Origin of the sequence: Kurthia sibirica, assembly GCF_003143975.1 — a bacterium.
Classification (GTDB): domain Bacteria; phylum Bacillota; class Bacilli; order Bacillales_A; family Planococcaceae; genus Kurthia; species Kurthia sibirica.
In genome coordinates this window covers 57,672-115,342 of record NZ_QFVR01000005.1, presented here as the reverse complement: position 1 = coordinate 115,342, position 57,671 = coordinate 57,672, and the positions used below count along the sequence as shown (strand labels likewise).

General features: G+C 35.4%; 59 protein-coding genes, 1 pseudogene, 2 riboswitches and 1 other annotated feature (2 of these 63 cut by a window edge). Of the genes and pseudogenes, 35 read left to right on the top strand and 25 right to left on the bottom strand.

All coding sequences use genetic code 11. The features are described 5' to 3' along the window. The 6 genes and pseudogenes from DEX24_RS05555 to DEX24_RS05530 all read left to right on the top strand — a co-directional run. Nucleotides 1–980, top strand: partial view of an MBL fold metallo-hydrolase gene (locus DEX24_RS05555; protein ID WP_109305418.1) — the 3' portion only. The gene continues 145 nt to the left of window position 1, outside the view; 980 of the gene's 1,125 nt are visible here — the last part of the coding sequence; the start codon falls outside the window, past its left edge; it ends in the stop codon at nucleotides 978–980. 17 nt (nucleotides 981–997) lie between these two features. Continuing rightward, the gene (locus DEX24_RS05550) at nucleotides 998–1,225 is read left to right on the top strand and encodes a sulfurtransferase TusA family protein (protein ID WP_109305417.1); all 228 of its coding nucleotides are present in this window, start codon (nucleotides 998–1,000) and stop codon (nucleotides 1,223–1,225) included. 41 nt (nucleotides 1,226–1,266) lie between these two features. Beyond that, nucleotides 1,267–2,040: a sulfite exporter TauE/SafE family protein gene (locus DEX24_RS05545; protein WP_109305416.1), complete on the top strand. Its 774-nt coding sequence runs from the start codon at nucleotides 1,267–1,269 to the stop codon at nucleotides 2,038–2,040. A gap of 11 nt (nucleotides 2,041–2,051) precedes the next feature. Further along, a pseudogene (locus DEX24_RS05540) lies at nucleotides 2,052–2,394 on the top strand (rhodanese-like domain-containing protein). Between the two features lie 177 nt (nucleotides 2,395–2,571). Further along, the gene (locus DEX24_RS05535) at nucleotides 2,572–2,997 is read left to right on the top strand and encodes a DsbA family oxidoreductase (RefSeq protein WP_170112857.1); all 426 of its coding nucleotides are present in this window, start codon (nucleotides 2,572–2,574) and stop codon (nucleotides 2,995–2,997) included. 259 nt (nucleotides 2,998–3,256) lie between these two features. Continuing rightward, a complete protein-coding gene (locus DEX24_RS05530) occupies nucleotides 3,257–3,532 on the top strand; it encodes a hypothetical protein (RefSeq protein WP_109305414.1) in 276 nt (91 codons plus the stop codon). A gap of 57 nt (nucleotides 3,533–3,589) precedes the next feature. Here the strand turns inward: DEX24_RS05530 and DEX24_RS05525 are convergent, their stop codons facing one another. The 4 genes from DEX24_RS05525 to DEX24_RS05510 all read right to left on the bottom strand — a co-directional run bounded on the left by DEX24_RS05525 (nucleotide 3,590) and on the right by DEX24_RS05510 (nucleotide 6,747). Then, nucleotides 3,590–3,787 (bottom strand): hypothetical protein, encoded by a 198-nt coding sequence (locus DEX24_RS05525; protein WP_109305413.1) that lies wholly within the window; start codon nucleotides 3,785–3,787, stop codon nucleotides 3,590–3,592. A gap of 402 nt (nucleotides 3,788–4,189) precedes the next feature. Further along, entirely contained in the window at nucleotides 4,190–4,495 is a 306-nt protein-coding gene (locus DEX24_RS17470) for a transposase family protein (protein WP_282956612.1), read from the bottom strand. 330 nt (nucleotides 4,496–4,825) lie between these two features. Then, nucleotides 4,826–5,392 carry an undecaprenyl-diphosphatase gene (locus DEX24_RS05515; RefSeq protein ID WP_109305411.1) on the bottom strand — a complete coding sequence of 189 codons (567 nt, stop codon included), beginning with the start codon at nucleotides 5,390–5,392 and terminating at the stop codon, nucleotides 4,826–4,828. 92 nt (nucleotides 5,393–5,484) lie between these two features. Next, nucleotides 5,485–6,747 (bottom strand): MFS transporter, encoded by a 1,263-nt coding sequence (locus DEX24_RS05510; protein ID WP_109305410.1) that lies wholly within the window; start codon nucleotides 6,745–6,747, stop codon nucleotides 5,485–5,487. Nucleotides 6,748–6,907: 160 nt separating this feature from the next. Between DEX24_RS05510 and DEX24_RS05505 the strand changes: the two genes are divergently transcribed. Both DEX24_RS05505 and DEX24_RS05500 read left to right on the top strand, forming a co-directional pair. Further along, nucleotides 6,908–8,053 carry a LysM peptidoglycan-binding domain-containing protein gene (locus DEX24_RS05505; protein ID WP_170112856.1) on the top strand — a complete coding sequence of 382 codons (1,146 nt, stop codon included), beginning with the start codon at nucleotides 6,908–6,910 and terminating at the stop codon, nucleotides 8,051–8,053. 186 nt (nucleotides 8,054–8,239) lie between these two features. After that, nucleotides 8,240–9,649, top strand: coding sequence for a YfcC family protein (locus DEX24_RS05500; protein WP_246131513.1), 1,410 nt, complete (start codon nucleotides 8,240–8,242; stop codon nucleotides 9,647–9,649). A 242-nt stretch (nucleotides 9,650–9,891) separates the two neighbouring features. Here the strand turns inward: DEX24_RS05500 and DEX24_RS05495 are convergent, their stop codons facing one another. Further along, nucleotides 9,892–10,653, bottom strand: a complete 762-nt coding sequence (locus tag DEX24_RS05495; RefSeq protein ID WP_109305407.1) for an alpha/beta hydrolase — start codon at nucleotides 10,651–10,653, stop codon at nucleotides 9,892–9,894. Between the two features lie 129 nt (nucleotides 10,654–10,782). Between DEX24_RS05495 and rbsK the strand changes: the two genes are divergently transcribed. Both rbsK and DEX24_RS05485 read left to right on the top strand, forming a co-directional pair. Continuing rightward, nucleotides 10,783–11,664, top strand: a complete 882-nt coding sequence (rbsK, locus tag DEX24_RS05490) for a ribokinase (protein WP_109305406.1) — start codon at nucleotides 10,783–10,785, stop codon at nucleotides 11,662–11,664. Between the two features lie 188 nt (nucleotides 11,665–11,852). Beyond that, nucleotides 11,853–12,266, top strand: a complete 414-nt coding sequence (locus DEX24_RS05485; protein WP_109305405.1) for a response regulator — start codon at nucleotides 11,853–11,855, stop codon at nucleotides 12,264–12,266. A gap of 47 nt (nucleotides 12,267–12,313) precedes the next feature. Here the strand turns inward: DEX24_RS05485 and DEX24_RS05480 are convergent, their stop codons facing one another. After that, nucleotides 12,314–12,709, bottom strand: coding sequence for a hypothetical protein (locus DEX24_RS05480; protein WP_109305404.1), 396 nt, complete (start codon nucleotides 12,707–12,709; stop codon nucleotides 12,314–12,316). A 654-nt stretch (nucleotides 12,710–13,363) separates the two neighbouring features. On the opposite strand from DEX24_RS05480, the gene DEX24_RS05475 reads away from it, so the two are divergent. Continuing rightward, nucleotides 13,364–15,328 (top strand): hypothetical protein, encoded by a 1,965-nt coding sequence (locus DEX24_RS05475; RefSeq protein ID WP_109305403.1) that lies wholly within the window; start codon nucleotides 13,364–13,366, stop codon nucleotides 15,326–15,328. A gap of 54 nt (nucleotides 15,329–15,382) precedes the next feature. Further along, entirely contained in the window at nucleotides 15,383–15,682 is a 300-nt protein-coding gene (locus DEX24_RS05470) for a hypothetical protein (RefSeq protein WP_109305402.1), read from the top strand. 88 nt (nucleotides 15,683–15,770) lie between these two features. On the opposite strand, the gene DEX24_RS05465 is transcribed toward DEX24_RS05470, so the two are convergent. The 6 genes from DEX24_RS05465 to thiM form a co-directional block, all read right to left on the bottom strand. Continuing rightward, a complete protein-coding gene (locus tag DEX24_RS05465) occupies nucleotides 15,771–16,457 on the bottom strand; it encodes an LrgB family protein (RefSeq protein ID WP_109305401.1) in 687 nt (228 codons plus the stop codon). Beyond that, the gene (locus DEX24_RS05460; RefSeq protein WP_109305400.1) at nucleotides 16,438–16,821 is read right to left on the bottom strand and encodes a CidA/LrgA family protein; all 384 of its coding nucleotides are present in this window, start codon (nucleotides 16,819–16,821) and stop codon (nucleotides 16,438–16,440) included. The genes DEX24_RS05465 and DEX24_RS05460 overlap by 20 nt, the downstream gene beginning before the upstream one ends. 76 nt (nucleotides 16,822–16,897) lie before the next feature. Next, the gene (locus DEX24_RS05455; RefSeq protein ID WP_109305399.1) at nucleotides 16,898–17,794 is read right to left on the bottom strand and encodes a LysR family transcriptional regulator; all 897 of its coding nucleotides are present in this window, start codon (nucleotides 17,792–17,794) and stop codon (nucleotides 16,898–16,900) included. Nucleotides 17,795–18,119: 325 nt separating this feature from the next. Further along, nucleotides 18,120–18,752, bottom strand: coding sequence for a thiamine phosphate synthase (gene thiE / locus DEX24_RS05450; protein WP_109305398.1), 633 nt, complete (start codon nucleotides 18,750–18,752; stop codon nucleotides 18,120–18,122). After that, the gene (thiD, locus tag DEX24_RS05445; protein WP_211310118.1) at nucleotides 18,742–19,563 is read right to left on the bottom strand and encodes a bifunctional hydroxymethylpyrimidine kinase/phosphomethylpyrimidine kinase; all 822 of its coding nucleotides are present in this window, start codon (nucleotides 19,561–19,563) and stop codon (nucleotides 18,742–18,744) included. The genes thiE and thiD overlap by 11 nt, the downstream gene beginning before the upstream one ends. A 3-nt stretch (nucleotides 19,564–19,566) precedes the next feature. Continuing rightward, nucleotides 19,567–20,313, bottom strand: a complete 747-nt coding sequence (gene thiM, locus DEX24_RS05440) for a hydroxyethylthiazole kinase (protein WP_109305396.1) — start codon at nucleotides 20,311–20,313, stop codon at nucleotides 19,567–19,569. Between the two features lie 52 nt (nucleotides 20,314–20,365). Next, nucleotides 20,366–20,463: riboswitch (TPP riboswitch) on the bottom strand. A gap of 106 nt (nucleotides 20,464–20,569) precedes the next feature. Between thiM and DEX24_RS05435 the strand changes: the two genes are divergently transcribed. Continuing rightward, nucleotides 20,570–21,040 carry a hypothetical protein gene (locus DEX24_RS05435; protein ID WP_109305395.1) on the top strand — a complete coding sequence of 157 codons (471 nt, stop codon included), beginning with the start codon at nucleotides 20,570–20,572 and terminating at the stop codon, nucleotides 21,038–21,040. Between the two features lie 203 nt (nucleotides 21,041–21,243). Here DEX24_RS05435 and DEX24_RS05430 read toward each other — a convergent pair whose 3' ends face one another. Then, nucleotides 21,244–21,825: a PadR family transcriptional regulator gene (locus DEX24_RS05430; protein ID WP_109305394.1), complete on the bottom strand. Its 582-nt coding sequence runs from the start codon at nucleotides 21,823–21,825 to the stop codon at nucleotides 21,244–21,246. Between the two features lie 277 nt (nucleotides 21,826–22,102). On the opposite strand from DEX24_RS05430, the gene DEX24_RS05425 reads away from it, so the two are divergent. The 6 genes from DEX24_RS05425 to DEX24_RS05395 all read left to right on the top strand — a co-directional run bounded on the left by DEX24_RS05425 (nucleotide 22,103) and on the right by DEX24_RS05395 (nucleotide 28,224). After that, nucleotides 22,103–23,242 (top strand): sensor histidine kinase, encoded by a 1,140-nt coding sequence (locus tag DEX24_RS05425; RefSeq protein WP_109305393.1) that lies wholly within the window; start codon nucleotides 22,103–22,105, stop codon nucleotides 23,240–23,242. Between the two features lie 23 nt (nucleotides 23,243–23,265). Further along, the gene (locus DEX24_RS05420; protein WP_109305392.1) at nucleotides 23,266–23,919 is read left to right on the top strand and encodes a peptidylprolyl isomerase; all 654 of its coding nucleotides are present in this window, start codon (nucleotides 23,266–23,268) and stop codon (nucleotides 23,917–23,919) included. A gap of 233 nt (nucleotides 23,920–24,152) precedes the next feature. Further along, nucleotides 24,153–24,998 (top strand): RsiV family protein, encoded by an 846-nt coding sequence (locus DEX24_RS05415; protein ID WP_109305391.1) that lies wholly within the window; start codon nucleotides 24,153–24,155, stop codon nucleotides 24,996–24,998. A 577-nt stretch (nucleotides 24,999–25,575) separates the two neighbouring features. Beyond that, nucleotides 25,576–26,157, top strand: coding sequence for a TetR/AcrR family transcriptional regulator (locus tag DEX24_RS05405; protein ID WP_109305389.1), 582 nt, complete (start codon nucleotides 25,576–25,578; stop codon nucleotides 26,155–26,157). Between the two features lie 109 nt (nucleotides 26,158–26,266). Continuing rightward, nucleotides 26,267–27,634: a DHA2 family efflux MFS transporter permease subunit gene (locus tag DEX24_RS05400; RefSeq protein ID WP_109305505.1), complete on the top strand. Its 1,368-nt coding sequence runs from the start codon at nucleotides 26,267–26,269 to the stop codon at nucleotides 27,632–27,634. Nucleotides 27,635–27,750: 116 nt separating this feature from the next. Then, nucleotides 27,751–28,224 (top strand): hypothetical protein, encoded by a 474-nt coding sequence (locus tag DEX24_RS05395; protein ID WP_109305388.1) that lies wholly within the window; start codon nucleotides 27,751–27,753, stop codon nucleotides 28,222–28,224. Between the two features lie 130 nt (nucleotides 28,225–28,354). Here DEX24_RS05395 and DEX24_RS05390 read toward each other — a convergent pair whose 3' ends face one another. Further along, nucleotides 28,355–28,885, bottom strand: coding sequence for a hypothetical protein (locus DEX24_RS05390; protein WP_109305387.1), 531 nt, complete (start codon nucleotides 28,883–28,885; stop codon nucleotides 28,355–28,357). Nucleotides 28,886–29,069: 184 nt separating this feature from the next. Between DEX24_RS05390 and DEX24_RS05385 the strand changes: the two genes are divergently transcribed. The 9 genes from DEX24_RS05385 (at nucleotide 29,070) to DEX24_RS05345 (ending at nucleotide 38,062) form a co-directional block, all read left to right on the top strand. Beyond that, complete coding sequence (locus DEX24_RS05385) at nucleotides 29,070–29,723, top strand: alpha/beta hydrolase (protein WP_109305386.1); 654 nt, start codon at nucleotides 29,070–29,072, stop codon at nucleotides 29,721–29,723. 514 nt (nucleotides 29,724–30,237) lie between these two features. Beyond that, nucleotides 30,238–30,558 (top strand): hypothetical protein, encoded by a 321-nt coding sequence (locus DEX24_RS05380; RefSeq protein ID WP_109305385.1) that lies wholly within the window; start codon nucleotides 30,238–30,240, stop codon nucleotides 30,556–30,558. A gap of 99 nt (nucleotides 30,559–30,657) precedes the next feature. After that, nucleotides 30,658–30,874 (top strand) — a binding site (T-box leader). 70 nt (nucleotides 30,875–30,944) lie between these two features. Continuing rightward, nucleotides 30,945–31,964 carry an anthranilate phosphoribosyltransferase gene (gene trpD, locus DEX24_RS05375; protein ID WP_109305384.1) on the top strand — a complete coding sequence of 340 codons (1,020 nt, stop codon included), beginning with the start codon at nucleotides 30,945–30,947 and terminating at the stop codon, nucleotides 31,962–31,964. A gap of 1 nt (nucleotide 31,965) precedes the next feature. Continuing rightward, nucleotides 31,966–32,751 (top strand): indole-3-glycerol phosphate synthase TrpC, encoded by a 786-nt coding sequence (gene trpC, locus DEX24_RS05370; RefSeq protein ID WP_109305383.1) that lies wholly within the window; start codon nucleotides 31,966–31,968, stop codon nucleotides 32,749–32,751. Continuing rightward, complete coding sequence (locus DEX24_RS05365) at nucleotides 32,748–33,368, top strand: phosphoribosylanthranilate isomerase (protein ID WP_109305382.1); 621 nt, start codon at nucleotides 32,748–32,750, stop codon at nucleotides 33,366–33,368. The genes trpC and DEX24_RS05365 overlap by 4 nt, the downstream gene beginning before the upstream one ends. After that, complete coding sequence (gene trpB / locus DEX24_RS05360) at nucleotides 33,365–34,555, top strand: tryptophan synthase subunit beta (RefSeq protein WP_109305381.1); 1,191 nt, start codon at nucleotides 33,365–33,367, stop codon at nucleotides 34,553–34,555. The genes DEX24_RS05365 and trpB overlap by 4 nt, the downstream gene beginning before the upstream one ends. Further along, entirely contained in the window at nucleotides 34,548–35,327 is a 780-nt protein-coding gene (gene trpA / locus DEX24_RS05355) for a tryptophan synthase subunit alpha (RefSeq protein WP_109305380.1), read from the top strand. The genes trpB and trpA overlap by 8 nt, the downstream gene beginning before the upstream one ends. A 200-nt stretch (nucleotides 35,328–35,527) precedes the next feature. Then, on the top strand, nucleotides 35,528–36,862 hold the full coding sequence (locus DEX24_RS05350) for a DUF1254 domain-containing protein (protein WP_109305379.1): 1,335 nt from the start codon (nucleotides 35,528–35,530) through the stop codon (nucleotides 36,860–36,862). 303 nt (nucleotides 36,863–37,165) lie between these two features. Further along, complete coding sequence (locus DEX24_RS05345; protein ID WP_170112855.1) at nucleotides 37,166–38,062, top strand: DUF4003 family protein; 897 nt, start codon at nucleotides 37,166–37,168, stop codon at nucleotides 38,060–38,062. Between the two features lie 196 nt (nucleotides 38,063–38,258). Here DEX24_RS05345 and DEX24_RS05340 read toward each other — a convergent pair whose 3' ends face one another. Together DEX24_RS05340 and DEX24_RS05335 are read right to left on the bottom strand one after the other, a co-directional pair. Next, the gene (locus DEX24_RS05340; RefSeq protein WP_109305377.1) at nucleotides 38,259–38,981 is read right to left on the bottom strand and encodes a Fic/DOC family protein; all 723 of its coding nucleotides are present in this window, start codon (nucleotides 38,979–38,981) and stop codon (nucleotides 38,259–38,261) included. Then, a complete protein-coding gene (locus tag DEX24_RS05335) occupies nucleotides 38,981–39,166 on the bottom strand; it encodes an antitoxin VbhA family protein (RefSeq protein ID WP_109305376.1) in 186 nt (61 codons plus the stop codon). Before DEX24_RS05335 ends, DEX24_RS05340 begins: the two co-directional genes overlap by 1 nt. A gap of 251 nt (nucleotides 39,167–39,417) precedes the next feature. On the opposite strand from DEX24_RS05335, the gene DEX24_RS05330 reads away from it, so the two are divergent. Then, nucleotides 39,418–40,035 (top strand): carboxymuconolactone decarboxylase family protein, encoded by a 618-nt coding sequence (locus DEX24_RS05330; RefSeq protein ID WP_109305375.1) that lies wholly within the window; start codon nucleotides 39,418–39,420, stop codon nucleotides 40,033–40,035. A 39-nt stretch (nucleotides 40,036–40,074) separates the two neighbouring features. On the opposite strand, the gene DEX24_RS05325 is transcribed toward DEX24_RS05330, so the two are convergent. The 7 genes from DEX24_RS05325 to DEX24_RS05295 all read right to left on the bottom strand — a co-directional run bounded on the left by DEX24_RS05325 (nucleotide 40,075) and on the right by DEX24_RS05295 (nucleotide 47,444). Beyond that, nucleotides 40,075–41,628, bottom strand: coding sequence for a solute symporter family protein (locus DEX24_RS05325; RefSeq protein WP_170112854.1), 1,554 nt, complete (start codon nucleotides 41,626–41,628; stop codon nucleotides 40,075–40,077). Then, nucleotides 41,625–42,008: a DUF485 domain-containing protein gene (locus DEX24_RS05320; RefSeq protein WP_109305374.1), complete on the bottom strand. Its 384-nt coding sequence runs from the start codon at nucleotides 42,006–42,008 to the stop codon at nucleotides 41,625–41,627. Before DEX24_RS05320 ends, DEX24_RS05325 begins: the two co-directional genes overlap by 4 nt. A 542-nt stretch (nucleotides 42,009–42,550) precedes the next feature. Beyond that, on the bottom strand, nucleotides 42,551–43,297 hold the full coding sequence (locus tag DEX24_RS05315; RefSeq protein ID WP_109305373.1) for an SDR family NAD(P)-dependent oxidoreductase: 747 nt from the start codon (nucleotides 43,295–43,297) through the stop codon (nucleotides 42,551–42,553). An 11-nt stretch (nucleotides 43,298–43,308) separates the two neighbouring features. Further along, nucleotides 43,309–44,052, bottom strand: coding sequence for an SDR family NAD(P)-dependent oxidoreductase (locus DEX24_RS05310; protein ID WP_109305372.1), 744 nt, complete (start codon nucleotides 44,050–44,052; stop codon nucleotides 43,309–43,311). Further along, nucleotides 44,049–45,701 (bottom strand): AMP-binding protein, encoded by a 1,653-nt coding sequence (locus DEX24_RS05305; protein ID WP_109305503.1) that lies wholly within the window; start codon nucleotides 45,699–45,701, stop codon nucleotides 44,049–44,051. The genes DEX24_RS05310 and DEX24_RS05305 overlap by 4 nt, the downstream gene beginning before the upstream one ends. 13 nt (nucleotides 45,702–45,714) lie before the next feature. Beyond that, complete coding sequence (gene menB / locus DEX24_RS05300; RefSeq protein WP_109305371.1) at nucleotides 45,715–46,515, bottom strand: 1,4-dihydroxy-2-naphthoyl-CoA synthase; 801 nt, start codon at nucleotides 46,513–46,515, stop codon at nucleotides 45,715–45,717. Nucleotides 46,516–46,667: 152 nt separating this feature from the next. After that, on the bottom strand, nucleotides 46,668–47,444 hold the full coding sequence (locus tag DEX24_RS05295; RefSeq protein WP_109305370.1) for an enoyl-CoA hydratase/isomerase family protein: 777 nt from the start codon (nucleotides 47,442–47,444) through the stop codon (nucleotides 46,668–46,670). A 642-nt stretch (nucleotides 47,445–48,086) separates the two neighbouring features. On the opposite strand from DEX24_RS05295, the gene DEX24_RS05290 reads away from it, so the two are divergent. After that, on the top strand, nucleotides 48,087–49,052 hold the full coding sequence (locus DEX24_RS05290) for a tyrosine recombinase XerC (protein WP_109305369.1): 966 nt from the start codon (nucleotides 48,087–48,089) through the stop codon (nucleotides 49,050–49,052). A 380-nt stretch (nucleotides 49,053–49,432) separates the two neighbouring features. Further along, the gene (locus DEX24_RS05285; RefSeq protein ID WP_109305368.1) at nucleotides 49,433–51,154 is read left to right on the top strand and encodes a putative bifunctional diguanylate cyclase/phosphodiesterase; all 1,722 of its coding nucleotides are present in this window, start codon (nucleotides 49,433–49,435) and stop codon (nucleotides 51,152–51,154) included. 380 nt (nucleotides 51,155–51,534) lie between these two features. Here the strand turns inward: DEX24_RS05285 and DEX24_RS05280 are convergent, their stop codons facing one another. Continuing rightward, nucleotides 51,535–52,560 carry a PTS sugar transporter subunit IIC gene (locus tag DEX24_RS05280; protein WP_109305367.1) on the bottom strand — a complete coding sequence of 342 codons (1,026 nt, stop codon included), beginning with the start codon at nucleotides 52,558–52,560 and terminating at the stop codon, nucleotides 51,535–51,537. A 255-nt stretch (nucleotides 52,561–52,815) separates the two neighbouring features. Here DEX24_RS05280 and DEX24_RS05275 point away from each other — a divergent pair, with 255 nt between their 5' ends. The 4 genes from DEX24_RS05275 to DEX24_RS05260 all read left to right on the top strand — a co-directional run bounded on the left by DEX24_RS05275 (nucleotide 52,816) and on the right by DEX24_RS05260 (nucleotide 56,711). Further along, on the top strand, nucleotides 52,816–53,637 hold the full coding sequence (locus tag DEX24_RS05275; protein WP_109305366.1) for an MBL fold metallo-hydrolase: 822 nt from the start codon (nucleotides 52,816–52,818) through the stop codon (nucleotides 53,635–53,637). A gap of 323 nt (nucleotides 53,638–53,960) precedes the next feature. Next, on the top strand, nucleotides 53,961–54,716 hold the full coding sequence (locus tag DEX24_RS05270) for a tyrosine-protein phosphatase (RefSeq protein WP_109305365.1): 756 nt from the start codon (nucleotides 53,961–53,963) through the stop codon (nucleotides 54,714–54,716). 34 nt (nucleotides 54,717–54,750) lie between these two features. Then, nucleotides 54,751–55,710, top strand: a complete 960-nt coding sequence (locus tag DEX24_RS05265) for an NAD(P)H-dependent flavin oxidoreductase (protein WP_109305364.1) — start codon at nucleotides 54,751–54,753, stop codon at nucleotides 55,708–55,710. A gap of 61 nt (nucleotides 55,711–55,771) precedes the next feature. Continuing rightward, nucleotides 55,772–55,874, top strand: a riboswitch (SAM riboswitch). Nucleotides 55,875–55,949: 75 nt separating this feature from the next. Beyond that, on the top strand, nucleotides 55,950–56,711 hold the full coding sequence (locus DEX24_RS05260; protein WP_109305363.1) for a cyclase family protein: 762 nt from the start codon (nucleotides 55,950–55,952) through the stop codon (nucleotides 56,709–56,711). A 786-nt stretch (nucleotides 56,712–57,497) separates the two neighbouring features. Here DEX24_RS05260 and dctA read toward each other — a convergent pair. Further along, nucleotides 57,498–57,671: the final stretch of a C4-dicarboxylate transporter DctA gene (gene dctA / locus DEX24_RS05250; protein ID WP_109305361.1), read on the bottom strand. The gene runs 1,098 nt beyond the window's last position; 174 of the gene's 1,272 nt are visible here — the last part of the coding sequence; the start codon falls outside the window, past its right edge; it ends in the stop codon at nucleotides 57,498–57,500.

Here is a 57,671-nt window from a genome sequence, read left to right as displayed (position 1 = left end):
TTGAATTATTAGATGGTGTAGAACAATTGTTACCACAGCTAAAACAAGCACAAGAAGTATTAGTTGTGTGCGCCAAGGAAGGTTCTTCGATCATGATTGCTGAAATGATTGCTGAAGAAGGATTAGAAGTAGGTTATTTAGTAGGAGGGATGCAAGCATGGAGCAATTATATTTCACCGAAAAAAATTGGTGATTTACAAGGCGGCGGAGAATTATATCAATTTATCCGATTTGGTAAAGGATGTCTTTCTTATATGGCGCTGTCAGAAGGGCAAGCGATTGTCATTGATGCTGCCCGTTTTACAGATGTCTATAAAACCTTTGCTCAAGAAAAAAATGTTGCGATTACAGCTGTGATTGATTCGCATTTACATGCAGATCATATTTCTGGTGGTCGTCAATTAGCGCAAGAAGTTAAGGCAACCTACTACTTATCGAGCAAAGATGCTACTGAAGTTATTTTTGAATATTGTAATTTGGATACGCAAACAGCCATTTCTTTTGGGCAGTCTTCCGTACATCTACAGGCCTTATACTCACCGGGGCATACAATTGGTTCGACATCCTTTATAATCGATGACCGTTACTTATTGACCGGTGATATTTTATTCGTCGATTCTATTGGTAGACCGGATTTAGCAGGCTTAGCAGAAGATTGGGTAAGTGATTTACGTGAAACATTATATGATCGTTATCGTAAATTAGATGAAGCATTAATCGTTTTACCAGCACATTATATGACGATGGCTGAACTGAATGCTGATGGCAGCGTGTCAAAATCATTAGGACAATTAGTAGCTGATAATCATGGTTTGAATATTAAAGATACCGAAGAATTCAGACATTTGGTGACAGATCATTTACCACCACAACCAAATGCCTACGAAGAAATAAGAAAAGTGAATATGGGGATAGTAACACCCCAAGAAGAAGAACAAGCGACGATGGAAATTGGTCCAAATCGTTGCGCTGTTCGTTAAAGAAAAGAGGGTATTATATGCGTGTAGATAAAAAATTAGATGCCACAGGATTAGCGTGCGCAATGCCAATCGTCCGCACAAAAAAAATGATGGATACATTGCAAGAGGGGCAAATTTTAGAAGTTGTTTTAACAGATAAAGGTGCATTGCTTGATATACCTGCATGGGCATCGGCAAGTGGTAATACGGTTTTAGAGCAACAAGATGATGGTCAACTAATTACGTTTAAAATTAGAAAAGGATAATTGAAAATGATATAAGACGTTTTTAGAGAGAAGGGTCTAATATGACATTATCTTGGATACTAATGATTTTTTTACTCGGCATTATTGGTAGCATGATATCAGGGATGCTAGGGATTGGTGGCGCAATTATTAAATTCCCAATGTTGCTCTTTATACCGCCACTCTTCGGTTTTACTGCCTTTACTGCCCATGAAGTTTCCGGTATCAGTGCAGTGGAAGTGATGTTTGCATCATTAGCTGGTGTATTAGCCTATCGTAAGAGTAACTTGTTGTATAAACCACTTATTGTGACAATGGGGTCCGGTGTGGTGCTTGGTAGTTTAGTAGGTAGTTTTGCCTCAAGTTTATTTGATGAAAGTGCTGTTAATATCGTTTACGGTATATTAGCAATGATTGCAGCGGTTATGATGTTCATTAAAAGAGAGGAAATTGCCCAAAGCACGACCATTCACTTTAATAAGATTTTGGCTTTTAGTTTAGCAGTTATTGTTGGATTGGCCTCAGGTATTGTGGGTGCTGGTGGTGGTTTTATCCTTGTTCCAATTATGCTTGTTGTTTTACGCATTCCAACGCGTGTGACAATTGCATCGAGTTTAGCTATTACATTTTTCGCGTCAATTGGCGGTTCTATCGGCAAAATCTCTACAGGGCAAGTTCCTTGGCTGCCGACAATCATAATGATAATCGCAAGTTTAATAGCAGCGCCAATCGGTGCAAAATTAAGCAAAAAAATGAATAGTAAAATATTGCGTATTTTATTAGCTGTTTTAATTATTTTTACAGCTATAAAAATTTGGTATGATTTATTGTTTTAGGAGGTGGGAAAATGGTACCAGCTATCATAATTATAGTGATTGTTATTTTGTTGTTTTTGAAATTTAAACCAGCAAAAGGAATCACACAAATATCAACGAATGATTTGAAAAATACAATTGCTCAAAATGGTTCGAATAAACAATATATTGATGTTCGAACACCACGCGAATATAAGGCGCGTAATATTAAGCAATTTAAAAATATCCCTCTCGGTTCAGGTTTCGCTTCTTTACAAAAAGATAAAGAAGTGATTGTCATTTGTCAAAGTGGCATGCGTAGCATGCAAGCAACTAAAAAAACAAGGTTTTGAAAAAGTAGTGAATGTCCGTGGCGGCATGAATGCTTGGCGATAGGAGGAACGTATGACAATTGAAGTATTCACAGATTGCACATGTCCTTTTTGTTATATAGCGACAAAAAAATTACTATTATGCTAAAAGCCTATGAGGTGAATGCATCTTTGGCAGTTTCTCCTGATAAAAAAACTATGAACAGTATATGTTGAAAAAATGGGTGGCCATGACAAAAAATTGAGAGAATTTGAAGGTGAATTGCAGCGACATGCAAACGAAGTGGGGTTGCACTTTGATTTTACTAAAATGATTCCTGCAAATACACAACATGCACATCGCTTGGCTAAACTGATGGCACACTATAATTTGGAGTATCAATTTACGGAAGCGCTAATGGCAGGTCATTTTATAGAAGGACAAGATCTTGCGGATGACCACTATTTATATGATGTTGTGGAATCGCTAGGTGTAGCGCGTCATGAAGCGATGAGTGTACGTGAAAAATCAGTGTATTCTGAGCAATTAGAGCAAGATTGCTATGATGCACAACAAATCGGTGTTGAAAGTGCCCCTTTCTTTGTTTTTGATAACCGTTTTGGCATTATTGGAGCAGAGTCAATCGCTGTATTTGAACGCACGATTCAACAAGTTCTACAAACGTAATATCAAGTGAGTCTGGCTCTAGCTATATGTGTGACTATGAAGTATTTACTTGATAGTCTATACGTATGGTTAGAGTTTTTTAGATGTAAAAATAGTGACAGTAGCTTAGTAGCGAGTGTTCATTTGTTTTATTGGGTAATAATACCAATAAATGGACGATTTAATGTCAATAGGCTTGAAAACTGTCGCAAGGGTTCTATTATATGGTATTCTTCTTAGTGATATAGTATTTAAGTTATACTGATGAAGGAGTGTTTTTATGTCACGCGTATTTTCGCGCACGGCTTTTTTCTTTGTATTCATTGGACTAGGATTACTAGTACCACCGTTTGCTACGACAACATTAGCCTTTTTTAGTTCATGGCCTGTTATATTTATCGGTTTCTTTTTATATATGATTGGCGCTTGCTTATCAGCAGTCAGCATTATAAAAAAAGAAAGAGGTACATTAACGGTTGTCAATTTATTAGGTGTATTAATGGGTGTTATATTTATCGGTATGTTAATGATGTCAAATGATTCTGTATTAAAATGACGAAAAAATAGGCTAACCTAATTGTTTTTAAAACAACTAGGTTAGCCTATTATTTTATTAATTTTTCATATTGTAAACGATGATGATTGTCGGTACAAATGATAAAACGAAAATACCAGCATACCAACCGGCCGTACGTAACATGGAAAAGTTTACATTTCTTCTAGCACTGTAGAAAGCATCGATAATTGCTGCACACACCAAGGGAATAGAAATTAAACTAACAGCAATTAAAATAACGTCATATAAGTTCATGAAAATTCCTCCTTGTAAATACAGTTTTGAAATACTTTGTTACAACTTTGTGAACCAATCATAATACATTAATGATATATTGTCAAATATAATGATGATAGCGCTTCCAAAGACAATATATCAGCTAATATCCATATTATATACTTTATTCATAAATTTGACAATTGTGTGAATGGGAATAGAGATGCGGGCTTTTACTATCGGTTTTTTAAAGGATGATTATTTTTTTGTTAGGGTTGCTGTTTTCCACAGGCGCAACTTTATCTAAATTTGACACAGATGTAAACCCACTTCTTTATACTTTAATGTTAGTAAGATCTTCGCTCTCAATCGATCAAATCGTTTATAACCATATGCATTTCGTTTCATTGATTCCTATCTATTACAACGATTTCTACTTAATCACCGAACCTTTGTAAGTACTGTTTTATCGTATCTTTTCGATGATTTGGCAAGATAGCAATCGGTTGGTTCATGTATTTCTGCATTTGTATCTCCTTTATATGCATCAATTGCGATTGCTTTTGGTAGCATGACAGCTGACACTAATTGTTGTTCTACGACTTGATCAAAACGACGAATAACAGTTGAACTAGCTGTCCCCATTTTCTCAGCAACTGATTGGAATGTAGGTGATTTAACGCATAGCATTTGAATTGCTTGATGCCATTCTTTTGAAAAGCGTTGATCACGTTCAATAAAAGAAATTTTTTCTGAAAAACGTTTTCCACAAGAACAGACATAGCGTCGACACTTATAATATAAAACCGTAAGTCGTTCAAACCGTTTTATGTGCTTTTTTCTGTCTATTTTTAGGTATGTTCATCATGATTAAAAGAAATGGCGAGGACTCCTGCGTTACTTGTCGGCGGAAAGCTCTCGCTATTTCTAATTGTCTAAAACATGAATTGTTTTAATACCTCAACATATATAATAGAACCAAATATTATGCTTACTATTCAAAAAAATAAAAAGGGAAACTGCTCAGGCAGTTTCCCTTTTGTATGAACTGAGCCTACTATATATCTCAGCCTCTTGTTATATTTTTTTTGGTAATACGGGTATTTTATTATAGATGGCTAGGATGAAATTACTAAGTGGTTCCATTAGTAATTTGAATGAGTTTAGGAGTAGGGCAACGATTGTTGCAATGATAATTCCTGCAATGACATCCAATGGGTAATGATTCCCGACATAGATACGTGAAAAGCCAGTCAATAGTGCAAATAAAATAGCGAAACTGCCTATTTTTTTATGGCGAAGAAAAATAGCGACTGCTAAGGCCATGGCACCTGTTGTATGATCACTTGGAAATGAAGCGTCGGCTGCATGGTCCACTAAAACGTGAATGTCGTCATAAGTAACGAATGGACGTGCTTCAAAATAAAACTTACTAATAATAACATTAATGGCTAATGCAAAGACACCTGTTACAGCAGCATATACCACCGTTTTCTTCATATATGTAGCACCGAAAAACCACATAGCGAGTAGAATAATAGCAAAAACATATAAGGCATAATTTGTTGAGAATTTCATTATTGCATCAAGTGCTGCATTCTCACCAGCAAGACCGTTGATGGCTTTTAATAAATCTGTATTCAATCTAAACACTCATTTCTTTCTAGTATACGGTTTTCTACTATAATAACCGATCTAGTATATAAACTCCATTATACAATGAAAGGTTGCCGATTTTAGAAAACTTCTTCACGTGGATTATGTTTTTTCAGTAAAATTACAAAAAGACTACCGATTAAGCAAAAAAGTCCCGCTAATAAGAAAGCCCATTTATACGAACCAAATGCGTTAAAAATAAAACCGCCACCATATGCTGCTAAACCAGCACCTAACTGATGAAATGCGAAAATCCAACCATACATCATGGCACTTTTTTGTAAGCCAAATTCTCTTCTCGTTAAACCGATTGTTGGAGGTACCGTTGCAATCCAATCCAAACCATAAAAAATAGAGAAAATGATTAACCAACTATAAGAGCCACTATCAAGAGCAAAAGGTAGGGCAAGTAATGACAGCCCACGTAATAAGTAATACCAAAATAATAACCACCGATTATCAATTTTATCAGATAAAAGTCCAGATACAGTCGTGCCGATTAAATCAAAAATACCCATAAAAGATAGCATAGAAGCTGCGACAATTAATGGAAAGCCATAACTCATACAGTAGCTAATGAAATGTGTACCAATCAAGCCACTTGTCGAGAATCCACAGATAAAAAAACTACCTGCCAACAACCAAAATGTCCGATTGCGTAAACCTTCTAGTAATGAGTGGTAAACGATTAAAAAAGGGTTTTGTGTTTGAAATATTACCTGTACTTGTGGTGTGTTGCTATGTAATTCACCAAATGGTTGTAATTTTTTGTCACTAGGCCAATTTTTCATAAACAATAGAATGATGAGGAGCATGATCACACTTAGTAGGAAGATGAAAGCAATTGCGTGGCGCCAACTATAACTTTCCACTAATGCTGCTAAGACAGGTAATAATACGAGTTGCCCAGTAGCAGTGGCTGCTGTCAAAATACCGACTGCCAAGCCACGATGTTTGGTAAACCAGCGATTGGCGACCTGTGTACTTAGTACGGATAAAAATAAACCAGTACCGATACCTATTATAAAGCCCCAAATGATGATTAATTGCCATGGTTGCGACATGACCAATGTCAATAATAAACCAATGGCTAATAAAGCCATGGAGTAGCTCATCATGCGTTTTAAACCAAAAACTTCAACGAATGCTGCCATGAAAGGACCAGACAAACCATAAACAAATAAGCCAATTGCAAAAGCAAAAGAGATTTGCGAACGACTCCAACCGAATTCTTCTTCAAATGGAATAATGAAGACACCGGAAGATGAACGGATAATACCAGCAACAATAATCGCTGCAAAAGTGACGATTAGTATATACCAACTATAATGTATTTTTTTCATATTATTCCACCTTTTCACACTATTAAGATAATTAGTGTTTTTAGTATAACATTTCTAAAAAAGAATGTAATTTATAAAAAGAGATTTAATACATAAAAATAGGGGTAACTGTATTGTATGTAAAAAAGAAACAAATAAGGTAATGAAGGGGTGGGTATACGTGAAATATGGCAAATATATATCATTAGCTACTGCAACTTTGATTGGTCTATCATCAATATCTACGATTGCTCAAGCACAAAATAGCATTGTTCAAACGAATACCAATCAAAATCAATTAGCATTTATAGAGACAATCGGTCAGTCGGCTATGGTGATATCCGCTCATGAAGGAATCTATGCATCTATTATGATTGCACAGGCAATTTTAGAAAGTAATTATGGTAATAGTTCCCTTAGTCAAAATCCAAATTATAATTTATTTGGAATGAAAGGAAGCTACGAGGGAAATAGTGCTCGTTTTACGACGAAAGAAGATGATGGTAAGGGGAAGATATCGACTAGTAAAGCGAATTTTCGTCAATATGCGAATTATGAACAATCTTTGTATGATTATGCAAAATTAGTGACAAAGGGTACGACGTATAATTCAATGATTTATGCAGGAATTTGGAAATCTAATGCCGCTACATATGTCGAAGCTAGCGAGTTTTTGCAAGGAAGGTATGCCACAGATTCCACTTATGCTAAGAAACTACAGCGTTTAATTCAACGCTATGATTTGACGCGTTTTGATAAGGAATCTACTGAAATACTGCCAGTTAAAAATAATCAAATTATTAGGATTCAAAAAGAAGATACAGTAGAAGGAATTGCACTAGCTTATGACCTTACAGTCGAACAGCTTTTAGCTTTAAATAATAGACAGGATCCGCATCTAAAAGTCGGAGAAAAATTTGTTGTTCCTAACAATAAAAAACGTCAGCCGATTGTTCAAAAAAAAGTGAAACGTCCAGCACCAAAACCCATCGTTTATCGAGCTACAAAATACTATCGTGTCAAAGCAGGTGATTCGTTAACCTCCATTGCGAAAAAATATCGTATAACGACTACACAACTGAAAAAATGGAATGATCTAACAACAGCAACCCTTACTAAAAACAAACGCTTAATTGTTGATGTAGAACGCAATAATAAAAAAATGACAACGGTTAATAAACAACAAAAATTATATAGAATTCAGGAGGAAGATACATTAGCCTCCATTGCGTCTTTATCGAATACTACAGAGCAAGCGCTAATGGAATTAAATCATCTTCTGACAGAATTTGTCTACGTTGGTCAAGTAATAAAATTGAGTAAATAATGGAGAGAAGCATAGTAACGCGAAAGCGTATAACTATGCTTTTTTATTGAGTTTTCAGACTAATGGAACTTTGTGAAAATGGTTGTATAAAAATCGTGTTCTGTGTATAATTATGACTGCATTAAAATTCAATTTAAGTCATTATATATTTATGTATACAAGCTTATGATTAAGGAGTTCTTCACATTGTTTAATAAAAAAGGTTCCAATAAATTAAAAAAAGAAGGTCAAGGTGTAAATGCTTATGTCCTGATTTTTGCACTGATTATTATTTCGACTATTCTTACATATATAGTACCTGCTGGTCATTTTGATAAGACAACCGTAGATGGCCGTGATGTACTCGTTGCAGATTCATTCAAATTTGTCGACAATACGCCAGTTGGTTTCCTCGATATCTTCTCATATATTCATACGGGTATGGTGAATGGAGCCGGTACTATCTTTTTTGTACTTATTATCGGTGGTGTTTTCGGAATTATTAATGCGACGGGTGCACTTGATACATTTGTTGTAACTTTTGCACGTAAGATGAAAAACAAAGATGGACTAATAATCCCGGCGCTTATGTTATTCTTTGGGATTTGTGGCGGTACGATGGGGATGTCTGATGAAGTTGCCGTATATGTTGCATTGCTCGTACCTTTAACGATAGCGTTAGGTTTTGATGCGGTGACTGGTTTTGCCATTGTTGTTGTTGGGGCGTCAATGGGTTTTACAGCAGGTTTCTTAAATCCATTTTCAACAGGTGTAGCCCAGCAAATTGCACAACTTAAAACCTTTTCAGGCATTGGTTATCGTTTAATTATTTTTGTCGTTTTTTATGGGGCAGCCGTATTATATGTCTACCGCCATGCGATGAAAGTAAAACGCAACCCTGAACTAGGTATTTACGGTAAATTTGATCGTTTTAGTGCGACGACAAAAGAAGATCAAGATGTCAAAATGACAACGCGTCACAAACTTGTATTGCTAGCGTTTATGTTGAATTTTGTCTTTCTTATCATCGGTGTTATGAGATATGATTGGTATATTACGGAAATTGCTGGTCTGTTTCTAATGTTCGGTATTATTATGGGGATCATTGGTAAACTATCGGCAAATAATATTGCAGATAGCTTCGTAAAAGGTGCTGGTGAATTAATTGGTGGTGCATTAATAATTGGTATGGCACAAACTGTTCTCGTCGTCTTCAATGAAGGTGGTTTGATGGACACGATTTTACACTATGCTTCTATTTTACTAAATGATATTCCAGGAACATTTACCGCTGTTGGCATGATGATTCTACAAATGGGTATTAACTTCCTTGTACCATCTCAAAGTGGCCAAGCTGCATTGACGATGCCAATTATGGCGCCTCTTGCTGACCTCGTGGGCATTACACGTCAAACCGCTGTATTGGCATTCCAATTAGGTGATGGTATCGCAGCAAGTCTATTCCCAACAAATGGCGCGCTAATTGCAGCGCTAGCGGTTGCGGGAATTCCTTGGAACAAGTGGGTACGTTGGTATCTACCTTTCTTCTTCCTCTTATTTGGATTGAGTATCGTCTTTTTGGTCATTGCTCAACTAATGAAATACGGACCTTTTTAAATAGAATAAATAAACGAAACAGCCTGTCAAAATCATTGCGATTTTGACAGGCTGTTTTTTGATTTATATTCTAGTGGACTCCTTAGAGATACAGGTAGAATATGCAAGCAATCTGCAATAAACTTCAAGCAATTACCAATGCTGAATACGGAGAAGCGATGCGTATTACAGAACAAGATTTGACCTGTTTAAAAACAAAGATTATTTGTTACCAGAGGAAAAATCGTCTATGATTCGGGTTATTAATCTTCACGGCGAGGGTCCAACCCTTTAATAAAGAAAATACATTGCTTAGCTATACGTTCCTGATCATAATCGACTGTTGCAAAATGAAAGCTATCTTGTAACATAATTAAATGTTTTTCACGTGAACTAAATTTATGGACGATGTAGTCGGCATTTTTTGGAGAATAAACATGATCATCAATAGATTGTAGGACAAGTAAAGGACAAAAAACATCCGCAGCATGCTCTTGTAAATGTTCACTGAATTCTGGAAGCTCCAAAATAATGGGAACAGGAATTTCAGTATAAATATCAGGTTTTACACGATCATTTTTAATATCCAATGTTCCAGCAGGAACGAAACGATGCTCCAATTCAACTTCTTCCAAAGCATCAACGATTAATTTTTCAGGTGCTTCGAAAATAGAATTAACGAGTATGAGACCATCCACTTCAAATTCAAATGCCAATTGTTGTGCAAGGCCACCACCAAAAGCGAAACCAAATAAAATAACGTAGTCCATTTCTGCTTTGTATTCTTTAAAATCTGTGCGAAGTGCATGCAATATATCATCGATTGTGACATCATGTAAATCAATAGGTGAAGTACCATGTCCTGCAAGTCTAGGTATCCGTACAGAATAGCCAGCTTCAACAAAAGTTACGCCAATATCATAAATATTATGGGGCGAGCCTGCTAAATCATGCAACATATAAATGCCTACATTTTTACCGCGATGATCATATGTTTCTGAGCCTTGTTTAATTGGTAAGTCCATATCAAACGCCTCCTCATTCTTATCGTATAAATACCCTTTTTACATGGAAATCTAACTTCAGTGTTAATGCGCTTATTTCTATTGAAATATAGTATAATGACTAACGACTATAAAAGTAGGGGTGTTAATATGATCACAATAATCGGTAGCATTAATATGGATATTGTAACAGAAACAACAATATTTCCAAAGCAGGGAGAGACTATATTAGGAAATAAATTTACAACAGTACCTGGCGGCAAGGGGGCAAACCAAGCAGTTGCAGCAGCGAGATTACACCACCCGGTGCAAATGATCGGTCGTGTAGGTGCAGATGAGTTTGGCAGTAGTTTATACAATAATTTAAACAACGAAAAAATAAATACAAAATTTGTCAAAGAAACAACATGTAAAGCGACAGGAATTGCTAATATTCTGTTGTATGAAGGAGACAATCGCATTATCGTAGTAGCGGGTGCCAATGATGAGGTAACGATTGAAGCAGTAGATGAAGCAATGGATGCCATCAAAAATTCCGCAATCGTTGTTTTACAATTGGAAATTCCACAACAAACTGTGACATATATAATTAATATTTGTCATGAATTAAATATCCCAGTACTGCTAAATCCAGCACCCTCAGAACGATTTGAGCATCAATGGATGGATAAATTAACTTATTTTACGCCAAATGAATCGGAATGTCATGATCTTTTTGGTGATGATCTTGAAGGCGCATTAATGCAATACCCAAATAAACTAATCGTTACTTTAGGTGACAAAGGCGCCCGTTTTTATGATGGCAAACAACATCAGTTTATCGCAGGTTGCCCAAGCACAGTAGTTGATACTACTGGGGCGGGTGATACGTTTAATGGTGCATTTGCATTTTGTATTGCAGAAGGTTATAAAATTGGCGCAGCTTTGCAGTTCGCAAATGCAGCAGCATCCTTATCTGTAGAAAAATTTGGGGCACAGGGCGGTATGCCAACATTGGCAGATGTGCAATTTAGACTAAATAATATGAAGTAGATTTCCAATTACGCAATTCTTCATCATCATAATATGTCAGAAACATAATCTTATAGTTCTAACTTTACAATTGTATTGCAGAATGAAGTCGAAAATTGTTGAAAGTAATGATAATGTAATGATAAAATTGGTAATATTATGATAAGGTATGTGTATAACAGTAAACCACTGCTTTTGGAGGAATTTATATGAAAATAGTTATTTGCGAAGAGGATTATACTTTAATAGAGGCAATTCACAGCACTCTTTCTAAATACGCTAAGCAAAAGGGCATTAATGCCGAATTTAATTTAACAACGAGAAAAGCCACAAGCATCGAACGTTTTCTACAAAAAGATAAAGCTGAATGCTACTATATTAGCTTAAACATTAATTCGGAAATGTCAGGAATTGAACTAATTGATCTGATTAGCCAAAATAACCCACATGCAAAAATTAATATTTTAGCCGAAAATGAAAGTGACTTTGCAAATGTAGAGCTAGAAAAATACAATATTTTCAAAAAAATTATTAAAGATGAACATGGTAATATGAAAGATCATCTAAAGCAATCTTTAGATGAAGTATATGCCAATTTTAAAGCATCTGATTTTACCTATTAAATGAATTCAAACAAAAAACTCGGAATCTGCTATTGATTCCGAGTTTTTTATGTGCATTTTATTGCCCGCAGCAGTAACCCTATCACGTCCAAGAGCGCAATCAGCTTTGTGTGGGCACCAAGCGGCAAGTAAAGCGGCTCAAGCGGTAAGTAAAGCGGCTCAAGCGGTAAGTAAAGCGGCTCAAGCGGTAAGTAAAGCGGCTCAAGCGGCAAGTAAAGCGGCTCAAGCGGCAAGTAAAGCGGCTCAAGCGGTAAGTAAATCGTTCCAACCGGCAAGTAAATCGTTCCAAGCGGTAAGTAAAGCGCCTCAAGCGGTAAGTAAATCGTTCCAAGCGGTAAGTAAATCGCCTCAAGCGGTAAGTAAAGCGGCTCAAGCGGTAAGTAAATCGTTCCAAGCGGTAAGTAAATCGCCTCAAGCGGTAAGTAAAGCGCCTCAACCGGCAAGTAACACCTGTGTACGGTAAATTTTTAACTTTAAAATAATATTTATGCCATCGCCCTCGGCAAGAATCCATATGAAGTTGAAGAATTGATCGCGCAAAAGATAATAGTCTGTAGCTGTCGTCGCTATCATTAGTTGGATTGTCGGTATGGATGAAGTAGTTAGAAGATTTGGTAGTGTTAGAAACTGAATAGAGCAATAGTATATAACGATTCAGTAAATTAAAGGGAATCCGAAATATAAAACTGATATTAGTTATTTATCACAACAAAAGTTCGAAAAAACGAACAATTTTCTATTCTAAAAAGAATTTAATAAGAATTTAATGGAAATAGCAAAATATTGTAAATAATAATTGATAATTAGTAAATTATGTGAAAATTGAAATTAGCAAAAAAATAGCAATTATAACCTATTTACATGCTGAAATAGCAGAAATAGGTTATATCTTTTTTTCTTTACAATGTGGATAATAAGTATTGAATAGTCGCTACAGTAGTAGAATAGTTAATGAGATTTGGTCTTGTTGAATACAAGAAATCCACTTCAACCTGATTATGCCATAATGAACAAAATACCTAAGAATCGAGTAGGGTGGATACAAAAGACAAATAATTATTTTTTAATATAAGTTTAAAAGAAATGGAGACATGTAAATGAAGCGTACACATACTGAGCCAGTAAAAACAGAAGTAATTGTTAAGCAACTTGGTGCGGAAATACCTCCGCCCTATTTATTATGTGATGAATTGAAAAATTTACATAGATTTGTTGGTGTAGGGGAAATATATTCACTACCACAAAAGAGTGAGAAATCAACATGTAAACTGGAGTGGTATACAAAAGAAAAAGCATCTGATGTTACAATTCAAGGTGATTTAATTAAAATTACAAATCCAGGAAATTATACGATTAGTGGCCATAATAAAATAAGCGATGAAAAGATTGATATGGAAGTAGTTGTTTTATCTAGAGCTAAAAGATTAAATATGTATAATTATTACTATAGAAATTTAGTGCTGTTCCCTCAATTATTGGATAATATTAATCAATCGAAAAAAACGACAATACCATCACCAAGTTTTACACAGTATATAAAAAATGATTTATACATGGAAAAAGATCATTTGAAATATATAGAAATGGTTCATGCTACTATAGCGGAAATGAATAGCAATATGAATCGATTAGCGATTGACTTAGCGAATGAAATCATTTTAAAAATTGAAGAACATGAAGATACTGATCTACAAAATGATTTTGATGCGTTGATTGATGCAACAGAAAAATTAGGTAATACAGCCACAATAGAATTAGTTGAAAAACAAAATAAAATTTATAATAAATTGAATATTGCTAAAATAATTGATGCGAAGCTTTCGTATAATCATGAACGTAAACTAGAATTAACGTTCGCGCTTACAAAGAAGTTAGATTTAAGCGATTATGATACGGATATTAAATTTGAATTTTTCGTTCGAAAAGGGGTAGGTACTTTCGAGCTAACGCTCCCGTCAAGTGAACAGGTAAACTTGATTAATAAAGAACATGGTGGCTATATTACAAGTGGTGATGCCAGTTATTCATTATTTGAACATACTATTTTATTGCCGAATAGGCCCTATAAAATGACGGAAGGTGCTTTAAAATTCACGAATACAATCACACAAGAAACGATATCTTTAATGGAATTTATGGATGAACATGCAACTTTTTATGTACGTATGACTGTAGCAGAGCAAAATCATTTATCGACTGCAAAAACGGTTAGTACATCTATTGGAAAACCAGATATGGATGTAGCATATGTTCAATCCATGTTACAATTTATATTTACCGAAAAAACGCATAGTAGTGAGCGTATTGATCAATTGCGCATTGCTTATAGTAGCTTACCAGCAGATGCAAAATTATTAGTTGCTAAAGATTATAAAGAATTCGCACAAATTGAACAGCAACGTGACCGAGCAATGTTATTAATGGATACAATCAATAAACTAAATGCTTTTTCAACCGATGAAGATATTTTAAGTGCTAAGAACATATACAGTGCATTACCCGCAACAATTATAAATGTAGTAAGTGCAGCGCATGTTCGTAAGTTACTTCGTTTTGAAAAGAAAATGGGTAAATCTGATGATGAGATTGTAAAAGCCTTTAGAACGGCGTATGATAATTTAGAAAATGATACACATGAATTAGCTGAAATGTCTAAATATTATAATGACTTAAAACCTCTATTACAAAATAATATACAGCAAATGTATAAGATGGAATATATGCAAGTTGAAAAGGCACTTTTAACATACGATTTACTTGATAATCGTATGAATTATTTAGATTGCAGCCTAAATAAAATATATGAAGATAAATCAAAATTGGCTGTGTTTGTGCCCAATGCATACAAAACACGCCTGGAAATGTATATAGCCAATGCCTCTGAAATTGCTTGGGAAATTGAACAATTAGTGCAAGAATATGCCGAACGTATTGAAGCGGGGGAGACAATCAATCGTTATCCACAAAAATTAGATGCTCTATATGCCCTGCAAAATACAACTTCCATTTATTTATTGAATGATGATACGAAGAAATTAATTGTTGAATTACAAAATAAATAACGAAGCGTAGGGATTCGTGATAAGATAGAGGCAGTATAGGGGAGGCTTCTTGTGATGGATCAAACGATTAAAATAGTTGCACTTGCACTATTTTTGCTTTTTATGTTGTTACAGTTTAAATTTGGTATCAAATCAAAAATTATTGCTTATTTTTTCTTTATTATTGCAGCAGTTCTTTATGTAAGAGATTATAATATTTCTTTGTGGCTACAATTTATTATCATTGGTGCTATTTTATTAATTGTTTTATCGTCATTATATTATGAAGTGAATAATAAGCGATTAGCAGAAGAAAATAATAATGCCTCAAAACAAAAAACCTTTGCAGATCGCCAAAGAAAAAATAAAAAATAATCCAATGTTCTAACATACGTAAAAAACATCTTTAATGAATAGGTAGTTAACCACCTATTCATTAAAAGATGTTTTTTTTGAGATATAATTAAGCGAATAGTGGCAGAAGAATTTCCGTAATCACGATACTTAATAATGCAGCAAGAATCATAGCTACGGAAGAAAACATACCTTCTTTTTCACCAAATTCAAAGGCTTTGGATGTACCGCAACCATGTGCGCCCATACCAAGCATTAAACCTTTTGCTGCCGCACTTTTAATCGCCAAAAAACGAATAATAAGTGGGCCGATGACACTACCAGCTAATCCTGTAACAATGACGAAAACGGCAGTCATATTTGCTTCACCACCAATGAAGGTGGAAATATCCATCGCAATTGGGGTTGTAATGGAGCGTGGTACAAGACTTTTAATCATGCTATTATTTATGCCAAATAGCAACGCGATGAGATAGGAGGAAGCTAAAGCCACAATGCAACCCGTTACTAGGCTTAAAATAATTGTAGAGGCATTTTTTTTAATGAGTACAAAATTTTTATAAATGGGAATGGCAAAGGCTACTGTAGCAGGACCTAGTAGCTTTGTAAGCCATTGAGCTCCTTGATTATAGTCTGCATAATCAATCTGACATACAACTAAAAAAGAAATAATAATGGCTGGGCATGTTAAAAGGGGAGATAACCATAACTTCGTATATTTTTCGTAGAGTTTTTTACAACCAACGAAAATAAGGATGGTTCCTATAAATCCGACACTAATTTTTAGTAGAAGCATGGCTGATGGACCTCTTTTCCGTAGTGAGTCGATCAGCAATAAGAGCCGTAACGGTCATCACAATAATCGTACTCAAGAAAATTACAGCGATGAGTTTAATACCAATTATACCGATTATGTTATCGTAATTTATAATGCCAACAGCAGCTGGTATGAAAAATAATAGTAATTCACCCGTTAAAAATCGTGCGCCTAAATCAACCCATTGTAACGGCACAATATGCAGTGTTAAGCACAGTAGTAATAAGAGTAATCCAATAATACTGCCGGGTATTGGAAGACCACTACTTGTAGCAAGCCATTGACCAATCAATAAAAAACTATAAATAATAATAATTTGTACGATTATCTTTAAAACATTCAAGTGAATACCTTCTTACTTAATAATTTTATTATTCTTACTGTACACCTCTATAGGTTATTCGTAAAATTCATATTTTTTATAGAGTAGATGCCGTAGTGGAATAATGATTGGAAATAAACTGTAAAAATTTCAACATCGCATGTGATTTATAACGCCCTTTTTTCGTAATGAAAGAAATTTCCCATGGTATAACCGGTGTGACGTCAATAATATTGATGAGCTGAGTATTGGCTTTTTTGGCAATGGACTGTGGAAATAAGGCAATACCTAAATTGTGCTCTACCATCTGACTGATGAAATCCCATTGCGAGCTAATAAAGGCTATATTCGCTTCGAAACCAGCGTGTTGACACTCGGCAAGTATGCGATCATGTAATGTGAAATCATCGCTAAATAGTAGCATTTTTTCTTCTTTTAAGTCATGCATAGTAACAGATTTTCGCTGTGCTAATGGATGTTCTTTATGAACGATTAATTGTACTGTTTCCGTAGTGAATGGTAATAAATCAAAATCTTCTTCATGCGCTGGTAACATGACAAAACCACCATCTAATTGTCCATTAAACACACGTTCTTTTACAATGTTTGCGCCAATTTCATCTAAAGTAATCGTGATATCTGGATATTTTTTTTGGAAAGCAAGCATAATTTCAGGGAAAAATAAAATACCAATTAGCGGGGGCATGCCGATTTTTATTTGACCTTTTTTGAGATTTTCTAAGTCGTCTAAAACGAGATGAACTTCATCAACCATTTGAATGATTTTTAATGCATGTTCATATACGACCTCACCCGCATCAGTTAAAACACTAATGCGTTGGGAGCGATCGATTAAAATTGTTTTTAACTCATTTTCCAGTTGTTTCACAACTTTACTTAATGTTGGTTGTGTGACGTGCAAAATTGTGGCAGCTTTTGTAAAACTTTGCTGTTTTGCTACTTCCGTAAAATAGATTAACTGTTTGACGTCCATCTTGTAAGACCTCCGATTAATTGACTACCTAATTTGCAATTAAGTGTATCATTTGATTGATGAAAAGAAAATGAGCCTGAGACAAACGTATTTTCAACAGAGAAAATCCCATATGATTTTTCGAAATCATATGGGATTATTCATTTCAATCAATTTTCGCTTCAAAAAACGCTTTCCGCGGACATGGCTTCAAAATCCTCGTCACTGCATTTCTGTGGGATTTTCAGCTTATGCTATTCCCGTAGGAGTCATTTTCTACGCGTTTAATTGATTTGATTATTCGTATGGGAGACATACTATTTTTGTTCTGTCTCAGGCTCATTTTTTACAAATGATGAAATTGTCTTGTTGCAGCTTGTGGGTCATTGGCAGCTGAAATGGCTGAAATAACTGATAAACCATCTGCACCATGAGCTAATACTGAAGCGGCATTATCAAGTGTAATACCCCCAATTGCAACAATGGGCATTGTAGGACAATGGCGTTTGGCCTCAGTAATAAAGTCAACACCACAAGGTTTTTTTGCATCATTCTTTGAAGCTGTCGCGAATATAGGACCAATCCCGACATAGTTCACATCTTGTTGAACAGCTAATTCGAGTTCTGATAAAGTATGAACAGAAAGGCCAATTATTTTATTGGGAAATTTATTTTTAAAGCTTGATACAGCAGCATCATCTTGTCCAACATGAATGCCATCTGCATCTAATTGTAAAGCAAGTTCGATATTATCATTTACGATAAAGGGTACCTGATAGCGATGACATAAAACTTGGCATTTTTGTGCAAATCGGATAGAGGCAGCACCTGTCAATGCCGTGTCACCTTTCTCTCGTAATTGAAAACAGGTAATGCCACCTTGTAAGGCTTGTTCTAAAACTTGAAGGGCCTGTGTTTCACCAGCAGGGAAATTTTGGCTACCCATGATAAAATAGAGCTTTAAATAATCAGTGCGCATCCGGATCACCTGTTTTTCTTAATGCGTTATTGAAAGCAAAGTGATTGGTTGGTCCATGTCCATGACCGATACCCAAGCCATCGCTAATCGCGTGGAAAATAAAGTCTTTTGCTTGTTTAATGGCTTCATCTACGTTTAAACCATATGCAATGCCAGCTGTTATAGCAGCAGAGAATGTACATCCCGTGCCATGTGTATCCTTTGTTGCGATGCGTTGCGAGGAATAAGTCAATACGCGACCATCTTTGAAGTAGAGGCGATCAGTGGCTGCATGATCTTCAGCGATATGCCCGCCCTTCATGATAATCATTTCTGGCCCCATTTGTAAGAGGAGAGCAGCTGCTTGATGAACATCATCAATGGTAGTGATTTTTGTATTCGTCAACTGCTCAGCTTCTGGAATATTCGGCGTTAAAATGGTTGCAAGTGGTAGTAAATGAGTGATCATGGCATCCATGGCTTCCGTTTTCAAAAGTGTAGCCCCTCCCTTAGCAATCATGACAGGATCGATAATGAGTGGGATTTTTTCTTGCTGTAGACGTTCGGATACTGCGCGAATGATGTCTGAAGAGAATAACATGCCGGTTTTAATAGCAGAGACATCAAAATCATCTAAAATAGCATTTAATTGAGCGATAACAAAGTCGCTTGGTACAGCCTGTACATCATGTACACCAAGTGTATTTTGAGCAGTTAATGCTGTAATGACTGAAGTACCAAAAGTTTGTAATTCTTGAAATGTTTTTAAATCAGCTTGAATACCTGCACCGCCACCACAATCAGAGCCGGCAATGGTCAAAGTAACTGGAATCATTTAATTCACTCCTAGGTGTAATTGATTGAGTAGGGAATAGTGGAAGTCACCTAAGGCAGGTGATGTTAAAGCAGCTTGCTCAGCCATTTTTTTATAGTCTTTATGCAGTGCTACAATAGCTTGTAATGGGTTGGCAGGTGAAGAGGCTAACACTGCTACACAAAGAGCCGAAAGTAGACAACCTGCCCCCGTCACTTGCTCCATCCAACGATGTCCCCCTGTTACTTGACTTGTCGCCAGCCCATCGGTAATAATATCTACCTCGCCACTCACTGCGACGATGCACTGATATTGTATGGCTAGGGCTTCGGCCGCTGCTGTAATATTATAATTCACGTCACCAGCATCAACGCCACGTGACATGTTGTCAATATTACTTAAAGCAGCTAGTTCACCTGCATTACAGCGAATCATCGAAAACTGAATTTCTTGTACTAATTGTTGCGTCACCAATTTTCGATAGGCAGAAGCACCACAACCAACTGGATCAAGAACGACAAATTTATGTAAGTCATTCGCTTTTTTCCCCGCAACAAGCATAGATTTGACAGTCCGTTCGTTTAAAGTACCGATATTAAGTAGCAAACCATCTGAAAGTGTTGTAACATCTTCAACTTCCAATAGTTCATCGGCCATAATAGGCGATGCATGTAATGCAAGTAAAGCGTTTGCAGTAAAGTTTGCAACAACGTAATTTGTTATGCAGTGCACAATTGGTTTTTTTGCGCGAATGGTATCCCAAGTCATAGCAATGACCTCCTTTAATTTAGAATGACAATGAAAAAAAGACTCCAATGCAAAAAGGAGTCTTCATGCTCCCTTCGTCAGTATTAACTGACAGGTTCAAAGGGTCAGGTTTAACCTTCTCAACTCATTAGAGTTCCCCCGCAAAACATTTGTCACCTATAACCATACCAAAAAGGCTACCTATTTTCAATAAAATGATAGTTTGTGGTTTTTTAAATTACTGAAATTCGTTATACTATTTAATGGAGGGGTTTCGTTGAAAAAATTATCATGGTACATATCTTTAGGTATCACCTTTATCGGTTTTTTAGTTATCAATCATTATTTTACATTGCAGAGTGATGAACCATTAGGCAATATAAATCCTGCTTTTATACCTTTAGTGATTTTAGTACCATTTGTTGCAGTAAGTTTATTCATTACTTTTGCAGTAGGTAGCGAATATTTTACACATGCATCTAAATCAAAAATTATGATTGCTTTTTTTCTTGCCATCCTAATCTTTATTTTGGCAGGTGGTACAGAATATCAATATATTCAATCTCAAATTGAAGAATTTAATGGTACTTGGGCAGATCCGGGGTCACTGATATACAATATGACTCCGTTTAACAGCTATACAAATGGTTGGTATTTAAATGAATCGGTATTTCTAATCATTCATACAATTGCATTTTTACTAGGTATTTTTAAAAAGACAGTAGTTGAAACGCCTGAAAAAGAATAAAAAAAGAGCCTGAGATAAACGTATTTTCAATAGAGATAATCCCGTATGATTTTTCGAAATCATACGGGATTATTCATTTCAATTCAAGTCATTTCCGCTTCGAAAAACACTTTCCGCGGACATGGCTTCAAACGCCTCGTCACTGCGTTCCTATGGGGTTTTCAGCGCGTTCAATTGATTTGATTATTCGTATGGGAGACATACTATTTTTGTTCTGTCCCAGGCTCTTTTTTTCTTTCAGTTGTTGACTGAAGATGTTTTTTTAATGAATCCCGTAATTGGGCCAGCCATGTAAGATTATCATCATACGATTTTGAAGCATGTGAAAAAATAAGTTGTAAATGTGCAATATTTGTTAATTCAGGATGTTCAGCGACGCGTTCAATCGTGCCAATACGTTGTGATTCACGAACGATGACCTCATCAAGAATAATAACGACTTGATCAAGTTTGACATAATCTAAAAATAAAATAGGTATGTACAAAGATTGTACGTTCGTCAATAATATATTATCAAATGATTGATAGATTAAGTCACGTAAATATTGTTGACCACTTTCTGTAATCGTGTAGACAGTTTTATCTGGCCGATTTTCAAGTGCTACTGTTTCTACAGCTGTAATATAATTTTTTTTCAATAATGAATCAAAATGGTAGTATAGTTTACCATCGCTTATTTTAAAACTGGGATCAATTTCCACTACCCGTTCAAAGATTTTCAAAATCATATACGGGTGAAAATTTTTCTTTGATAAAATACCTAATATAAATAACTTAACAAACATTAAAACTACCTCCAAATAAAAAAACTGTCCTCCTTGTATAGTACATGATAATTTTTGTTTTCTCTATGGTTTTCCACTATTTTACATACTGTTTAAAAGATAGGGTGAGCGTCTTGTTCGCTAGATAAGGTCTTGTTTGTTGAAAGGCGGACTTAAAAAGAATAGTTAAGTGGATAAGTGGAATAGAATGCTGTATAACGCCTGTCAGAGTAAAAGTTTTCACTAGGTTTCGTGCTGTTTTTTCGCTATACTTACTAGAAAGAGGAGCTGAACAGTTTTGTCAAATTGGTATGCTATTATACCGAAGCATCCTATCTATAGTATCTTAGGTTGGATTTTCATTTGTTTTATCCCATATTATATTATCTTTAAAAATCAAAGCTTTACCGTACAAAGTATAGCAGCTGCGGTATTGATTACGTATTTAATCTGTGTATATATGGATTTTTCACAACCAGGTCGTTTAAGTTATATGTGGCTTTCTTTTGAAATGATTATTAATGCCGTTATGGCTATTTTATTCGGTTATTTTTATTTTGCGCTATTTACAGCGTTTTTGATTGGACGTATTCGCAATAAAGTAGGTTTCTTTATTATGTATGGTTTTCATATTGCCATTACAGTGGGTTCTATTTTATCAGGTTTCTTCATTGAAACAGAACTGTATATACAGCAAATTCCCTTCATGGTTGTCGTCGTTTTTGGCGTAATATTAGCACCTTTCTACTTATTTAGCCGCACGCAAAGTGATCAGTTAGAGCTTAAGTTAAAATCTGCTGAGAGTCGTATACATGAACTGAGCATTGTGGAAGAAAGACAGCGTATAGCTCGAGATCTTCACGATACATTAGGTCAAAAACTATCGATGATTGGTTTAAAGCTTGATTTAGCCATCCGACTGGTCGATAAAGACAAGGAACAAGCAAAGCTGGAGTTAGGCGATATTCGTAAAGTATCAAGTATGGCATTAAAAGAAGTACGTGAAATGGTATCAGACATGAAAAAAATTAAAATTGAAGATGAATTGCTCCATGTACAAGAAATACTGGAAGTAGCCAATATTGATTTGAAATTAAAAGGCAAGATTAAGCTTGATTCTGTACCATTAATTTTAGAAAATACATTAAGTATGTGTTTGAAGGAAGCGGTTAATAATATTGTTCGTCATAGTAAAGCAACGAAGTGTTATATTCGTATAGAGCAAACAGCAAAAGAAATTCGTATGACAATCGCAGATGATGGTATTGGTTATAATGTGAATGATAAGCATTATGGTAATGGTATAAAAGGGATAATGGAGCGTATTCAATTCGTCAACGGTCAAGTACAGTTTGAATCGACAAAAGGCTTTACGATTAAAATTATCGTGCCATTAGTAATTGTTTATCATGAGGACAATGGTAAGTCACTATTATAGTAGGTAAAGGGGATTAATGACAGATGACGTCAAAGTGGTTTAAACTAATACTGCCGATCATGGCAATCTTATTTATTGTAGCAGCATGTGGTAAAGATGACCAAGCTACTGACAAGCAAAAAACACCAGCAAATGATCAATATGAGAAAAAAGTAAAAGAAAATCCAATTGCTACAATTACAATGGCAAACAATAAAAAAATCATCATTGAACTAGAACCTAAAGTAGCACCAAACACTGTTGCGAATTTTATTGCCCTCGCAAATAGCGGGTTCTATGATGGCCTGTTATTCCATCGTATTATTGATGGTTTCATGATTCAAGGTGGGGATCCACAAGGAAATGGCTCAGGTGGACCGGATTACACTATTAAAGGTGAGTTCACGAATAATGATTTTGATAATAAACTTGCACATGAGCGAGGTGTAATCTCGATGGCTCGCTCACAAGATAAGGATTCAGCAGGGTCACAGTTCTTTATCATGCAGGCGGACAGTGAAAATTTAAATAATGAATATGCTGCTTTCGGTAAAGTTACTAGCGGTATGACTACAGTCGATAAAATTGCCAAGTCACCAAAAAATAGTGCAGATAAACCAAATGAAGATCAAGTGATGGTATCGGTAAAAGTAGATACAAAAGGCTTTGATTATCCAGCTCCAAATAAAATAAAATAGTCGATTATACGGCCCAATGAATGGAATGACTACACCATTTCATTGCGTAAATACAAGCCTTGTATTTACTGGTAGATATTTGGGTCTTGAAAAAATAGTATGTTCCAGTAAACTTAATTAAGTTAAACCGTCGAACTCATTTAATCGACGGTTTTTTTAATGAATAAATAATAAGAAGTAGGGCAGGACTGCAATGATGACGCAGCGTACTATTCAAGTAGGAGATGTGACAGTTGGGTAACGAGCCACCAGTAAATAAAGAAATGTCTAAAATAAAGAAAAGAAATCCTGAAAAAACGTATAAAAAATCACTTTATACGAATCGAATGATCTGGATGAGTGGTTTCATTAGTATTACAATAGTCACTTTAATTATGACGATGAACATCAGTACAACTTTCGCAAATACAGTAGGTAAAATACCGCTAGTCGGCCAAGTACTAGAGGTACTATCAACAAATCGTGATGATGAAAGTGTACAAAAAAATACATTAAAAGTAAAAGTAATGGAAAAAAATACGACTGAAAATGAATTAAACAATAAATATATTCAGGAAGCACGGCGTCAATACACACATTTTGAAACGCATTTAATGACCTTAAAAAAATCCGGAGATTTAGCGCTTACCTCCCATTATAAGGTGTTGCAGAATACGCAGAATCTATATGTTTTACAGCATTATACAGCAGCTACGTCAGCAACGGTATCACCTCAATTGACCTATGATGTCGTAGATCCAAAAGCAAAAATAATGCTTACATTACCCATATTATTTAGAGATGATCACTATATTGATATTATTTCCAATCATATAAAAAAACAAATGATCAATGACATGAAACAAGCAACTAATGAAAAGACTTATTATATAGCGGCAGCATCGCAATATGGTGAACACGATGCTGAAAATTTTAAAAAAATTAAGCCTAATCAGCAATTTTATATAAACGGCCAGAAACAACTCGTCATCGTTTTTGACGAAAACGTTGTGGCACCACGTTTTATGGGCAATGTTAAATTTCCAATTCCGACAAAGATACTACAACAAAATTTAGTATCTAATGAATATATCGAATAAAGTAATCCTCTCTAGTCTATATTGAGGAACAAAAACAAGTTTATACAAAAAATAGCTATTCATATGGCTAAATAAAGTAAAGTAAAGCTTGCTAAAATTCCTTCTCACCACTTAGATAAATCAAAGAGAAAGTTTATTGCAAAAAGAGTATAGGCTATGAAACTTCTCTAGAAATAATTATTAACGAGTAGCACACTCCTTCCAAGTTCGCTCAAGAATTTGGAACTATGCTTTTTGGAATGGCTAGTATAGGGTATCTCACCGCTAATCAAGATATACGTGTAGCGCGTGATCCTATTAGCTGTCCTATGCCACTGAAAAGGTAAATGATGTTGGCACAACTTAGCAAAATGGTAACAGTAAGAAATGATATGCAAACAGGTGAAATAGCTGGAAGTTGTAGGGCAATAACATGCTCAAAAACTCAAACTTGTAGTCGAATGACATTTAAACTTCTCTCTAACAGATCACTACTAGTTGAGCAAGCACTTGTTTCACTGACAGAATGATTGACTTACTAAAATAAAAATACTATTATAATAAATAGACCGATTACTATAATTCGAGGTGTTTACTTGTGACAGAGAAGATAAGTTCGCGGGATAAAATATTGCATACAGCTAGTCGATTATTTCATCTGAATGGTTATCATGCTACTGGTTTAAGTCAAATTTTGAAGGAAAGCGGTGCCCCTAAAGGCTCCTTATACTATCATTTCCCCCATGGCAAAGAACAATTAGCTTCAGAAGCAATTGATGTTTTCAAAGATATTATTGCAACGAATATTTACACGAATATCGACTTATCTCTGGATCCCATTATCGCATTTCAACAACATCTCCGAACGATTGCCGAAACATTTGATGATATTGATAAAATCCCAGAAAATGCAATATCGATTCCAATTGGGTTATTAGCGTTGGAAACGGCACTGGTAAACGAAAATTTGCGCATTAAATGTGAGCATACATATTTATTGTGGGAAAGCATATATAAAGATAAGTTAATTGCCTATGGGTATGATGAAGCAAAGGCAACCTATATTAGCAGTGTTATAAATTGCTTTATAGAGGGTGGTATCACACTCTGTTTAACAAAGAAATCAAGCAAACCATTACGTGATATAATTGAATTACTTCCTTTATTATTAACCAAATAATAAAGGTGATTTTTTGGTTAATATTATATAGACCGGTCTAATTTATTAAGAGGAGCAATTCATTTTGACAAATAATAATCAAGTAATCGAAGTACGCAGTGCGAAAAAAATGGCATTTGTGCTAATGTTAGGTGCTTTTATAGGGCTTTTTAGTGAAACCGCATTAAATATGGCATTAACAAATATAATGGTAGATTTCTCTATCAATGAAGCACAGGCGCAATGGTTAACAACAGGGTATTTATTGACTCTAGGTATATTAGTACCTGTATCTTCCCTTATTATTAAATGGTATACGACAAAACAATTAGTGGTTGTCGCATTAGTTTTATCAATTATTGGAACGATTCTAGGTGCATTAGCGCCATCATTTAGTCTGTTAATAACAGCACGAATTATCCAAGCATTAGGGACAGGTATTTTATTACCACTAATGATGAATGTGATATTAGTTATTTTTCCTATTCAAAAACGTGGCATGGTAATGGGGTTAATGGGCCTAGTAATTACGACTGCACCAGCAATCGGACCAACGATTGCTGGCTTAATTGTCGATCTATTAGATTGGACATATATTTTCTGGTTGAGCTTAGTATTTTACAGTGTGTTATTAGTATTTGGTACGCGCCAAATTGATAATGTATCAACCATTACAAAACCAAAAATTAGTGTTATTTCAATTTTGTTATCTACTATTGGTTTTGGTGGATTAATTTATAGCTTGAGTACGATTGCAGAAAAATCATTGAATTCACCACAGGTACTGATACCCCTTTTGATTGGAATCATTAGTTTAATATCATTTATAGTACTTCAATTGAACTTAAAAACACCAATGATTAATTTACGTGTCTTTAAATTTTCTATGTTCTCATTAGGGACAGCACAGTTATTTTTAGGGATGGTACTTATACTAGCAAATGCAATATTATTGCCGTTATATTTAAAAGGTGCGCTATTTTATAGTGCAGCAATTGCAGGATTAATTTTATTACCAGGTAGTGCTTTAAATGCAATATTATCGCCTGTTATTGGGCGTGCTTTTGATAAAATTGGCGCCAAAAAATTAGTACCAGCAGGGTTTATTCTTATCGTAATTGGTAGTTTATTGTTTGTGACAACCTTGTCAGCTGATGTAGCAATTTGGAAAATTATTATTGCAAATATGTTTTATTTTGCTGGTGTATCTATGATTATCATGCCAGCGCAAACAAACGGACTAAATCAACTGCCACGTACGATGTATACCGATGGGGCAGCTGTTATGAATACATTACAACAAATTGCTGGAGCAGCGGGTACAGCAATTGCAATTACCTTAATGATTCAAGGGCAAAAATACTTCATGATAGACAATCCATCAGCTGTTGCACAGGAGATTTTAGCAGCGGGTACAAAATATGCCTTTTACTTCATTACAGCAGTAGCGGTAGTTGGTTTTATAAGTGCACTATTTATAAAAAGAGAAAAACAATAAACCTCTCTAGTCTATATATAAAACCAAAAAAAGTTTATAACAATATTAAACAGAGCTAAATTCATATGGTACAATACTATACAGTAGCATTAACCACATGATTAGGAGTAGATTATATGAAAAAAAGATGGACAATAGTAGGAGCAATATTAATCGTGATCGCTATTTCAGCCATGTCGACATACGAAAATAATGACAAGCAACAAAAAGCTATCCATACTATTATTGAAAAAGCACCATCTATTAACAAAGTGGAAATTGTGCATAATGGTGATGTTTTAAAACTTACAGGTAAAGAGGCAAAACCATTTATTATAGAAACACCATTGGTTCATATCGAAAAATTTGAACGCAATGATCGCCAATATTTTGATAAAAAACCTAACTATACGATTCACTATTTTTCTGATCATAAAGAAATTTATGCCGTAGAAATTTTAAACATGAAGAAAAAAATGCCTTCAAATAATTTAACTGATTATATAATGAATGAGCATCAGTTAGTCAAATGGCAGGGCTATCAAATGCTCCTATCAGAACATAGTAAAATAAATGATTTAATAGTCTTCTATAATAAACAATCTGAGTAGATTAACAAAACAATGAATGCTAGTGAAGAAATAGTCTGTGTCTTACGAAGATGCGTGCGACAATTCACTAGCGTTTTTTTTATATTAAAATTCTCCTAGAATCGCCAAAAATAGTGAGTCGCTTCAAGTGTTATAACATTAAATAGGACCTAAATAAACGTTTCGTTTTTGGTGGCTGTAGTGCATATTCTATGGCTTGTAAAGGTACTGGAATCCTGATAAATTGCTCTGTAATTATTGTAGCCTTGCCCTGAAGATCAATATCAATTTGAGTCGCCATATCAATGATTGCTTGTTGGTTTGTATGGAGGATGGTAGCGACCATATTGGTCTGTAATTGTGCACCAAAAAGGAGAATGGCCACTGTGCGATAGGTTGTTGATAAATTACTTAACAAGTGTCGCTTATAATCATAGCGTTCAACCGCCCGTGAAATATGTTTACGGAGCATCCAAGTATAGAATAACTCTTCTCTTTTTAATTGATGAATGGTGCGTATACAGTCCTCAGTAGCTTCACATAAAGTGTCTATCGCTATTTTTTCATCATTCGTATAGGTGTGAATAATTTTATAGAGTTGACTCCGATGTAAAAGAAGCAAAGTATGTAAACTTATTTTATTCCCTCGAATGGCGCTACGAATTAGTTTAATTTCGTTCATATAGATAACCTCCTCTACTTATTAGAGGTTGAAAATACACAAAAAGTTTCACTTTTAGTACACAAAAATAAAAACAGGAAAAAAGTTTGTTCTACTGAAAGTAGATCTAGGCACTTGGAATTTACGGAAAGCCTGTTCTTATGCTATTATTAGTATAATTCAGTTTGAAAGGAAGTATTATTTTATGAATTCTCCATTTATTTTTGATTATACCGCACCACAAAATGCACAAGAAAATACACAGTATCCAGCAGTCTTTTTACTACATGGTATGGGTAGTAATGAAAAAGACTTACCGGGACTATTAAATAACTTACACGAACCATGTCATATTTTTAGTTTGCAAGGCCCCATCATACAAGCTCCTGGTTATGCATTTTTCACAATTGAAGAATTTGGTAAACCAGATCGTCTTGTTTTTGATAAAATTGTCCTTCATATTAAAGCTTTTATTGAAGAAGCAATCGAAGAATATGCCATTGATTCGACAAAAATCTTCCTTTTAGGGTTTAGCCAAGGTGCTATTTTAACGCAAACATTATCCCTTATACTAGGTTCTGATAAACTTGCGGGAGCAGTTGTTTTAAGTGGTTATTTGCCCCAACATGTTAAAGATGAGTATGGTAAAGAAAGCGTAGCTGGTTTACCGATGCTAATCACACATGGCAAGATGGATTATGTTTTACCACTCCAATGGGGTGAAAATTCACGTGATTTCTTCAAGCATCAAAAAGCATTAGTAAATTATATGGAATTTGATGATGGTCATGGCGTTACACAAGCTGTGCAAACAGAGATCATTCGCTTTCTTTCACACCATATGCAAATCAACTCATAATACATGTCATTTGGGCAGTATGTTCACGATCTTATATCGTTGAATATACTGTTTTTTTCTATCTTTGTCCTTATTTTTCATGTCCTAAAGAATAATGATTCGGGATTTAGATAACTTATTTGTTTGTGAAATCAATTGTATATAGTCAAAAGTTGTAAGGGTGAACAGCGTTTATTTTGTACTATTTAACTAGTTATACAAGAAAAACCAACGTGCAAATTACCCGTTTTTTCTCATTTCTCTGACGAATTGTAAAAATGATTAGAAAGTAATGCCCTTTTTTTACCACTTGTAATAAAGTTGTCATATTGTTATTTATTAAAAAACAAATAGGGTATAAAGGCTTAATTATAAGCATTATAATCAATATATTAAAGTTTAACATTTTCAAAAATAAGCCTTTAGCTTCAGCTGAGGAATCAGGATAATGACGAAATGACCTTATCCATTTGCAATAAAGATGTATTTCTATTACATTAAATAAGAATTAGCAATCTATAGAAGAGGTGAGCACATGAAAAAGTTTAGATGTCCGGTTTGTGGATACAAAGGATTAACACGTAGGCCATATGACTATTCCATGCGTGGTTCCGATGAGATTTGTAATTGCTGTGGCACACAGCATCAATTCACCCGCTCCACAGCAGCTTTAGAACAGCAGAGAGCTACTTGGATGATTAAGGGCAATCCTATTTTTAAATCGAGTCTTTATCCAGCACATTATATGGATGAACATGGACAGATTACAAAAACCCAGTTAATAAGACAATTTAATGCAATTGGTATGAATGCAGAAATTTGCTTAGAAGATGTCTTGATGATATCAAGCCCTTGACAGCTTATATAAAAAAGAATAATATGAACACAATACTTTTAGAACATTTGAGCAGAAGACATTGATAGCAGTGTCAGTCTCATTAAAAATAGCAGAGCTGAGAAATTGTAGAGTAAGAGTAGTAGTATAGTGGAGCTAGTATAAGAGAATCAGTGGTTGGTGGAAACTGATCTAGCTTGCATACGAATGGACTTATGAGAGCATTCATGAAATTAGTAGTAGTGAATGACGTTTAATCCACGTTATAGGATGTTGAGATAAAGAATAGATTTATTCTTTAACTTGAGGTGGCACCGCGAATAGTATCGTCCTCATGAAGGTTTTTTCCTTCATGGGGACTTTTTTATTTTAAAAGTACATGAGAGATGAGATGAGGAGAGTTGAGCATGCAAAAAATATACGATAAATTACACCATCAACAGCATTTAACATATGAGGAAATGACACAGTTAGCGCAACTGTTATTTAATGAAGAGACACCGGAAGAAGTAATTGAGAAGCTATTACTTGCTTTAGCCGCAAAAGGTGAAACTGCACATGAAATTGCTGCATTGGTAGCAGTCATGAAAAGTTATGCTAATAAAATACCTCATTTAGAAGAGGTAGATTATATCGATAATTGTGGGACAGGTGGAGATGGATTAAAGAGTTTTAATATTAGTACTGCTTCAGCCTTTGTATTGGCCGCTGCTGGATTAAAGGTTGCAAAACATGGCAATCGTAAAGTTTCGAGTTCATCTGGTAGTACCGATATTCTAGAGGAGTTAGGAATTATGTCTACTCAAAGCGTTGAAGAATTAAGTGATTCACTGAAAAAAGATAATATCGCCTTTATATTTGCACCTACAATTCACCCTAAATTAAAAAGAATTGGCAAAATCAGAGCGAAGATAGCAAAACCGACAATTTTCAATTTAGTTGGACCATTAGCGAATCCCATTGACTTAGCTTATCAGCTAACAGGTATTAATCGCCCAGAATTTTTAATGGACTATGCCACAGTCATGCAAAAAATCGGCCGTAAACGGGCAGTTGTTGTCTCTGGAGAACAAGGAATGGATGAAGCATCACTTGCAGGTGTTAATCACTGTGTATTAATGGATGGCCAAGAACTTATACCATTTACTATTACTGCACAAGATGTTGGACTCGCAAGTCAACCAATAGAAGCTGTCACTGGCGGTACGCCAAAACAGAATGCTGCCATATTAATTCGTATTTTACAAGGCCATCGAGATGCTTACTTTGATACGGTAGCATTTAATGCCGGATTAGCCCTATTTGCCGCTAACAAAGTGTCAACAGTTCAGCAGGGTGTCAAATTAGCAATCGATACCTTACTATCTGGCAAAGCCTTACGCAAATTACAGGCAGTATCAACTACTATGAAAATGGAGGTCTTATAAAATGACAATCCTACAGCAAATTCTCGATGAAAAAGTGAATAAGGTTGCAGAATTGAAGATGAAAAAGGCAACTTTGAACTTTGATTTACCCTTGTACTCCTTATATGATGCGTTAATACAAAAAGATACTTTGCAAATCATTGCAGAAATCAAGCGAGCTTCACCATCAAAAGGCATCATCAAAGCAAATGTAGATGTCGTTAAACAAGCACAACAATATGAAGCAGCTGGTGCTGCATGCATATCTGTTTTAACAGATGAACCATTTTTTAAAGGTAGTTATGAAGATTTACGCAAAGTAGCACAAGCAGTATCAATTCCTGTATTATGCAAAGACTTTATACTAGATGAAATTCAAATTGATTATGCTAGAGCAAATGGAGCATCCGTTATTTTATTGATCGTTGCAGCATTAGAGTCAGAGCGTTTACGTGAATTATATACCTATGCAAATCAGATGAATCTCGCCATTCTTGTAGAAGTTCATAGCGTAGAAGAATATGAGCGTGCACATGCTCTTGGCGCAAAAATAATCGGTATAAATAATCGAAATCTTAAAAACTTCGAAGTTGATTTAAAACATACGCAAACGATTGCTAAAGCATTTTCTAACAACACAGATCAGGTATTAGTGAGTGAATCGGGTATTAAAAATACCGAGGATGCTAAAATGGTTTCCGCATATGGGGCATCGGCAATATTAGTAGGTGAAACTCTAATGAAGTCTGAAAATGTTGAAGCGGCACTTCAAATGCTAGCGGTAAAGAAAGTACGTGAAGTAGAATGACAAAAATTAAAATTTGTGGATTAATGACAAAAGAACATGTCAATCATACTGTAGCAGCGGGAGCAGATGCGATTGGCTTTGTCTTTGCTGCTAGTAAAAGACAGATAAATATTGAAACCGCGCAGCAATTGGCTAAGGATATTCCTTCTTCAATATTAAAAGTTGGCGTTTTCGTAAATGAATCAGTCGAAAATATGATTCATATCGCCAAAACAGTGCCTTTGGATATGATTCAGCTACATGGGGATGAAAGCTCACAAGTAATTGAGGCATTGCCATTTCCCACCATTAAAGCCTTCTCAGTTCGAAGCAAGAAAGACGTCGAAAAAGCGTCAACTTGCACAAGCGAATATTTATTATTCGATGCACCCGGAACAGATTTCAAAGGTGGCAGTGGTAATCAATTTGATTGGTCATTACTTGACGACCTTCACATTGATCGCCAGCGTGTTATTTTGGCAGGTGGGCTCAATAGTTCGAATATAGCACAAGCAATCAATCAGGTAGCACCAGCAATCATCGACGTATCATCTGGTGTTGAAACAGCAGGCGTGAAAGATCCACAGAAAATCACAGCCTTACTCAATTTATTAAGAAGCGGAGCGTGTACTAAATGACAACAACAAATGGACGATTCGGACGATTCGGTGGACAATACGTACCTGAAACATTAATGACAGCATTAATTGAATTAGAAGAAGCCTATAATGAAGCAAAAAAAGATGCATCATTTAACGCAGAGTTACATGATTATTTAAAAGATTATGTTGGGCGTGAAAATCCTCTCTATCATGCAAAAAGCCTTAGCAAAAAATTAGGTGGTGCTCAAATTTATTTAAAACGTGAAGATTTAAATCATACAGGTGCTCATAAAATTAATAATGCTTTGGGACAAGTACTATTAGCTAAACGTATGGGTAAAACCAAAGTTGTTGCTGAAACTGGTGCCGGTCAACATGGTGTCGCCACAGCCACTGTTTGTGCATTGTTTGATATTGAATGTGTTGTATTTATGGGACGTGAAGATGTAAAACGTCAAGAATTGAATGTCTTCCGTATGGAACTTTTAGGGGCAACCGTGATTCCAGTTGATGCTGGTTCTGCAACATTAAAAGACGCATGTAATGAGGCATTACGTTACTGGGTTGCAAACGTACATGATACGCACTATATTTTAGGGTCTGCATTAGGTCCACATCCCTTCCCAACAATCGTTAAAGATTTCCAACGTGTGATTGGTGATGAAACCCGCAGACAGATTTTAGAAAAAACGGGTCGATTACCTGATGCTATTGTGGCATGTGTTGGTGGAGGAAGTAATGCAATAGGCATGTTTACACCCTTTATTGAAGATCAGGCAGTTAAATTATATGGCGTTGAAGCGGCAGGTAAAGGTATTCAATCTGGTGAACACGCAGCAGCATTTGCTACGAGTAAAGAAGGGGTACTTCATGGAGCCTATATGTATATTTTACAAGATGATGATGGCATGATTCAGGAGGCTGTATCCATATCTGCTGGATTAGATTATCCAGCAGTGGGGCCGGAACATTGCCATTTAGGTGATATTGGTCGTGTGGAATATACTTCCGCTACAGATGAAGAAGCGCTTGAAGGTTTTCAGTTATTGACAAAAACAGAGGGGATTATTCCTGCACTCGAAAGTTCTCATGCAATTTCCTTTGCATCTAAATTAGCACAAACTATGTCTACAGAAGAAATTTTGGTCATCTGTCTATCCGGTCGTGGTGATAAAGATGTAGATCAAGTACGCCAAGTATTAGGAGGGAAATCCAATGACTAAAACACTACAAGCCGTTATCGAACAGACTACTACACAAGGTAATAAAGCGTTTGTACCCTATATTATGGCAGGTGATGGTGGTTTAGAAAAAACAAAAGACACCATTTTGTACTTACAAAAATCCGGGGCAACTGCCATTGAAATCGGCATTCCATTTTCAGATCCAGTAGCAGATGGGCCAACCATTCAACAAGCCGGTTTACGTGCATTAGCACAAAAAGTAAGTTTACGTAAAATAATCGCCTTTTTAACAACGATAAAGCACGAAGTGAAAATACCTCTCGTAATCATGACGTATTTAAATCCGATTATCCAATATGGTATTCCTAAATTCATTTCAGATATAAAGGAAGCCAATATTAAAGGTTTGATTATACCGGATATGCCTTTCGAAGAATCATCTATAATTAATGATGTCCTAGTACCGGATGATGATATTGCGCTAATTCCTTTGATTTCATTAACAAGTCCACAAACTAGAATTGAAAAGATTTTACATGAGTCAGAAGGCTTTGTTTATGCAGTGACAATTAATGGGATTACAGGTAGTGGATCAGCATTTTCACAAGATTTACAACATCATTTGAAAAAATTAAAATCAATAGCGCCTATACCTGTATTAGCAGGTTTTGGTATTTCATCCCATGACCATGCTGTAATCGTAGGAGAAAATATTGATGGCGTTATTGTTGGCAGTGCCATTGTTGAAGCTTTACATCTCAATGACTTTGCAACAATTGATGCTTTTTTTCCACAACAAACATCCATCTAACAACTCACTGAGCCTGAGACAAAGTATTTTCAACAGAGAAAATCCCGTATGATTTTTCGAAATCATACGGGATTTTTCATTTCAATCCATTTCCGCTTCGAAAAATGCAGAATACTTAAAAAGGGCAATTTGTTTAAATCACACAAATAAGGGAATGAAAATGGTATTAATTTCATACTAAATGAAACGGAGTGAATATCATGTCAACACGAGTTCAGTTACAAGAATTAGCTACCAAAGCATATATTTATTTTTATCCACTAGTGAGCATGGAAATGACAAGATTACAATTTCTCCATTCAGATCCAAAATCAAATCCAAGTTTAGTTGCTGCCGGACCTTTAAATCGTGTAGGTCATTTTAGAAATTTTCCGAGCGCAGATATAAAGACAGTTGTACGTGTTAATTTTGATACATTATACTCGACAGGCTGGGTCGATTTATCTCAAGGACCCGTTGTTCTATCGGTTGGTGAAAATACAGTGAAACGGTATTATGAGTTACCACTTCACGATATGTGGTCAGATTCATTTGCCATTCCTGGGTCGCGTACAACAGGATATGAGGCACAAAATTTTCTGATTACCCCAAGTTGCTGGTCTGGAGATGTGCCAGAAGGGATGCAGGTTATTAAATCCCCTACACTTTATGCCTGGTTAATCGGTCGTGTACAAGCGCAAGGGGAGGATGACCCTACGCTCCGAGAGTTTCAAGATTCCATAAAGTTCACCCCCTTAAATAATTGGTTGTCTGGAGAAGCAGTTCAATTAAAAGATGTGCCAAAGCGAGATGATCTTATTCTATCAAAACCCGTTACGTATGTTGTAAATGAAATGAGCGCACAACAGTATTACACGATGGCATTAGAAGCATTACAAGTAAATAAGCCCCATCTCTCTGATTGGTCTATTATTGCACAATTGAAGAAAATCGGCTTAGAGGCAGGTAAAAAATTTGACGATTTACCAATCGATATACAAGAGGTTTTACAGGATAGTATGCAACTAGGTTTGCAAAAACTAATGGAAGAAACACCTAAAATTGCTCATGTCTACAATGGCTGGCAAGTTAATAACTCCGTTATGGGTGTTTATGGCAATGAGTATTTAAAACGAGCGGTAATTGCTCTCATAGCTTTAGGGGCCAACCCAGTCGATGAAGCAATTTATCCTTTTGCACAAAGTGATGAAAATGGCGAAAAATTGGTAAGTGAAAAAAATTATGTGATTCATTTTGACAAAGATCAATTACCACCTGTACATGCTTTTTGGTCTTTGACAATGTACGATCAAGATGGTTTTCAAGTAGATAATGAGCTTGGACGTTTTGCACTTGGCGACCGTAATAATTTAAGCTATAATGCAGACGGTTCATTAGATATATATATACAACATAAAAGACCGCATGCTAATTTAATAACTAACTGGTTACCTTCTCCACCGAATGGTGAAATTGGTTTAACGATGCGCCTCTACAACCCAACAGAAGCAATTGCCTTATTACAATGGCTACCACCTGTTATTTCGACAAACTAACCTAAATAACCACACTACTTCTTGCAGAAAGTAGTGTGGTTATTTAATTTTCTATATAGAATCCTACCACTTGAGCAAAGAATAAATGTTAATCGCTAGTTTAGTAGTTACGGTCCATTTAGCACTCATGTGCAGATGTTACCGTATGCCTAATAACGGTGGACGGACTAGACTCAAAACAGTGGAATGCATATGATTATACATAGAAAATTGAAACTTTTTACCAGTTAAAACGTATAATAAAATGGGGAGGCGATTTATATCGAAAATCAATTAGCGTTATTTGAAGACAATCAGCAGAAATTGCTGGCACATAAAAATTGGACAGATTCAAAGATTACTATTTTAACACTCGCAATAGCTGGATCCGTAGGTTCTAAGCAGATCAATAATAAACAGTTTTTTGCAGATGTCAATTGGATTAAAGAGCAGTCTGGCTGGTTTTCGACAATTCGCAATCAACCATATATTCAGTATGTCTATGCTCACTATATGCAAGGTGATAAAAAAGTCTATAACCGAATAATCCAAAATAAAAAATATCTCGATCAACATAAACTTAAACATGCAATATATAGTCATTTAGCCGCTCCATTACTACTGAATGGCCAAGAACAAAAACAAGCAAGTGCTGCTAGAGAACTCTATCGTGCTGGGGCGAAAAAACAAATTTTTTTAACTTCTGGTAATGATATTTCTACCTTAGTGGTATTGGCGGGCCGCTATATCAATTCACCTTTTGAAGAAATGAGTATAACTGTACGACTTTACTACGATGAATTGAGAAAAGAAAATTTTTCATTAGGAAATAATTTACAAACTATGGCGCAATTTTTACTGTGGCAAAGTCCTACATATGTAGACCATCTTGTTACATACTGCAAAGCAATCCGTCTTCACTTAGAACAATTAGGCGTCGTCATCAAATCAAGTATGTATCCATTTATTGCTATTTTAGCATTGAAACAAGTCAAAGATCATGAATTAGAAACAGTGGTCGACAATTTTTTTGCTATTCGAGGTAATTTCAATTTATCTTGGCAACCCGCACATGCCTTTTACATGGCCGTCCAATGTTTTTTAAATACTTGTGTCATACAAAATGAAGAACATCAGTCTTTAAATCAGTTATTGACGTCTTACATGCTGTGTACAATTGGTGGTCAAACAATTATTAGTCAACAAAACCTACAACATTAGCGACACAGCACTACAATTTTGAGACACTATGAAAATACCTATTCACCAGCCAATTGACGGTTAATTACCGGCGATTGGCTGGTTAGTTTTGTTTGAATTCGGATATGAGTATACTAGTACAAGAAAATAAAAGGTGTGGAATGCATAAGAAACAGTCAAAAAGAAAATGAGTTCACTTCTTAAAGAAAGAAGGAACTCATTGAGATTCATCTGGTTTAGTATAAAATGGCTTTTCTTCATAGTTTGTTACATCGTATTTCCCGATAGATTGATATTTTGTGGAATCTATTTTAGTTGGTTCGGTTATTTCTGATAAATTGAACATTAAAGCATCTAAAATGATATGTTGCAAATAACTAGGTTCGGGCGCTTCATCAACAGCAGCCATGACCAGTGCATTGCGCAAATAGTTTGCATTTTGAGAAAGTAATTCCGCATGAAAAGATAATTCATATTTATCAGCAAATAGTTTGATAAAGATAGAGACAGCGCGGGTATTTCCTTCACGATAAGGATGTACACGCCAAATATCTGTCATAAATTTGGTGATCTGTGAGGGAAGTTGAGGATTTTGGTGTGACCATTCAATTTGTGAAGCCCATTGGAAAATATTTTTTAAATCATTAACGATGTGTTTTTTATCGCTATAAATAATAGATAGGCCATTTAATACGCTTTCATTTTTGTAAATATTGATTGTTCGAAATTCTCCAGCCCATGTATAAAGCTCTTCGAATAAGAAACGGTGAATCGTTTGTAGGCACGTATAATGAGTAAAGTCTAATTCATTAAGTTTGCTGTGAATGTCGATAATTCCTGCAATTAACAGTTGAGCTTCTACGTCGATTAATTCATTCTCATCAATAATATGGAGCTTATTTATTAATACACTAGAATTTTGATAAACATATGGATCCATTAATTTGATGTCTTCGCATATTTTTTAAGAATAGCTTGTTTTAACTGGTCAGATGTAACTCGACCATTCTCATATTCAGTCAGCAAATTTTTGGTAAATGCAGATGGCGTTCCACCATCTAGTGCTGCCATACCTACAGCAAATTGAACTTGTTTTTTTCGGTCTAGGTGTGAATAAATGTTCATATGATACACCCCTTCGTAAATAGTAAGTTTATTATATCAGTTTCTGTTGTAAAGTTCAAAAACTCACTAATGTTCATGTGATAATATAAGCAGAAATTACACTGTGCAACAGAAGCTTAATTATTGTTCCTACAGAAAAAATGCCGTTCGTAGATATGAATTTCTCTACCTGACTCTTTAACGAAAGATGTTTTTATTTTGTAATAAAAAAGGGTAATAGATTATATGCCATATTTTTAGGAGTGAGCAAGATGACGAAAGAAATAGAAGAGTTAACACCGCAGCAATTAAAATATTTTAAAAAATTTAGCGAAGTTGCGTTAACAGAAGGCGCCTTATCCTCAAAGGAAAAGGCGATTATTGCCGTTGCTGTTGCGACAGCATTAACATGTACAAATTGTTTAGACGGTCATACAAAACAAGCAAAAATGTCTGGCGCTTCTTTACAGCAACTGCTAGAAGCGGTATTTGTCGTAGCCGCTGTTGAAGCAGGTGGAGCTGTGACACATAGTACCAATATGCATAATGCGATTGATGATGAGGTAGACGATGTTTTATACAAAAAATCAAATTTAGAAAAGTTACCTTTATTAAATAATCATGCTGGGTCTGCATTTAAAGGTTATATTGGTTTTAGTAAATTCGCTATGAAAGAAGGCGCTCTATCAATCAAAATGAAAGAAACTATAGCAGTAGCCATTGCCCATGCTACATTATGTCCCTATTGCATTGATGTGCATACACGTAATGCAATAAAAGAAGGGGCGACTATTGAAGAATTGTCAGAAGCGGTATTAGTTGCAGCAGCAATTATGGCCGGTAATGCTTTTAATAGAACTGAACAAATCATCACGAGTTTTCATGCATAAAAAAACCACGCAGTAAGAACTGCGTGGTTTTTTACAGAATCAGTGATCAACAGAACCGCTTGAACCCATACCTGTATTTGCTTTAACTTCGACTTCAGCATATTTCTTCGCATCTGATTTAGCACCAATTAAAGAGCCAATCCAACCAGCTAAGAAACCAAGTGGTACGGAAACAATCGCTGGATTTGTAAGAGGGAATAAAGCCTCACCAGTGAAGATTGCTGTACCTTCAGGATTCCAAATATTTGGGCTAAGAGCTACCAGAACTAAAGCGGAGATTAAACCTGTTAACATACCAGCCAATGCGCCAGTCGTGTTGAATTTTTTGTAGTAAATTGTATAAATAATTACTGGTAAGTTTGCAGAAGCTGCAATACAAAATGCCAGTGATACTAAGAAAGCAACATTTAAAGATTGTGCGAATAATGCAAGAACGATTGAGAATACGGATACCCCAACAGATGCATAACGAGCAGCAAGCATTTGTTGTCTTTCAGTGGCTTTCCCTTTTTTGAAAATTTGACCATAAATATCATGTGCGAAAGCAGAGGCCCCTGAGAGAACGAGTCCAGCTACCACAGCTAAAATTGTTGCGAATGCAACAGCACAGATGAAGGACATTAGAATATCGCCACCTAAATACTCTGCAAGAAGTGGGGCAGCCATGTTACCTGCTGGGTTAGCAGCAAGGATTTTGTCTGTACCTACGAATGCAGCAGCACCGAAGCCTAAGAAAATAGTTAAGATATAGAATGCACCAACGATCCAAGTTGCAGTAACTACTGAGCTACGTGCAGTTTTTGCATCTTTTACAGTGAAGAAACGCATTAAAATATGTGGTAAACCTGCTGTACCAAGTACAAGCGCGATCATCATAGACATTGTATCAATGCCATTTGTGTATTTAACGCCTGCATTTAAGTATGCTTCACCATGTGGTTGGTGTGTTTTAACATATGAGAACATTTCTAGCACATTAAAGTTGAATTTCATTAATACAAGAGCCGAAATAATAACGGTACCTAGCATCAATAAACATGCTTTAATAATTTGCACCCAAGAAGTAGCACCCATGCCACCCCATAAAACATAGATCGTCATCATGATACCTACTAGAATAACAGCAACCCAGTAATCAATACCTAATAGTAATTGAATAAGTGCACCAGCACCAACAAGTTGTGCAATCATATAAAATAATACGATTACAATTGAACTAACAGCCGCAGTACCACGAATTTTTTTATGATCAAAACGTGCTGTAATCATATCTGCTAATGTATATTTACCTAAGTTACGTAATGGCTCAGCTACTATATATAACACAACTAGATAAGCAACTAAGTAACCTATGCTATAGAAGAAACCATCAAATCCAAAAAGTGCAATTGCACCTGCTATACCTAGGAAAGATGCAGCTGATAAATAATCACCAGCGATGGCAATACCATTTTGCCAACCAGTTAAACCGCCACCGGCAGTATAAAAGTCTTGAGCAGAATTATTATTTTTGGAAGCTAGGTAAGTTACAACTAATGTAATACCCACAATTCCGACGAAAAATATGATACCGATACCACTAATACCACTCATTTGTATGCACCATCCTTAGCTTTGTGAATAATTACTGCAGCATCCTTATCGAATTTGGCAGCTTTTTTCACATACACAGTTACTAATGTCCAAACCATGATGAATTGTGCAAAAGCAAAAATCCAAACCCAAGTGATGTCGCCGATCGCATTCCCTTTTAATACCGATGGAAAGAATGAAGTAAGAACAGGTAGAGCAAAATAAAATAGCAAGAAGAAAACTGCAATTGGGAAAATGAATTTGTTCTTTTTCTTTTTCAATGCTTTGTATTCAGAACTTTCAGTAATATTTACATACTCTTGAGTTGATAATTCTGAACGGGCTGTTGTATTAGATTGTGATGCTTCTAATATTTCTGTGCCGTCTAATTTATTATCCATTAAGTATGCCTCCTTTATTTGGTTTTATTGGGGATAGGTTGTATTTCTTGTCCCTGTGTTTATATTATTTGAAAGCGTTTTAAATTGCAATACTTTTTTTCATTAAAAAATTAATTAATTCTTTAATAGGTATTAATTATTCTGTTTAAAACAAAAAATACCTCAAAAATACATCTGTTATTTGAGATATTTTTGATTAAAATGCAGAAATCCGCTGTTTTATGACAGTTTTCTATTCGTTTTCTGTTTTGTATCAACAATTCGATTTAAATTACAAAAAATCGTTTTTAAAAAGATTTTTTTAGTATTAAGCATAAAATATTGCGTAATTCGATAGCTGTATTCAGTAATAAAACCTGAATAAGTTATATGACCAGAATTAACTGATAATAAAATTTATACATAAATCCCATAAAATAGAAAACCTCCTTTATTTATTTATACCTCATTTAATCTAAAAGTAAACAATAGAGCGTCTGTTATTTTTGATTAATTAGTAAAAATATTATTTTCTGTATAAATTAAAATTTACCGCTTCCAATTTATGACATCATTGATTTCCCACCATTTATCGAAATAATTTGTCCGAGAATCCATTCTGACGAATCGCTTAATAAAAATTGAATTATACCCGTAATATCTGTAACTTTTCCAATGCGTTGTGCTGGATGACTTTTGGCACGTGCGGCTAAAGTTGGAGCATCCAATTGCAATGTATTTTCATCAATTAAACCAAGAGATACAATATTGCATTGTATATTATGAGGACCTAGTTCAAGTGCTAGTGATTTTGTAAAACCAATAACACCGCCTCTTGCAGCGGCTGGGATAATTAAAGTGCGGTGTCCAGTTCGGGTAGAATCTCCAATAATGGAAATGAATTTACCAAATTTTGCATCGATCATAGTAGGCAAAAAGATATGCGCAATATTAATAATGCCATTAAGATTGATTGTAATTTCACGTTGCCAATCATTTGGTGCATAATCAAAGAATGATTTGAACTCAGCAAACCCAGCATTATTAACAATACCTGACACAGGACCAAGTTGAGTATTAATCTGCTTTTTAAGCATAAGCACCTCATCATACTTGGAAATATCTGCTTGAAAAGTAGCGCATACGATACCAATTGCTTGCAGCTCTTTTTTGAGTAATTCTGCTGCTGTAGATGATTTGAAGTAGTGGATTGCTATTTTATAATTGTCTTTTGCTAATTGCTTAACAATGGCTTTCCCAATACGTTCTGCACCACCTGTTACTAAAATAACATGATGTTTGTTGGTCATTTTAATCCCTCCTAGATCATAGTAAGTCCGCCATTCACTGAAAGTGTTTGACCAGTAATATAGGCGGCATCATCCGAGGCTAAAAAAGCAACAGCGTTTGCAATATCTATTGGATTTGCTAATTTTTTGAATGGAATGGCTTTAATGAGTGCAGAAGTTAGTCCGCTATTGGAGGCAGTCATCTCTTTAAATAATGGGGTGTCTACTGGACCAGGTGCCACCGTATTAATATTTATTTTATGCTTTGCCATCTCACGTGCTAATGTTTTACTAAATGCGATCACACCGCCCTTAGCAGCAGAGTATACCGCTTCACCAGAAGATCCAACCCGTGCAGAATCAGAAGAGATATTAATAATTCTACCTATTTTTTGTGTAATCATAATAGGTAGAATAGTGTGACATGTGTGGATTTGTCCGAGAAGATTGATGTCGATAATACGTTGCCATACGGTTGGAGAACTTTCTATAAAGGGTTCCATTTTATCCCAACCGGCATTATTGACTAATACTGTTATTTTCCCATAGTTATGCAGCGTTTGCTCCACTGCTGTTCTAACAGACTGTAGATCAGTCACATCACAATGCAAAGCCGTTCCTTTACCACCTGTTTCTTCTATTAAAGAAAGCGTATCCTTCGCAGCAACTAAATCAATGTCCGTAACAGCAATTATATAGTTAGCCTTGCTTAAGCGAAGTGCAATTGCACGTCCGATCCCGCTGCCTGCTCCCGTTATAAATACAATATTTTTCATTCCTTAGCGTCCTCCTTTCCTAATTTTTTTAATAGATAGCTACGTAGTTTGTACTTTTGTATTTTTCCACTTGCTGTCCGTGGAAGCGTATCGAGGACTTCTAAATATTCAGGCCAATAATTTTTTGCTACACCTTTTTGTTGTAAAAATTGTTGCATCTCCTCCAAACATAATGGTGGATTATTAGGGTGCATTAATACGATAGCAGCAGCTTTTTCTTGGAGTCTTTTATCGGGAATCGCCACTAGTTGGACCGCGGCAATGCCATCATGCTCAAATAGAATATTTTCAATATATGAAATTGGAATATTCTCTCCACCACGAATAATGATATCTTTTGCTCTACCAGAAATTCGAATATAGCCATCATCATCCATGATGGCTAAATCACCGGTAATAAACCAGTCTTCATAAAATTCACTTCGTGTTTTTTCTATTTCACCAAAATACCCAATAAAAAGGGCAGGGCCTCTACAGAGGAGAGAACCCTCTGTATGTTTTGGAACTTCATTAAATTGGGCATCAACAATTTTTAATTCCATATCATAGAGTGGATATCCATCACTGTTAATCAGCTTATCCTCATGATCTTCAAAACTCGTTAATGTGACGAGTCCATTTTCAGTTTGCCCCCAACCAGCTAGTATTTTAAATTGAATAGTCGGATTGTCTGTAGCCTGTTGGATTAAACGACGGGGAATCGGAGCACCCAAAGCAATAAATGTTTTTAAAGATGAAATATTGTACTGATTTAAATTTTTAGCATAAATAGTATCTTGGACAAATGGTGTAGCCCCTGCAGTGATGGTCACTTGCTCTTGTTCAATCAACGATAAAAAATCATCTGGATTCCAATTGTCCAAATAGACAGCGGTACCCGCAAAATGACTGGGTAGTTGCACACCATAACAAAATCCAGTTTGATGTGCGAATGTAGAAGGCATGAGCAGTACGTCATCAGAGGTCAAATGTAAATGTTTCATCCAATAATTTGCTGTGATGGATAAAGTGTTGTGACTGTGCATCACACCTTTTGGGCTTCCAGTAGTTCCGGATGTAAAAATAATCTCTGTAATATCATTAGCGTCATGTACAATCAAATCAAGTACAGAATGATCATACTGTTTTTCCCAAGGTATTTCGCTGAGGTTTGTGAAATTTTTCATGGTGGGTGGGTAGTTGGTTCCGACAACAAAAATAGTGTCCATAAAAGGCCATTGTGGCAGCAGATTTTCAATCATTTTGGGGTAGTTAAATTCACGGAATACATCGGGTATAATAAGCGCTTTCGATTTAACTTTTTTAATCATATAGTCTATTTCACGCTCACGGTAGATTGGAATCAACGGATTTGTAATAGCACCTAATTTGGTAATGGCAAAATGCAAAATAACGAATTCATTCCAATTAGGTAAGTAAATAGAAACCACATCGTCTTTTTTAATGCCATGATGATGCAAGCCAAGGGCGACACGATTTACTAATTGACCAAGTTCTTCATAGGTATAGCGGCTTTTTGAATCTATGATCGCCCATTTTTGAGGATGATTAGCTATGGCCCGTTTTAAATAATCAATAATTGTTGTATGATGCCAAGTTTTTTCATATCTTTTTTTATAGTCTGCTGTTAATAATGATTCAAATTTCATCATAATACACCCTTTATTTTCTGAATTTCGCAAAATTCACGGCCCGTTTTTCTATAAATGCCTCCCGTCCTTCATTGGATTCATCCGTTTTATAAAAAAGAGCCAAACTAGCCATTGATAGCTGAGAAATCCCTTGTATATTCGCCGTGTCTGCATTGAATGAATATTTCAAAATTTTTAATGCGGTTGGACTTTTAGCACATATTTTTTGTGCCCAATTTAAAGCTTCATCCATTAGTAATTCACCTGCAACAACCTTATTTACTAAACCCATTTCTTGACATTCAGCAGCGCTATATTGTTCGCATAAATACCATATTTCACGTGCTTTTTTGTCCCCAACAATACGAGCTAGGTAACTAGAGCCAAAACCACCATCAAAACTGCCGACAGTTGGTCCAGTTTGCCCGAACTTTGCGTGTTCAGCAGCGATTGTCAAATCACAAATTACGTGAAGTACATGACCACCACCTATTGCATAACCATTGACTGCGGCAATAACAGGCTTAGGAATATTACGGATGACTAAGTGTAGCTGTTCAATCTCTAAACCAATCCCTCCACCAAGTCCACCATTAAAATCATAACCGCCTACATCCACTTTTGTTTTTTGATCTCCCCCGGTACAAAAAGCACGTTGACCAGCCCCAGTTAGTATAACTGCACCAATCTTCACATCATCCCAAGCGTCCCTAAATGCATAGATTAACTGTTGAATTGTGGCTCCACGAAAAGCATTCATCACGTCGGGACGGTTGATGGTAATTGTCGCAATGCCATGATGCTTATCATATAAAATATCTGTTAGTTGCATAGTAAATCCTCCGATTAACTTGTTAATTCTTAAATATAAACAGCGTGATCTAAAAATATGTACTGCGAATAAGTAGACTGTTTGGTTTTGTATCGTCTGTATTACGAAAAGGGCAACCTTTCAAACGTTGGCAGCCCTAGCAAAACAATCTATTATCGGTTTTTAAAATTAGCTTGGCGCTTTTCAATAAAAGCAGATGTGCCCTCCGTTTTATCATCCGTACCAAATAACACAGCATTAGATAATTTTTCAATCCATAATGCGGTATTCATATCAACATCCGCGCCACTATGAACCGTTAGTTTGACGAGGCTTGCGGCAATAGGGCCTTTTCTAGTAATTTGTTTTACAACTGTTGCAATTGTTGTATCAACTGCGTCAACATCCGCCAAATAAGTAACTGCGCCCATATCAAAGGCTTCTTGACCACTAATCATTTTGCCTGTCAAAATTAAATCTAAGGCATGACCTTTACCTACGATACGGGGGAGTCTTTGCGTACCTCCTGCACCTGGTAGAATACCTAAATTTAACTCTGGTAAGCCAAACTTAGCATTAGTTGTCGCAATGCGGATATCACAAGCTAAGGCTAACTCAAACCCACCACCTAATGCAAATCCATCAATAATAGCAAGTGTAACCTTTCTACTCCGTTCAATTTTTGTATAGAAATCTTGCATACCATATTGCAATGCGTGTAGGGAAGTCGCTAGTTTTAATTTGCTAATATCTGCGCCAGCAGCAAAGGCTTTTCCTCCTGCACTTTTGAAAATAATAATAAAAATAGCGTCATTTTTTTCAAATGCAGTAAAAGCTTCTTCCATTTGTGAGAGCATCGTATCATCCAACGCATTTAAAACATCCAAGCGATTTAATTCAATCGTACCAATGCCATTGTCAGATGTGCAATTAATATAAGAAGTTGCCATATCAATCTCTCCATTATTTTTTATTCCAAAAGCGAACCTTGAATCCATCTGCTAGGATAGTCATATACTAAAAAGATTATTCTATGAATAATTTAACATAATACATCTTATTTTACAAATTTTTCTATTTTTACTTCATCAGATATTAGTCCCTCTTTTTGTGGAGAGGAACAAATGAATTAAACTATATAAATTAGTGGCGATCTGTATTTTCAAAACTAGTCCCTCTTTTTAAAGAGAGGGACTAGTTTCATATGTCATTTTAAGGTTTAAATGGTATTTTAAAGATATTTTCTAAAATAATCCTTTATTTCTTTTTAAAGTATTTTATTCAAAATAAAGACATAATACTAAATAAACTGAATATTCAATCGAAGTTACGCAAACTATACAAAGTGGGGAAGTTGTTCGTGTAATATCAAATTAGCTTAGTTGGACGAACGGGTATTTCTCAACATAAATCTTCATCTTTTTTCTTTGTTAATCAGAAATAAAAGTATTTATTTAACTAGTTACTCGATAATCAATTATGTAAAATGTATAGAAAAAAACGAAAAAAAGACAATATAAAGAAAATAAAAGGTTCCCAAATATACATTTGGGAACCTTTTATTGGTATACTATAAAAAAGGAGTGTTTACGATGTCACAGGCACCTAAATTTTTACGTGATTTTTTAGTTTATTTAACAGCAATTAAAGGGAAATCACAGCGCACAAGAAAAGAATACGAGTATGATTTATCACTCTTTTTCCGCTTTTTAATTGCACAAAAAGAGCATGAAAATCTAGATACTATTATGGAAATATCCATTGCACACTATACGGTGGAAGATTTACGTGATATTACCTTAGAAGACCTTTACTTATTTTTAGAATATTGTGAGATGACGCGCCACAATAACGCTGCCACTAGAGCGCGTAAAGTAGCAACATTTAAATCATTTTTCCACTATTTAAAAACGAAAAAACACTTGATCCTAGAAAACCCAGCAGATGAATTGGAAGCACCTAAGTTAAGTAAAAAACAACCCATTTATATGAATCTAGAAGAATCTCAACAGTTTATGACCGGTATACAATACTCTATTCATTTTGAACGAGATTATTGTATGATGACCTTATTCCTAAATTTAGGGATTCGCGTTTCTGAATTATGCGCGCTGAATCTAACATCTATCCATGATGATATTATTACAATTCAAGGTAAAGGAGATAAGGAACGAAACTTATTTTTGAATAAAAGCTGTATAAATGCCTTACATAGCTACCTAAAAATACGCGATAATTATTTAAAAAATACTGATAACAAGGCATTATTTCTATCGCAAAAAGGTACGCGTCTAACGCGTCAAACAATCTCTAAATTAGTGCGTAAAATCAACCTGCAGTCCGGCTTAGAAAAAGAGCATTTAACACCCCATAAATTAAGGCATACGTCAGCCACTTTACTCTATCGCTCTGGTGCCGATATTCGTAGCTTACAACAAATATTAGGCCATTCTAACATATCTACGACACAGATCTACACACATGTTGAAAACAAAGAAATTCAACGTGTTATTATGGAGCATCCAATGAATGACTTGTCTAAATCCACAAAACAGTAGCAGGCTGTTTTGTGGATTTTTATTTGCCGGTTTTAGCGTGCTTTAAAACCTTATTTTTTCTTTTTACATACAATGATTTTATAGTTAATTAGTCGCAGTGTAGTTAAAATGCAATAAAAAGCATAAAAATTCATACCTTTTATCCTGCCTGTTAGCTATCGCTAATTTCTGTAATTTGATAGTAAATCAATATTTTCGCTATTAAATGATAAAATTCTCTTTTACAGGTATATTTACGTTTAAAACAGTAACAACATCAAAAGATGAAATAGTGTAAATGTTATGGTTAAATCGTCCTTTCTTTACAAAAAAGAGTAAAATATATCTATGTATGTGTTAGTATAAAGTCATGAATATAAAGAAGGAAGGAGGGTATAATGATGGATAATCTAATGAATGCAACTGCCTCACTTTTGCATAGTAGTTATGAAAATAATAAGATTATGCAAGATATTATCACAGCAATAGATCAATCCGTTGTCGTAGCTATCACGAATGAGAAAGGTATTATCTTATCTGTGAATAAACAATTTTGCCGCGTATCGCAATACAGTGCTTTAGAACTTATAGGTCAAGATCATCGAATTCTTAATTCTGGTTATCATTCATCGCTATTTTTTAAAGATTTATGGAAGACAATCGGAATGGGACATATGTGGGAAGGTGAGATTTGCAATCGCGCAAAAGATGGCTCATTGTATTGGGTACAAACTAAAATTGTCCCTTTTTTAAATGAAGAAGGGAACCCATACCAATATATTTCAATTCGAACAGATATTACAGAGCAAAAAAACGCACAGAAATTTCGTCATCTAGCGTATCATGATGAACTAACAGGGCTAGAAAATAGAAGAAAGTTAAAAATAACATACGATGCAATGAAAAAAAGAGCGCGTCAATTAGGCTATGACAGCGACCGTAGTTTGATTTTGTTATCGATTAATCGCTTCAAACAGATTAATGTTGGATATGGCTATAAAATTGGGGACCTATTTTTAATTGAAGTGGCAGAAAAATTACGCATGCTCGTAGCTAGCGATGGGCAAGTTTATCATTATTTAGGTGACCAATTTGCGATTATATGTAAAAATAATCAACGCCAACAACTAGTTGATCTTATTTTAGAATTATTTAATGCGATGTTTCAAATTGGAAATTATGAATTTTATAGTTCCATTAGTATTGGCATTAGACCTTCTATCTTACAAGTCGAAACATTTGAAGAAGTAATTCGGACTGCAGATATTGCTTTAACAAAAGCAAAGGAAGATACGAGTAATAATGCGGTAGAATTTGATTTGACGATGAAAGTAACCTTCAATGAGTACATATTATTAGAAAAAAAACTACGTCATGCCTTAGAAAATAATCTATTTGAGCTGTATTATCAACCAAAATTTGATGTTAAAACACGAGCAGTTCGAGATGTTGAGGCGCTGTTACGATGGTTTGATGGTGAGTTAGGTTGGATTCCACCAGATTCTTTTATACCGTTAGCAGAGCAGCTAGGACTCATGACGAAAATCGGTGAATTTGTACTGAGAAGTGCTTGTCATCAGGCTGTTGCTTGGAAAGATGAACTTGGCATAGCAATTAAAATTGCCGTTAATATATCGCCGCTTCACCTAAAAGACAAGAATTTTGTGTCTTCCATACAATCTATTTTACAAGAAACAGGTTGTACCGCTGATTTGATCGAAATTGAAATTACTGAAAATTCATTGTTATCGCAAACTGAATTGATGATTGAAACATTTGCTAAACTAAAAAAATTAGGGATATCGATAGCATTAGATGATTTTGGTAAAGGTTATTCATCTTTAAGTTATTTGAAAAATTTTCCAATCGATACGTTGAAAATTGATCGCGACTTCATTATGGGGATGACGGAAAATTCAAGTGAATCGCGTATGGTTATAGCGATTATTGGTCTAGCACGAATTTTCAATATGACAGTTGTCGCAGAAGGCGTCGAAACCTTAACAGAATGTACGATTATTGAAAATGCGAATTGTGACTATATGCAGGGTTTTTTCTTTAGTAAACCATTACCCTTAGAAGAAGTGGCGTGCCTATTTAAAAAAGAGGGTTGGCCTAACTAACGATCTTACTACCATAAAAGGGAGCCTGAGACAAACGTATTTTCAAGAGAGAAAATCCTGTATGATTTTTCGAAATCATATGGGATTATTCATTTCAATCCATGTCTGCTGCGAAAAATGCTTTCCGCGGACATGACTTCAACTGATTTGATTATTCGTATGGGAGTCATACTATTTTTGTTCTGTCCCAGGTCTTTTTTTATTGTTTCATTTCACAGAAATTCTTCACTTTGTTTTTCAATGTTTACAGCCGTTTGAGCATGGTTAAGAGGCGAGGTGTAGTTAGAGGTTATTATATGCTTGAAAGGGCGTATAAACACCTTAAAAGGCTAAAAAGAGAGCTGCTCATTTAAAGTTATGAGCGGCTCTCTTTTTGAGTATTAATCGTAGTTTACTTTATAATCCTTCGGTGAAATCCATTTTAACTTTCTTTCAAATAAGCGTAGGAAAAAGATGTTCAAAATAATTGGAAGGATGATAAACATCACTAATGAAATAACAATGCTGGAAGGCGACCATTGCTCAATCGATAAATATTTTAATGGTCCAACAAAACCTGCTAAGCCAAATCCCGCAGAATAAGGGTCACCTGTAATTTTTAGCACACCAGCTAAAGCACCTAGAATAGCAGCAGTTAAAATAGTAGGTGCGGCAATTTTAGGTTTCATAAAAAAATTCCTCATTTGAATTTTCGCAGAAGCGATATGTGCTAGCGACGTACCTAAGTTATTTGAACGATAGCTAGCAATTGCCATACCGACTCCCGCTGCACAAACACCAAGATTAGCAGCACCAGCGCTTACACCACTCAGCATAATGACCGTAGCGACACCAATTGTTGAAATAGGCGAAATGATCAGCACTGAAAAAATCATGGCAATTAACATGCCCATAATAATTGGTTGTAAATCGGTTAATGTAGCAACACCCAGACCAACAACGTCGGAGCCAGCTTTTACATAAGGAAGCAGTAGCATTCCAACCATTCCCGGAATAAATAAAGACAGTATAGGCATTAATAATAAAGTCCAATCCTTTAGTTTTGTGCCTAAAAATTGTACGAATAACACGGCAAGACCAGCAGTAAGTCCAATATTAATAACAATTCCGATTCCCGCCATTGTCATGCCAGTTTCTGAGAAATTGACAACGCCGCTACCGACCATTGTCGCTAAACCAACACTCATCGTTTGAATGGGTGTCAGTTTAAATTGAATAGCAACCATGACACCAATGCCGATTGGTAATAGACTCATTGCCAGTAAAGTAATATTTAAAAAGGTTTGGAGGCTCGGAATTGTTGGGATGATTAATTTCAATATCTCTCCTACTAATGCATTCGGTATTAAGCATACAACAATACCCAAACTCATACCTGTTAATAACTTATTAAAAAAATCTTTCATATGCTCATATCCCTTCGATGACGCGCTCTCTTTTTTAGTAAAGCAAGCATACAATGGTATAATATTTCAGTCAATACTGAAATATCTGAAAATTGTAGGCTATTTATGTTTTAGAGAATATAGTAGTATAATGAAGTGAATTGATGTATTAATGAGCGTAACTATTTTTCATTGCAATTTTCTGAAAACGCTTTTATGATGTTGTTAGATAAGGAAAGTGGTAAAATTTAGTCAATAAGGAGCGTGTCAATACGAATGAGTACTACAACAAAGATTGAAACAAGCACACAACAAGAGGTTGAAATGATTTTAGGACATGTCTTTTTAAATGGAGCGCATATGAGCGTACACGCATTTGCTATAGACGGTTTATTAATTGATACAGGTTCCGAAACTTTATTGGAAGATTTCAAAAAATGGTTTGTAAAGCAAAAGATTTCAAAAGTAGTTTTGACTCATAATCATGAAGATCATACAGCCGGTGCAGCATGGCTACAAGAAAATTTACACAAAGACATTTATATTCATGAAGACTCGGTTGAAATATGTCGAGGTTATGAGCAAACGCCCTTATATCGCCAAGCAATATGGGGTATACGTCATCCTTTTGAAGCAACTGCTTTGCCTAAGCATTTTAAATCTGATCATTATCAATGGGAAACAATAGCCACTCCAGGACATACAAAAGACCATCTTTCTTTCTATTGTAAGGATTTAAAAATACTATTCACAGGCGATCTTTTTGTCACACCTAGCCCTAAAGTAATTTTAGATACGGAAAATGTACATGATACCATTAATTCATTAAAACGGGTCTTAACGTATGATTTTGAAAAAATGTTTTGCTGTCACGCCGGTTATATCGCAAATGGTCGCGAGATGATTATGAAAAAAATAATGTTTTTAGAAAATATAAAATCACAATGTAACAAATTATCAGATGCCGGTGAAAATATTGCTAGGATTACAGAAGAATTGTTCCCAAAACGATATCCGATTGAACAAGTATCACAACATCAGTGGGGTTCACAGCATATTGTAAGCTCCTTGTTAAAAGATCAGGCGACTTTAGTCTAGCTATGCACTAAACAGGGTATTCAGTAATGGGGACGTGTTTAAGCAACTGACACAGACGATGCGGGATAAGGGTCGCCTAAACAAGTTGTTTTATCTACGTCACGGCTAATTTAGACTCTTTAGTAAAAAGGCCATACTAGCCAAGAGGGCGTTATTAAAAAGGTTGAAGGGTGCTAAATTGGCTAATTTTATCGCAATTGAAGAATAAAAATCAGCATGATTAAGGTCATTATTACGGCATTACAGAAGCGGAAATTACACAAAACATGCCAATACATGACGTAATAAAATTATCAAAGAATTAATCACTTAGGGGGCTAACTATGACGACTGTTAAATTTGAAGGGATTTTTAATTTTAGAGATGCTGATGGAATAAGGACAATCGATGGCAGAAAGATTAAACCGGGGCTTATTTTTCGTAGTGGTGATTTGAATACGAGTACACTCAATGATATAGATCAATTAGAAAATAGCTTGAAAGTTCAGACAATTTTTGATTATCGAGATGATGATGAAGCTAAAAATAGTCCAACACCAGCTATGGAAGGTATTAAGTTTGTACGTATACCCGCACGTAAGGCTGATAGCGTTCTTGAAACCGCCAATATGAAAGACATTATGAAAAATCAAAATTTCCAGCATTTTTCTCTCGATAGTTTTACAGACTTCTATCGTGAACTTCCAATTGCCAATCCGTCCTATATTAAACTAGTTGATGAATTTTCAAAATACAGTGTACCTCTACTACATCATTGTACTGCTGGTAAGGATCGAACAGGTGTTGGAGCAATGATATTATTTTTAATATTAGATGTTTCATTCGAAGACATTATGAAAGATTATATGCTGACAAATCAATCACTGCGTGCCAACCCACCTTCTTGGGTTGGCATTGTAGAGGAGTTAATTCCAGACAAAGAAGTAGTAAAAGCTATAGTAGGCGTAAATGCGTCTTTTTTGACAGCAGCATATGATTCGATCATCGATCATTACGGAACGGTGGAGACTTATTTATTACAAGATTATGGTATTGACGAAACATTACGCAAAGAGATACAAAACCACTACCTAGAATGAGATCATTCTAGGTTTATTTTATATAGAGGGGGAAATAATGATGAAAACGGCAATAACTGATTTATTTGGCATCGAGAAACCGATCATACAAGGGGGATTAGCTTATTTAGCTTATGCAGAATTGGCAGCCGCTGTATCAAATGCCGGTGGTTTGGGGCAGGTGACAGCATTAAGTCTACCATCTCCAGAAGCACTACGCGATGAGATTAATAAAACCAAAACACGTACAAATAAACCCTTCGGTGTTAATTTTGCAATTGGTATGCATGGTTCTGGTTATGAAGATTTCGTGCGTGTTGCAGTTGAAGAAAATGTACCAGTGATTTCGATTACTGGCGGTAATCCAGCACCTGTTATGGCATTATTAAAAGGCGCAAAGTGTAAAATTATCATATTAACTGCTGGGGTTAGACAGGCACAAAAAGCAGAAGAATTAGGGGCACATGCCGTCATCGTCGTTGGTCAAGAAGGCGGCGGTCATCTTGGGCGCGAAGATTTAGGGACAATGGTTTTAACACCACGTGTTGTCGACTGTGTTTCGATTCCCGTCATTGCCTCTGGTGGTATTGGGGATGGACGGGGTTATGCAGCAGCATTAGCACTTGGCGCACAAGGTATTGAGATGGGGACGCGTTTTATCAATACGGTAGAATGTGTGCATGCCGCTTCATCTTATAAAGAACAAATAGTAGCAGCCAACGAATCCGATACAGTCGTAATTAAACGCTCAATCGGGGGACCAGCACGCGTGTTACATAATGATTATGCTGATGAAATAATAGAGATCGAAGAGAAGACACCAACTTATGACGCTTTACGTGAGCATATTAGTGGAGAGGCAAATAAACGGCTCATTTATGAGGGGCGTGAAGACGGGATTGGCTTTGCTGGGCAAATAGTTGGTTTAATTGATGATATACCGACTGTAGCAGATCTTTTACAACGAATGACGAGAGAAAAAGATGCTATTTTTCAGAAGTTTTCTGAAAAATGAAAATAAAACTTGCAATTCCTATTGATATACTATAGTATGAAATTACACAAAAGAATCGTACCTCTTATCAAGAGAAGGCGAGGGACTGGCCCTTTGACCCTTCAGCAACAGGCAATGAAAATTGTACTGTGCTAAATCCTGTAGCGTGAGCTAAAAGATAAGGAGAGCCCATTTTGACTATTCAAAACCTCTTCTTATCCAGGAGAGGTTTTTTTGTAGTCAAAATGAGGAGTGATAAAATGGCAGTAGACTGTAAAAAACTGCAATTAGCACAGGCTTTGCAGACGATTAAAGATAAGAAATGGATTGATTTAACACATATTTTTGGTGCTACATCTCCACATTTTAATGCTTTTCCTTCATTAGAAAAAACTCTTCTTTTTACGCATGATGATGGTTTTTTAGCACAAAATTTCTCATTTGCTGGACAGTACGGTACGCATCTTGATGCACCGGTTCATTTTGTACGTAATACGCGTCATGTAGAAGATTTAAAATTGAAAGAGCTTGTATTACCACTCGTCGTTGTTAATATAGTAGATCAAGTTGAAGAGGATGATGAATATACGATTACTCTTGATGATATCGTCTTTTTTGAACAACAGCATGGTTTAATCGAAGCGGGCTCATTTGTCGCACTTCGTACAGATTGGAGTAAAAGATGGCCAAACAGGGATGCATTTAATAACAAGGATGATACTGGTAGAAATCATGCCCCTGGTTGGTCAGTAGATGTATTAAAATTTCTATTTGAAAAAAGGCATATCTCAGCAATTGGTCATGAAACATTTGATACAGATTCGAGTAAAGAGTATGCTAAAAATGGGCAACTATTGGCAGAATACTATGTATTAGATCAAGATACGTATCAAATTGAGTTACTCACTAATTTACATGAATTACCAGCTAAAGGTGCTATTATTTTTAATATTGTCGCCAAACCAGAGGAAGCTTCAGGCTTTCCAGTCCGCTCATTTGCGGTATTACCAGACAATGAGTAGCTAAAAATAACTAATTGATGCTCATTCGCAGAGAAAACAACTTATTTCTAGCACTATACATGCCCATTCGCAGAGAAAACAACTTATTTCTAGTATCATATATGCTCATTTGCAGAGAAAACAACTTATTTCTAGCACCATACATGCCCATTCGCAGAGGAAACAACTTATTTCTAGCACCATACATGCCCATTCGCAGAGGAAACAACTTATTTCTAGCACCATACATGCTCATTCGCAGAGGAAACAACTTATTTCTAGTATCATATATGCTCATTTGCAGAGAAAACAACTTATTTTTAGCATCATACATGCTCATTTGCAGAGAAAACAATAATATTATTATGTAAACTAATTTAATAACCTTCGAAAATAATCATTTTCGAAGGTTATTTTTTATATTCTATATGATTAGAAGTGAGGGCAAGTCATAGAACGTTGTATTGCCTAGTCTTTAGTTTTAGCTAAAAATTAGGATACATGGTCATATTATGAATTGACAATCGTTAATGACCACTGCATCTAATAGAGTAGCCATTTGTGCTGATAGATGAGGATTTTATTAGTAGTATGAAAGTCTTTTAGTGGACTAGTATATAGATGTAATTATTTAAAAACAAATAATATTATTATGTAAACTGTTTTATCTATATTTTGATAGATACCGAATTTGGTTATTGGAGAGATAGCGCTAATTATATTTCACAAGAAGAATGGGCAACAATCTAGTGTCTATAGAAGATTGTTGCCCTGTTTTTGTGAGATCGTTCTTTTATTGTTGATCTATTAAGATTCGATTATTTGAACTTTTTTAGCATTTTTCATCGTTTCTAAATGTTTTTCAGCATCAAATTCATTTTCCATTTTAGAAATAGCGACTGTTGCAACAGAATTCCCGATTAAATTTGTAATCGCGCGTGCCTCAGACATGAAACGATCGACACCAATTAATAATGCGAT

Excerpts from the sequence above, each read along its gene's own strand:
- DEX24_RS05550 (WP_109305417.1), top strand. The coding sequence starts at position 998 with ATGCGTGTAGATAAAAAATTAGATGCCACAGGATTAGCGTGCGCAATG.
- DEX24_RS05545 (WP_109305416.1), top strand. The coding sequence starts at position 1,267 with ATGACATTATCTTGGATACTAATGATTTTTTTACTCGGCATTATTGGT.
- DEX24_RS05530 (WP_109305414.1), top strand. The coding sequence starts at position 3,257 with ATGTCACGCGTATTTTCGCGCACGGCTTTTTTCTTTGTATTCATTGGA.
- DEX24_RS05525 (WP_109305413.1), bottom strand. The coding sequence starts at position 3,787 with ATGAACTTATATGACGTTATTTTAATTGCTGTTAGTTTAATTTCTATT.
- DEX24_RS05510 (WP_109305410.1), bottom strand. The coding sequence starts at position 6,747 with ATGAAAAAAATACATTATAGTTGGTATATACTAATCGTCACTTTTGCA.
- DEX24_RS05495 (WP_109305407.1), bottom strand. The coding sequence starts at position 10,653 with ATGGACTTACCAATTAAACAAGGCTCAGAAACATATGATCATCGCGGT.
- rbsK (WP_109305406.1), top strand. The coding sequence starts at position 10,783 with ATGATCACAATAATCGGTAGCATTAATATGGATATTGTAACAGAAACA.
- DEX24_RS05485 (WP_109305405.1), top strand. The coding sequence starts at position 11,853 with ATGAAAATAGTTATTTGCGAAGAGGATTATACTTTAATAGAGGCAATT.
- DEX24_RS05475 (WP_109305403.1), top strand. The coding sequence starts at position 13,364 with ATGAAGCGTACACATACTGAGCCAGTAAAAACAGAAGTAATTGTTAAG.
- DEX24_RS05470 (WP_109305402.1), top strand. The coding sequence starts at position 15,383 with ATGGATCAAACGATTAAAATAGTTGCACTTGCACTATTTTTGCTTTTT.
- DEX24_RS05465 (WP_109305401.1), bottom strand. The coding sequence starts at position 16,457 with ATGCTTCTACTAAAAATTAGTGTCGGATTTATAGGAACCATCCTTATT.
- DEX24_RS05455 (WP_109305399.1), bottom strand. The coding sequence starts at position 17,794 with ATGGACGTCAAACAGTTAATCTATTTTACGGAAGTAGCAAAACAGCAA.
- thiE (WP_109305398.1), bottom strand. The coding sequence starts at position 18,752 with ATGCGCACTGATTATTTAAAGCTCTATTTTATCATGGGTAGCCAAAAT.
- thiM (WP_109305396.1), bottom strand. The coding sequence starts at position 20,313 with ATGACTTGGGATACCATTCGCGCAAAAAAACCAATTGTGCACTGCATA.
- DEX24_RS05430 (WP_109305394.1), bottom strand. The coding sequence starts at position 21,825 with ATGTTTGTTAAGTTATTTATATTAGGTATTTTATCAAAGAAAAATTTT.
- DEX24_RS05420 (WP_109305392.1), top strand. The coding sequence starts at position 23,266 with ATGACGTCAAAGTGGTTTAAACTAATACTGCCGATCATGGCAATCTTA.
- DEX24_RS05400 (WP_109305505.1), top strand. The coding sequence starts at position 26,267 with ATGGCATTTGTGCTAATGTTAGGTGCTTTTATAGGGCTTTTTAGTGAA.
- DEX24_RS05395 (WP_109305388.1), top strand. The coding sequence starts at position 27,751 with ATGAAAAAAAGATGGACAATAGTAGGAGCAATATTAATCGTGATCGCT.
- DEX24_RS05390 (WP_109305387.1), bottom strand. The coding sequence starts at position 28,885 with ATGAACGAAATTAAACTAATTCGTAGCGCCATTCGAGGGAATAAAATA.
- DEX24_RS05385 (WP_109305386.1), top strand. The coding sequence starts at position 29,070 with ATGAATTCTCCATTTATTTTTGATTATACCGCACCACAAAATGCACAA.
- DEX24_RS05380 (WP_109305385.1), top strand. The coding sequence starts at position 30,238 with ATGAAAAAGTTTAGATGTCCGGTTTGTGGATACAAAGGATTAACACGT.
- trpD (WP_109305384.1), top strand. The coding sequence starts at position 30,945 with ATGCAAAAAATATACGATAAATTACACCATCAACAGCATTTAACATAT.
- trpC (WP_109305383.1), top strand. The coding sequence starts at position 31,966 with ATGACAATCCTACAGCAAATTCTCGATGAAAAAGTGAATAAGGTTGCA.
- DEX24_RS05365 (WP_109305382.1), top strand. The coding sequence starts at position 32,748 with ATGACAAAAATTAAAATTTGTGGATTAATGACAAAAGAACATGTCAAT.
- trpB (WP_109305381.1), top strand. The coding sequence starts at position 33,365 with ATGACAACAACAAATGGACGATTCGGACGATTCGGTGGACAATACGTA.
- trpA (WP_109305380.1), top strand. The coding sequence starts at position 34,548 with ATGACTAAAACACTACAAGCCGTTATCGAACAGACTACTACACAAGGT.
- DEX24_RS05350 (WP_109305379.1), top strand. The coding sequence starts at position 35,528 with ATGTCAACACGAGTTCAGTTACAAGAATTAGCTACCAAAGCATATATT.
- DEX24_RS05340 (WP_109305377.1), bottom strand. The coding sequence starts at position 38,981 with ATGGATCCATATGTTTATCAAAATTCTAGTGTATTAATAAATAAGCTC.
- DEX24_RS05335 (WP_109305376.1), bottom strand. The coding sequence starts at position 39,166 with ATGAACATTTATTCACACCTAGACCGAAAAAAACAAGTTCAATTTGCT.
- DEX24_RS05330 (WP_109305375.1), top strand. The coding sequence starts at position 39,418 with ATGACGAAAGAAATAGAAGAGTTAACACCGCAGCAATTAAAATATTTT.
- DEX24_RS05325 (WP_170112854.1), bottom strand. The coding sequence starts at position 41,628 with ATGAGTGGTATTAGTGGTATCGGTATCATATTTTTCGTCGGAATTGTG.
- DEX24_RS05320 (WP_109305374.1), bottom strand. The coding sequence starts at position 42,008 with ATGGATAATAAATTAGACGGCACAGAAATATTAGAAGCATCACAATCT.
- DEX24_RS05315 (WP_109305373.1), bottom strand. The coding sequence starts at position 43,297 with ATGACCAACAAACATCATGTTATTTTAGTAACAGGTGGTGCAGAACGT.
- DEX24_RS05310 (WP_109305372.1), bottom strand. The coding sequence starts at position 44,052 with ATGAAAAATATTGTATTTATAACGGGAGCAGGCAGCGGGATCGGACGT.
- DEX24_RS05305 (WP_109305503.1), bottom strand. The coding sequence starts at position 45,701 with ATGAAATTTGAATCATTATTAACAGCAGACTATAAAAAAAGATATGAA.
- menB (WP_109305371.1), bottom strand. The coding sequence starts at position 46,515 with ATGCAACTAACAGATATTTTATATGATAAGCATCATGGCATTGCGACA.
- DEX24_RS05295 (WP_109305370.1), bottom strand. The coding sequence starts at position 47,444 with ATGGCAACTTCTTATATTAATTGCACATCTGACAATGGCATTGGTACG.
- DEX24_RS05290 (WP_109305369.1), top strand. The coding sequence starts at position 48,087 with ATGTCACAGGCACCTAAATTTTTACGTGATTTTTTAGTTTATTTAACA.
- DEX24_RS05285 (WP_109305368.1), top strand. The coding sequence starts at position 49,433 with ATGGATAATCTAATGAATGCAACTGCCTCACTTTTGCATAGTAGTTAT.
- DEX24_RS05280 (WP_109305367.1), bottom strand. The coding sequence starts at position 52,560 with ATGAAAGATTTTTTTAATAAGTTATTAACAGGTATGAGTTTGGGTATT.
- DEX24_RS05275 (WP_109305366.1), top strand. The coding sequence starts at position 52,816 with ATGAGTACTACAACAAAGATTGAAACAAGCACACAACAAGAGGTTGAA.
- DEX24_RS05270 (WP_109305365.1), top strand. The coding sequence starts at position 53,961 with ATGACGACTGTTAAATTTGAAGGGATTTTTAATTTTAGAGATGCTGAT.
- DEX24_RS05260 (WP_109305363.1), top strand. The coding sequence starts at position 55,950 with ATGGCAGTAGACTGTAAAAAACTGCAATTAGCACAGGCTTTGCAGACG.